Below are 57,671 nucleotides of genomic sequence, written 5' to 3'. Positions count from 1 at the left end.
TGTTCATGGACGAATCGACGTCTTCGCTGGATACGGACACCGAGCGGCATCTGTACGAGATGCTTTTGCAGCGGCTGCCGCGCGCGGCGATCGTCAGCGTCGCGCACCGCGATACGCTGACCCGCTTCCACACGCATGAAATGCGCGTGGGGCCGCAGGCCGGCGTGCAGCAGTTGGCCCTGGCGCCGGCCGGAGCCTGAATGCCTGCATTGCCGCGCCGATCCCTGGCGGCCGCCGCCGCTTGCCTTGCCGCTTCGCTGGCGTTCGCGCTGTCCGGCGGACATGCGCACGCCCGCGCCGACGTCGATGCGACGGTGCCGGCGCGGATCGTGGCGGCCATGTCGGCCGATATCGCGCCATCGGCGATGAACGATCGCGCGGCTTCCATGCTGCATACGGCCAGGGATGCCGGCGATATCAGCGAAAGTTTCGTGATCGCGCCGGCGGTATTCTGGCGCGAAATCTTCCCCGGCCTGTTGTTGCTGCTCGCCACCGCGGTCGGTGTGTCGCTAGGCTATTGGCAGCTGCGTCGCGAAGTCATGCGGCGGCGCGCCGTCGAGGCGCAGTTGCAGGCGGCCAGGGACCTGGCGGACAGCGCCGCCCTGGCCAAGTCGACCTTCCTGGCGACGATGAGCCACGAGATCCGTACGCCGCTCAGCGGCATCATCGGCATGCTGGACCTGCTCATGCGCGCGTCGATGGGTTCGGAACAACGGCAGATGCTGGGGGCCATCAACGCGGCTACCCACTCGCTGCTGCAGATGCTGGACCAGGTCATGGACTTCTCCAAGATGGAAGCCAACCGCATGAGCCTGGAGTCCGTGCCGGTGGACCTGCGCGCCATGGTGCAAAGCGTGGTCATGGTGATGGGCGAACCGGCGCGGCGGCGCGGGGTGAAGACCAGTTATGAAGTCGATGATGCGCTCAGCGACGCGCTGCTGGGCGATCCCTTGCGCATACGCCAGATACTGACCAACCTGATCAGCAATGCCGCCAAGTTCACCGCGCATGGCGAGGTGCGTCTGACGCTGACGGTGGACGCGGCGGATGCGGGGCACCAATCGCTGCGTTTCGTGGTGGCGGACACGGGCATCGGCATTCCGCGGGAAAAGCTGGCGCAGGTCATGACGCCATTCCGCCAGGCCGATACGTCGATTTCGCGGCATTACGGCGGTAGCGGGCTGGGTCTGTCGGTCTCCAGCCGGCTGGCCGCGCTCATGGGCGGCCAACTGCTGCTGAGCAGCGCGCCGGGGCAGGGCACGCGCGCCACCTTTGTCTGCCGCCTGCCGGTGGCGCGGAACGCCGGCGCATCCGCCGGCATGCGACCCCTTGCATCGCCGACGCCGATGCCCGCGCCCATGCCGCTGGCATTGACGCGGCCGGCGTCCGGCGCGCTGGCGGACGCCGGCGACCCATCGCGGTCGCCGGACAGCGGCGCCTCGGCATCCGCGGCGCTGGCGCAGGCCGGTCCCGTCGCGAGCCCGCCCATCCCGCCGGAGACCGGGCCCGGACCGGATGCGCCGCGTCTGCTGGTGGTGGACGACCATGCCATCAACCGCGATCTGATCCGCAGGCAACTGGCCACGCTCGGCTATGCCTGCGATGCCCGTTCCGACGGCGCGACTGCCTTGCAGGCCTTGCGTTCCGGGCGCTATGCCATGCTGCTGACGGACTGCCAGATGCCGGCGATGAGCGGGGCCGAGCTGGTCCAGGCATGGCGCCAGGAAGAATCGCGCTGCGGCGTGGCGCGCCTGCCCATCGCCATGCTCACCGCCAGGCCGCAGTCCGAACCGTCCTGCGATCCCGACATCGACGCTCACATCCGCAAGCCGGTCACCCTGGACCGTCTGCGCGCGGTACTGCTGGAGTGCCTGCCTCCGGAAGCCGTGACGGCCGGGCTGGCGATGGACTGCGCGCCGGTGGCGCCGCGCGGCGGCCTGGCGCTGCCGGTGCTCAGGGAAAATTTCCGCCAGGACGATGCCGCCTTGCGTGGCTTTCTGCAGACCTCTCTGGCCGCGCTGCGCACGGATCTCGCCCAGGCCCGATCCGGCCTATGTCCGCAGTTCTGCGAACGCTATGCCGACTGGCTGCATCGCGCGCTGGGCGCGCTCGGCATGCTCGGACATTGGCCGGTGATCGAGCAGGGCAATGCGCTGGAGGCGGCGCTGCGCAATGCGCCCGGCGCGGAGCTGCTGCCCGACATGCACGACTTCCTGCGGGATTTCGCGCGCACCATCGACGATATCGAACGGGAACTCCGGCAGCTTTGACGGCCGCCCGCGCCTGAGCCTGCCCTATCCCCCGGCTTCGACGGCACGTCGCGGCTCGCGTCCATCAGTATTGCGCGTCGTCGCCGGCCATGCCCATCAGGCCGGTCATCCGGTCCGGCACCTGGCTGAGCGCCGATCCGGCCATCTCCATCGGGTGGAAAGCGCCGTCCGAACCGCGTATCCGCAGGCGCAGGCGACGCAAGGCGTACGACTCCGTGCCGGTGTTCAACCAGGCTCGCACCCGGTCGCGATCGTCCTCGTGTACACGCCCCAGCCAATCGTCCAGCGGCATGGGTTCGTTCGCGACGTCGATGCCATGGGGCAGGTGGCCGAGCCAGTACAGGCGCGCTTCGGTGCGCCGATATTCCCAGGCGACCTGGCCGCTCACGCGTAGCGCGGCCTCCAGCTGGCGCGTCAGGGCGGCGGTGCGTTTCAAGGCCTGTTCGCGATCGGCGGACAGCGCGGTGGTCACCAGGCTCAGCAGCGATGCGCAGCCCAGGAATCCTTGCACCGCCAGCAGCGGCTCGCCGCTGAAGTGCGCGATGTTCGCATACGGCCCCATACCGCTCAGCGTGTAGGATCCGGCGACCAGGGCCAGGCCGGCGACCGTCAGGGTGCTGCCGGCGGCGCCCCACGCCAGCGCCACGATCGCCACGAACAGCAGCGGCCCGTAGCTCATGCCGAACCCGTCATGCCAGACGAAATGCGCGCCGCTGGGCGGATTGTTGAACACCAGTGTCGTGCCCGCCAGCAAGGCGAAGGCGGCGATCAGGCCTATCCAAAGATGAAGGACGTTCTGCTCGGCAAGCGCGCGCGGCCGGAAGCGCGACCAGGCCAGCACCGTCGGCGTCGTGATAATGCAGCCGACGAAGGCGGCCAGGCTCCATACATACCAGTGGCCGGCGGATGCCGCGGGGTCCACGGCGCGCAGGCCCAGCGCGGCCAGGGCGCCGCCGCCGATGCTGCCCAGGGCCAACAGCACAATGAACCATAGCGTGGCGCGCAGGGTCGTCAGCATGCCGGGGGCATAGGTGCGCCAGCGCCACAGGGCCGCGACGGCGCCGCAGAACACCAGGTCCGTCAAGGCGAAGACCAGGGCGACCGGCACGGACCGTTCGCCCACCTGGATGCCGATCGCCACGTGCAGCGTGGCGGCCAGCGCCATCCAGGCGCCCCAGCGGCGCGCGGGGCTCAACATGAGCGCCGCCATCAGCAGGCCGGCGGGCGGCCAGAACAGCGTGGATAGCGTGACGGCGTCACGCTCGCGCATGCTGACCGCGGCCAGGCAGCCGTAGCCCAAGATGAATCCCAGCAGGCACAGTACGCGGTGGCGCGTCATGGCATCAGGATAGGAACGGGGATTGAACATCGGACGCATCTTACAATGCTGATCCGGGGGACAACACACCGATCGCTAGGGAAGAAATGATGGACATTCAGCGCTTTCGCCGCCTGGCGGCATCGCTTGCCGCGGCCATGGTCTGGGCCGCATGCGCCGCGCAGGCGCAGGCCGCATCGCGTCCCGCCGTCGAAGCCAGGAACGGCATGGTGGTTACCTCGCAATATCTGGCTTCCGAAATTGGCGTCGATATTTTGAAAATGGGCGGCAACGCCATCGACGCGGCGGTGGCTGTGGGCTACGCCCAGGCCGTCGTCAATCCCTGTTGCGGCAATATCGGCGGCGGCGGCTTCATGACGATACATCTGGCCGATGGCCGGGATACCTTCATCAATTTCCGCGAAACCGCGCCGGCGGGTGCGTCGCGCGATATGTACCTGGACGACAAGGGACAACTGATCAAGGGCGCCAGCCTGTACGGCTATCGCGCCGTGGGCACGCCGGGCACGGTGCTGGGCATGGATACGGCGCTGCGCAAGTACGGCAAGCTGTCGCGCCAGGCCGTCATGGCGCCGGCCATCAAGCTGGCGCGCGATGGCTTCGTCCTGACGCGCGCCGACACCGACATCCTGGACACCAGCACGGCGATGTTCCGCCGCGACCCGGAAGCGGCCCGGATATTCCTGCGTCCGGACGGCACGCCGCTGCAACCGGGCGACCGGCTGGTGCAGAGCGATCTGGCGCGCACGCTGCAGGCCATCGCCGACCACGGGCCGGAGGCTTTCTACAAGGGCCGCATACCGGCCGCCGTGGAGCAGGCCTCGACACGCGGCGGCGGCGTGATCCGCGCGGCGGATTTCGCCGCCTACACCATCACGGAGTCCGCGCCCATTACCTGCAACTACCGCGGCTACGTGTTCGTGTCGGCGCCGCCGCCCAGCTCGGGCGGCGCCACCCTGTGCGAAATCCTCAACATTCTGTCGGGCTACGATCTGCGCGCCATGGGCTACGGGTCGGCGCAATCCGTGCACGTCATGACCGAGGCCATGCGGCATGCCTACATGGATCGCAACACCTATCTGGGCGACCCCGCCTTCGTCGCCAATCCGCTGGGCCGTTTGCTGAGCAAGTCGTACGCGGCGTCGATACGCGAGAAGATCGCCGGCGACCGCGCCACGCCGTCGGCGCAGGTACAGCCGGGCATGGCGCCGCATGAAAAGACCGAGACCACGCATTACTCCATCGTCGACAAGGACGGCAATGCGGTGTCCACGACCTACACGGTGAACGGCCGCTTCGGCGCCGGCGTCATCGCGCCGGGCACCGGCTTCTTCCTGAACGACGAAATGGACGACTTTACGACCAAGATCGGCGCGCAGAATCTGTTCGGCCTGGTGCAGGGCGCGACCAATGCCATCGAACCCGGCAAACGGCCGCTGTCGTCCATGGCGCCGACATTGGTGACGCGCAACGGCAAGACCTATATGGTGCTGGGATCGCCGGGCGGCTCGCGCATCATCACCATTACGCTGGAAACCGCCATCAACATCATCGATCATGGCATGGCGCCGCAGGAGGCGGTGGATGCGCCGCGCATCCATCACCAATGGCTGCCGGACGAGGTCTATTACGAGAAGTATGGCCTGTCGCCCGATACGCTGAATATCCTGCGCGGCATGGGCTACAAGATGGTGGAGCAGACGCCGTGGGGCGCGGCCGAGCTGGTGCTGGTCGGGCTGCCGGACGAATCGGGCAAGCAGGACGCCGCCAGCTCGGGCAATGACGCATCGGTTTCCGGCGCGGTGCGGCCGGGCTATTTGTATGGCGCCAATGATGAACGCCGGCCCGCGGGCGCGGCCCTGGGGTACTGATGACGATGGAAGAAGACCTGGCGCGGCGGATCAAGGAGCTGGAAATCAAGTCCGGCTTCGCCGAGGATCTGCTGGAACAGCTGAATCAGGTGGTGCACCGCCAGCAATCGCAGATTGAAAAGCTGGCCCAGCATATTGGGCAGCTGCGCCGGCAGATCGCCGATGCGGACGACGCCAAGGGCGCGTTCCGCAGCCCCCGGGATGAGTTGCCGCCGCATTATTGAATGCGGGTGTGGTCCGTCACGGCATGACGCGCCCGGCTGCGCCACGGCATGATCGGCCGCCGTGTCACGATGGCATGACCGGCCGCGGCATGATGGCCGAGCGCAGGTCGGCCATGTAGCGTTGGCGATTTGATGGAACTTACACGTTCCACCTCATGATTTGCCGACTTTTGCCGCCGCGCGACGCGTGATTCCACGCGTCCGCCACCTGCGCGGCCGCGGCATGGGGAACGTGAGGCCGGTCCGCCGCCCTAAATAGCCCGGAATGGGAAAGCGCCATTCCCGTTGCTATCACAGGGCCCATGGCAGAGATTCTTTTTCCCACCTATACCCCCGGCGGGCGCTCCTATACGGACTCCGATACCGGCACGGCGCGCTTGTCCGCGCTGCTCGTCATTCACCTCATCGTCTGGACGACGGCGTCGTGGCTATACCGCGCCAATCTCGACTGGGCGGGCGACATGCTGGAGAACTACAGCTGGGGCATCGCCTGGCAGCCCGGCTACTACAAGCATCCGCCGCTGTTCGCGTGGATGACCGCCGCCTGGTTCAGCGTATTCCCGCACACCGACGTCGCCTACTTCGCGCTTTCCATGGCGAACGCGATACTGGGCATATGCGGCATCGTGGCGTTGGCGCGCCGCTTCCTGCCGGCGCGCGAAGCCGCGGTCGCCGGACTGGCGATGGCGATATCGCCCATCTATACAACGCTGGCCATCAAGTTCAATGCGAATACGGTGCTGCTGTCGCTATGGCCGTGGACGGCATATTTCTTCGTCCGTTATGTCCAGACGGGGACGCGCAAAGCCGCGCTGGCGATGGGCGCGATGGCCGGCGTCGCCATGCTGGGCAAGTACTTCTCGGTCGCGGTGCTGGCCGGACTGGCGCTGGCAGGCCTGTGCCGGCCCGCCTGGCGCGCGCGGCTCATGCAGCCGCAGGTATTGCTGGCGGTGATGGCGGGCGCCATCGTGCTGTGGCCGCATATGCGCTGGCTTATCCAGAACGACATGCCCACGTTCACCTATGCGCGCGAACGCATGCATGAGATCGCCAGGCCCGTGCCGCTCGTCATGGGCGATATGGTGCTGTACGCACTGGTGCAGATCGCCTATCTGCTGCCCGGCATGGCCTTCGTCCTGCTGATGGTGCGCCATTCGCGGGGCCGCGCGGCCAAGCTGATGTTCCATGGCTATGTGCGGCGTTCCCTGGATCGCGACCTGTGGTGGCTGTCCATGGGGACCTTCCTGGCGATATGCGCGCTGGCGCTGTTCACGCGCACGCATTTTTCGGCGCTGTGGGGCAATACCCAATGGTTCGCCATTACGGTGTTCTGGCTGGCGATGCTGGCGAACGCGGGCATCAGCCTGGATCCACGCCGCATCGCGCCCGTGCTGGCGATGTACTGGGTGCTCACGCTGGCATTGGCGGCCGGCGGCGGATACCTGCAAGCCATCCACCACGACAGATCCGCGATGGAACCGCGCGCCGAACTGGCGCGGGCCGCGCATGCGGTGTGGCGCAGTCGTGCCACGCAGGCGCTGGCCTATGTCGCGGGCGATGATAAAGAGGCCAGGTCGGTGGCGTTCTATGCGCGCACGCGCATCGATTATTGGGACATCTTCGATCCCGCCACCACGCCGTGGGTCAAGGAAGCGGACGTACGCAGCAAAGGTGTGCTGTTCGTCTGCCGCGCCGATGACCGGCAGTGCCGCGATAAGGCGGCATCGTTCACCGGCGCGGCGGAAATCCCGGTCTCCGTCAGCAAGACGGTCTGGGGCGTGCATTCGTCCGTCCGCGACTATGCGCTGTTCGTGTTGCCGCCGGCGGAGTGATGTGATGGGGGCGAGCGGCGCAAGCGGGCGATCGGCGTCACCGTCGCGGCGATAGCCGCGCCTGCAGCGCGTGAAACCCCGCCAGGAACACCTCCTGGCTCACGAAGCGCTTCAGTTCGGCCTCGCGTTCCGGCGGCGCGGTGAATTCGGCGCTCCACTCGCCGAAGCAGCGGTCGCCGTCGGTGACCGGCGTCAATTTCAACGTCGCGACGTAGTCGGACACGCCCATGGGGCTTTCCAGGATGGCGTAGGTGAAGGTGTAGTCGTAATCGGATAGCGCCAGCAGTTGCTCGCGTATCAAACCGCCGTCACGCGTATGGAAGCTGCGCACGCAGCCGATGCGGTCGGCCGTGAGTCCGTTCTCGATGGACGAATCCACGATCAGCGGATGCCACTGCGGCATGCCGTTGAAGTCGCGCACGGCCGCCCAGACGTCGCCGGCGGGCGCGTCGATGACGCTGGATACGAAGATCGCCGTCATGCCTTCTTCTCCCCAGCGGGGCCGGTCAGCGTGGCCGCGCCCGCCATGCGGTTGATGTCGGCGCTGTCCAGCCCGATCTCTTTCAGCAGTTGATCGACGATGGGCGCCTGGGCGCGGAAGCGCAGCGCGGAATTGACGACGCCGTCGGAGAAATTGCCGCCATGCTCGTGCCCACCCGTACCGGCGCCCCCCAGGCCGTCGACGTGCATGATGCGTATGCTGTCGATTTTCTCCATCGGCTTGACCGATTCCCGGATGATGCCTTCCACCTTTTCCAGCAGGCGCATGCGCAAGGCGGACGCGCGTGCCTCGGGCGTCAGGATGTTGGAGGATTCGTTCATCATGCGCAGGCCCTCGGCTTCCACCTCGTGGCGGATGCGCGCGGCGGCCAGGCGGATGCGGTCGGCGTCGGCCTCGGCTTCGGCCTGGGCGCGCATCGCGTAGCCGCGGTCTTCGCTGGCGGCGCGCTCGGCCTCGGCGGCCACGCGCACGCTCAGGGCTTCGCGCTCGGCTGCCTGCGCGGCGGCGACCAGCTCGATGCGCTTGCGCCGCTCCGCCATTTCCAGTTCGCGCGCGGTGAAGATTTTTTCCTCCGCCGCGACGGCCAGCGCACGGGCCGTGTCGGCCGCGGCCTGCGCCTCGGATTGCGATTTGGATTGCATGGCCACGGCGATGGAGCGCTGCTGTTCGGCGAGTTCGACGGCCTTGCGGCGTTCGATCTCCGCCGCCTGCAGCTCGCGGTCCTTGTTGATGCGGTTGGACTCGATGATCTGTTCCGCGCGCAGGCGGGCTTCTTCCACGGCCTGCTGGGCGGCGATCTGCGCGCGCTGGCCTTCCTGGTCGCGCTCGGCCCGTTCGCGCGCCAGGGTGGCGCGCTGTTCCGCGCGGGCGATTTCCAGATCGCGCTCCTGCGCCAGCCGCGCGCCTTCCGACTCGCGATCGATGTCCAGCGACAGCTTCTCGGCTTCCAGGTTCTTGTTGCGGATCGCGATCAGGGTGTCCTGTTCGATGTCGTTGCGCTGCTTCTTGCGCCGCTCGATCTGTTCGGTCAGGCGGGTCAGGCCCTCCGCGTCGAAGGCGTTGCTGGGATTGAAGAACTCCATCGACGTCTGGTCCAGCTGGGTGAGCGACGCCGCTTCCAGTTCCAGGCCGTTCTTGGTCAGGTTCTCGGCCACGGCCTCGCGCACCCGGCGCACGTAGTCGCCGCGCCGCTCGTGCAGTTCTTCCATGGTCAGTTCGGCCGCCACCGTGCGCAGGGCGTCGACGAATTTGCCTTCCAGCAACTCCTTCAGCTGCTCCGGCGCCATGGTGCGTTGTCCCAGCGTCTGCGCCGCATCGGCTACCGCCTGGGCGCTGGCCTGGACCCGCACGTAGAACTCGGCGATGACGTCGACGCGCATGCGGTCCTTGGTGATCAAGGCCTTGTCGCGGCCGCGCGAGACCTCCAGCCTGAGCGTGCTCATGTTGACCGGGATGACGTCGTGGACGATGGGGAGGACCAGCGCGCCGCCGTCCAGCACCACCCGCTGCCCGCCCAGGCCGGTGCGCACGAAGGCGCGCTCCTTGGATGCCCGCAGGTACAGCCAGTGCAGCAGTCCGACGACGATGGCGGCGACGATCGCGACCGCGAGCACGATCAGCAGGAAGGTGCCGAATTGTGAGCCTGACATGATGAGCCTCTTTTATCGGGTGATTTGCTTGAACTGCCGCGCGGTTTCCGTCAGCGCGGTTTCGGCCGGCAGGCGTTCCATGCTGGACGCGCCGAAAAAACCGTGGCAGAGCGGGCATTCGGACAAGATGTAGGCGGCGTCCGCGGGCGAGGAAATGGGCCCGCCATGGCACAGCACGATGATGTCGTCGCGCACGGCGCGCGCCGCGTCGGCCCAGGCCTGGATGCGCGGCACGCAGTCCCGCAGCGTGAGCGCGGTGCGCGCGCCGATGTCGCCGCCCGTGGTCAGGCCCAGATGGCAGACCACGACGTCGGCGCCGGCGCGCGCCATATCCGCGGCGTTGGCGGCGCTGAACACGTAGGGGGTGGTCAGCAGGTCCAGGGCATGGGCGCGCGCGATCATGTCGACCTCCATGCCGTAGCTCATGCCGGTCTCTTCCAGGTTGGCGCGGAACACGCCGTCGATCAGGCCCACGGTGGGAAAATTCTGCACGCCGGAGAAGCCCAGGGCCTGCAACTGGCGCAGGAAAGGTTCGACGAGCATGAAGGGGTCCGTCCCGTTGACGCCGGCCAGTACCGGGGTATCGCGCACGACGGGCAGGACTTCGCGCGCCATCTCCACGACGACTTCATTGGCATTGCCGTAGGCCATCAGGCCGGCCAGCGAGCCGCGACCCGCCATGCGATAGCGGCCGGAGTTGTAGATCACGATCAGGTCCACGCCGCCCGCTTCTTCGCAGCGCGCGGAAAGACCCGTGCCGGCGCCGGCGCCGATGATGGGCTGGCCGCGGGCGATCATGCCGCGCAGGCGTTCGAGTATGGTTTCACGCGCGATGCGTGGCATGATCGGTCTCCTGGCCTGGAAAGGGGATGACAGCGGACGCCAAGGCCGGGGCCGGCGCCTGGATGTCGCGGAAGGCCTGCACCAGCGCATCGGCGAAGCGCGGATCGTTGATGTGGTAGGGCAGTCGGCGCAGCTGGCGCGTGGGCGAGGCGCGGAAGGCTTCCTCGATGGCGGCAAACAGCGCGCGATCGGCGTCGGGGTCCCAGAAAGGCTGGCCCGGCATATCGATGGCGGAGACCCCGCCTTCGGGCAGCAGGAAGCGCACGGGTCCCGGCATGCGGTTCAGCTTGTCGGCCAGGAAGGCCCCGATGCGCCGGTTTTCTTCCGGCGTGGTGCGCATCAGCGTGACGTTGTCGTTGTGGCGGTAGAGGTTGCGCGAGCGGAAGCGTTCCGGCACGGTCGCCATGGCCATGAAGTTCACCATGTCCAGCGCGCCGCATGAGCCGACGTAGGGGATGCCGGTCGCGATGATGGCGTCCAGGCGGCCGGGACCGGCGGAAAACACGCCGCCCACGATTTCGTCGGCGATCTCGGTGGTCGATACGTCGATCACGCCTTGCAGCAGGTGCGATTCGACCAGCTTTTCCATCGAGTTGCCGCCGATGCCGGTGGCGTGGAAAACCATGCAGTCGTAATCGCCGCCCAAGGCCGTGGTGACGGCCTGTACGCACGGCGTGGTGACGCCGAACATGGTCAGGCCGACCGCCGGCCGGGTGGCGGGCGGCGGGGGCCTGCGATGCAGCACCATGCCGGCCAGTGCGTGCGCGGCATTGCCCAGCACCTGGCTGCTGATGGGATGGATGCCGGAGACGTCCGTGACCGAGTACATCATGCAGATGTCGCTGGGGCCTACGTAGGGGCGGACGTCGCCGGAGGCGACGGTGGAGACCAGCACCTTGGGGACGCCGATCGCCAGGGCGCGCATGCCGGCGCTGACCAGCGCCGTGCCCCCGGACCCGCCGGCGCCTATGGCGCCGCCCAGGTCGCGGCGGGTGGGCAGGAATCTGGCCAGCGCCTGCGCCATGGAAGAGACGGCGCTGCCGCGATCGCCCGTGAATACCGCCTGTTCGCCGCCGGGGTGGTGGCGCGCCACTTCGCGCGGGTGTATCGACGCGGGAGATGGCTGTCCGGAGGTCGATACGTCGACCGTCACGGTGCGCAGTCCCAGGCGCTGCAGGCAGTCGCGCAGCAGCAGGAGTTCACGCGCCTTGGTGTCGAAGGTGCCGATCACGTAGGCGGCGCGATCGACCAGCGCGCCGGTCGGCGGCGTTATCGGGAGATGACCCGGGCGGGTGGGGCGATCGCCGAACCCGGCGCTCGCCGCGGCGGGTGTGTCCGATGCCGCGGACATCCCGGACATCCCGGACATCCGGGCCAGGTCGGCGCCCGATGGCGCGCCCGCGTCATGCCCGCCCGCGGCATGTGGCGCGGCGGGCTGCCAGCGGTTGATGCCATCCGTCGCCCGCGGCAGTGCCGTCGCCGCGTCGGCGTGCTCGCGACGGATGGTCAGGACTTCCACCACGCCTTCGCGCGGCGCCGCGGCGTTCGCTGACGCGCCCATGCCGCCTGCCGCGCCGCCGTCGTCCGCGCCGTCGGTACCGCCCGACGCCACGCCCAGCAGCCGCTGCTGCAAGGCGCGATCCGCCGCCAGCCGCGCCGCGGGCATGACGCGCGCCACCTGGCCGTTGACCAATACCGCCACGGTATCGGCGACATCGATCGCCACGCCCAGGTTCTGTTCGATCAGCAATACCGCGATCCTGCCTTCGCCGGCCAGGGTCTTGAGCATGGCGGCGACCTGGTCCACGATGACCGGCGCCAGGCCCTCGGTCGGCTCGTCCATCACCAGCAGGCTGGGGTTGAAGAGCAGGGCGCGGCCGATCGCCAGCATCTGCTGCTCGCCGCCCGACAGTTGCGCGCCACCGTTATGGCGCCGCTCCGCCAGCCGCGGAAACGTCGCATACACGCGATCCACCGTCCAGTCGCCGCGCCGCGCGCTGCGCGCGGCCAGGCGGAAATGCTCGTCCACGGTCAACGACGGCCAGACGTGCCGGCCCTGCGGTACATAGCCGATGCCCATTTCGGCGATGGCGTGGGGCGGCTTGCCGAGGATGTCGCGGCCATGCAGGCGGATCGCGCCGCGCGCCGGCACCAGTCCCGTCACGGCATTGCACAACGTCGTCTTGCCCATGCCATTGCGGCCCACCACCGCGAGCACGCCGCGCGGCAGGGTCAGCGACACGTCATGCAATGCATGCGCGCTGCCGTAGAAGACGTTGAGGTTGGCGATCTCCAGCACGGCCGCATCGCCGCCGGTCGTCGCCGGGCCGGGGGTACGCCCGCCCGGCGCAGGCCCGGCGGCAGCCGGGCCTTGCGGAGATTTGGCCGTTCCGGCCAGCCCCGCTGCATTCGCACCATACGCGTCAGTGGCCATGCTGGCGTTCTCCCATATAGATCGCCTGCACCTCCGGATCGCTTTCGATCTCGGCGGGCGTGCCGTGCCGCAGTACGCGGCCGTTGTGCATGACGGTCACCCGCGCCGCCACCGACAGCGCGATCTCCAGGTCGTGCTCGATGATGACGTAGCCGATGTGGCGCGGCAGCGCCTGCAGCAGCGCCACCAGCTCGCGCCGCTCGGCGGGCGACAGGCCCGCCGCCGGCTCGTCGAACAGGATCAGGCGCGGCGCGCCGGCCAGCGCCATGCCGATTTCCAGCTGGCGCTGCTGGCCGTGCGACAACAGGGCGACCGGCGTATCGGCCAGGCGCGCCAGCCGCGCATGTTCCAGCAGCTCGTCCGCCGCCGCATCGGACGCCGATGCGCGGCCCGTGCGCCGCAGGCTGAAGCGTCCGCGCGACACGCCGCGCACGGCCAGGTACAGGTTGTCCCGCACGCTCAGCTCGCGGAACAGCAGCGACGATTGATAGGTGCGGCGCAATCCGCGGCGTATGCGTTCCCAGGGCGGCAACGCGGTCACGTCCTCGCCGAACAGCAGCACGCGGCCGGCGGTCACCGGAAAGTCGCCGGTGATCATGTTGAACAGCGTCGTCTTCCCGGCGCCGTTGGAGCCCAGCACGGCATGGCGCTGGCCCGCCTCGACATCGAACGACACGCCGTCGATCGCCTTGAGCGCGCCGAACGCCCGGGTAATCCCGCGCAGCTCGAGCGCGTTGCCGGAAGAAAACCCCGTGGCCGCGTGCATGCCGTTCACTTGCATTCCGGATTGGTGCGCGAGCCCAATCCCATCTTTTCGAACTCGGCCTGCGACAGGCCCAGGCGCTGGTTGACGTCCGGAATGACCTTGACGAACTTGTTGTACAGCGAACCGTCGCTGTTCTTCGCCACCTCCGTCAGGAAGATATTGGCCACCGCGTTGCGATTCTGGTCGAGCTTGACGTTGCCGGTGGGCGTGGACACCGTCATCGTCGACAGCGTCTGCCGCAGCTTGGCCTGGTTGTTGGAGAGATCCGCCTTGTCCTGCTCCAGGGCGTCCAGCACGGCCTTGGTATTGACGTAGTAGGCATGCGCGAACAGGCTGGGGCTGGGCAGGCCGTCCTTGTAGGCCGCCCGGTAATCAGCGACGAATTTCTTCCAGGCCGGGTCGTCGTAGTTGTCGGCGATCGGACCGGCCGACGGCGTGCCGATCAGCGCGTCGCGGCGCTTGCCCTTGTAGCCCAGCACGGATTGGTCGATGGTAATCGACCCGGCGATCAAGGGCTTGTCGCCGCCCGCCTGCTCGTACTGTGAGAAGAAGTTCACCGCGTCCGAGCCGCCCAGGGCCACGTAGATCGCGTCGATGTTGTCGGGCAGCCGCGCGATCACGGACGAATAGTCCTTGGTGCCCAGGGGCACCCAGTGCTTGTCCACCACCTTGCCGCCGGCCTTGCAGAATTCGATCATGAAGCCCTGCAGCAGCGAGTAGGGAAAGGAATAGTCCTCGGCCACGGATACGACGCGCTTGTAGCCCTTGTCCTTGAAGGCGTAGGTCCCCAGCCCCGCCTGCCATTGCGCGCCGTCGGTGGAGAAGCGGAAGAAGTTCGGCGCGGGGTCCTGCAGCGTCGTGCCCTGCGCGGCGGACGAGCCATTGACGAAGGTCACTTCGGGATGGGTCTTGGCGTAGTTCTTCACGGCGATGCCTTCCGAACCCGACAGCGGCCCGATCAGGATCTGCACGCCATCCTGTTCCACCAGCTTGCGCGCCGCATTGACGGCCGTGTCCGGATTGCCGTTGGACGATGCCTTGATGATCTCGATCTTCTTGCCGGCCACCATGCCCTTGTGCTGCGCGACGGCCAGATCCACGCCGCGCATGCCATCCTGGCCCGGCACGGCGAACGGGCCTTCCAGCGTGGCCAGCGCGCCGATCTTGACGACCTCCTGCGCGCGCGCGGGATGCCCGCCCAGCGCGGCGGCGATGGCCAGCGCCAGCGTGCCGGCGGCCAGCATGGCGCGCCGCTTCGATACGTGCGCGAGGGATGCGGATGTCGCGTGGTTCATGTGTGTCTCCTGGTTCTAGTCGTTATGCCACTGGGTAGGGGCGCGCGGCTGGCGCCTTTCGAATCGACCTGCACGGCGGGGCGAGCCGGCCCGCGCAAGCGCCGCAGGAGGCCCATCAGGCCATCCGGCGAAACCATCAAGACCAGGAGGAACACGCCGCCGATCACCAGGTTGAACCGCTCGCGGTCCACCAGATCGATGGCGAAGTTCTGCAGCAGGACGAAGAGCAGGGCGCCCAGGAAGGCGCCGGCGGGATGCCGCATGCCGCCCAGCACGGCGATGATCAGGATATTGATCATCGATGTGGTGTTGACCGAGCCGGGGGAAATCTGCGAGTTGTACCAGACCAGCAGGACGCCGCCCACGCTGGCGATCAAGCCGGCCAGGGCGTGCGCGGCGATGCGGTGGGCCGTGACGTCGAAGCCCAGCGCGCGCATGCGGCGCGCGTTGTCGCGTATGCCCTGCAGCGCGATGCCGAAGGGCGCGCGGACGATATAGGCCACGCCCGCGTAGCCCAGCGCCGCGCACGCCAGGCTGATGTAGTAGAAGGCGGCCGGCCCGCGCAGGTCCGCCCCGTAAAGCGGCGGCGGCAGGATGCGCGCCAGTCCCTGGAAGCCGTTGAACACCGTGTAGTTCTGCTGCACCAGGTAGAAGAAGGCCACGCCTATGGCCAGCGTGATCATGATGGTGTAGATGCCTTCGGTGCGGACCGCGAGTACGCCGATCAGCGTTGCGGCCAGTGTGCCGATGGCCAGCGCCGCCAGGACGGCCAGCCACCAGGGCCATCCCAGGCTGTGCGCCGCATCGGCGTTGGTGCCCAGCAGCGCGACGGCGTAGCCCGCAATGCCGGCCACCGTCATCTGCGATAGCGTGACCATCCCGCCGTAGCCGGCCAGCAGGGCCAGCGATAGGGCGATAAGGCCCAGCACGAGCGACTGCGCGCCCACCTGGAAGGTGAAGAAGGGTGTGGCCGCCAGCGGGTAGAGCAGCAGCGCCGCGGCGACCGCGAGGTGCGTGATGGCCGGGCGCGATAGTCCGCGTGCGCGTCTTCCGCCAGCCGCGGTCGCGCCTTGCGCGTATGGCCCGCGCGCGGCCGCGGCAGCCACGGCGCCGCCGCCGGCCGATGCCGTCGGGCCGCTCCCGGCGAGCGGCGCGGCCCGACGCAGGTCGGACGCGGCCGCGTCGCCCAGGGACGCCGCGCCGGAGCGCTGTCCACCCACGCCGGCCGCCGGATAGGCCAAGCTGCCTTGTGACATGACGCGCCGCCATTTCGCCGCACTCATCGCGTGTTGCTCCCGTTCGCGCGCTCAGGCCCGCTTGCCCATTAGCCCTTGCGGGCGGAAGGCGAGCACGGCAACCATGATCAAAAAGGTGAAGACCACGCCGTACGTCGGCGCGTACGCCAGCCCGAAGGTTTCCGCCAATCCGATCAGCAGTGCCCCGACCGCGGCGCCGGTGATGCTGCCCATGCCGCCGACAATCACCACGATCAGCGACGCCAGCAGGTAGCGCACGTCTTCGCCGGGCGCGATGGACAGCGCCGTGCCGCCCATGACGCCCGCGAATCCGGCCAGCCCGGCGCCCACCGCGAACGTGATCGCGAATACCCTCTGCACGTTCACGCCGCTGGCCGAGAGCATGCGTTTGTTGTCCACGCCGGCGCGTATCATCATGCCGATGCGCGTCCGATTCAGGAATAGCCACAGCGCCAATCCGATGACGACGGCCGACAGCAGCACCACCAGCCTGAAGCCCGAGTACTTGCCGACGCCCGGTACGCCCACGGTCCCCAGCAGCCAGCCCGGGGGATCGAATTGATACGCCTCGCCGCCCCAGATCCACAGGAAGATATCGGCCAGCACGATGGACAGGCCCAGCGTCACCAGGGTCTGCCGCAGGTCCTGTCCCTCCATGTACTGGAACACCAGCAGCTGCAGCAGCAGGCCGGCCAGCGCCGTGGCCAGGAAGCCGGCCGCCAGGGCCAGGAACCAGGACCCGCTCGCATCGCCGACCGTATAGCCCACATAGCCGCCCAGCAGGAACAGCGAGCCGTGCGCCAGATTGACGTTGCGCATCAGGCCGAACACCAGCGTAAAACCGCTGGCCACCAGGAAATACAGCGCGGCCAGCGTCAGCCCGTTCAAGAGCGACAAGCCGAACAGGCGCGCATTGTCCGCGATGGCGGCGCCGGCCAGCCCAAGCAGGATCGCCGCGCCGGCAATGGCCAGAATCCACGAAGCGTAGCGTCTCACGTCGCGCCCCATCCGCGCGGTCAGGCCGCCCAGCGCGTGCTGCGCGCGCTGACGATCTGCGGCGCGCGGTGGAACTCGCCGTCCTTCATCACCGCCAGGATGCGTTTCTTGTCCTGCAGGATGCGGATGTCGGCCAGCGGATCGCCGTCGATCAGCAGCAGGTCGGCCAGGTAGCCGTCGCGGATCTGGCCCAGCTCGTCGCCCTGCATCATGATCTGGCCGCCCAGCGTGGTGGCGGAAAGCAAGGCGTCCTGCGGCGACATGCCCACGTATTTGACGAAGTACTCCAGGTCGGTGGCATTGGTCCCGTGCGGAGTCCAGGCAAAGCCATAGTCGCCGCCGGGCAGGATGCGGATGCCGCGGCGATGCATTTTCTTCATCGACTCCACCGCCACTTCCAGCTCGCGGTGGTAGCCCATCTTGGCGGTTATCTCCGGCGTCAGGCCCCACTCGCTGGCGTGATAGGAGGTATTCACCAGCCATGCCAGTCCCGGCGCGACGAACACCCGGTCCTTCTTGGACTCCAGCATGTCCAGCGATTCTTCATCGGTAAAGCTGGCGTGGTAGATGATGTCGATGCCATGGCGCACGCACTGCTTGATGGACTCGCAGGACCTGGCATGCGCGGCCACGCGCTTGCCGAAGCGCTTGGCCTCGGTTACGCACATGGCCACTTCTTCTTCCGAAAACTGCGTCATCTCGGCGGGCAGGCCGGCGATGTACTCGCCCGAAAGATTGATCTTCAGCTGGTCGACGCCATACTTGACGAATTGGCGCACCATCTTGCGCATCTCTTCCGGTCCGTTGACGATGGCGCCGAAGCTCAGTTCCGGATAGGGCAGATGCGGCGGCGTCGAATCGCCCAGGCCGCCCGTGGTCGTAATCTCCTGGCTGGCCGCCAGATAGCGTGGACCGACGATCTGGCCATCCCGTATGGCGTTGCGCGTCACCACGTCCAGCCGCGGCTTGGCGGTGGCCGCGCCGACGCAGGACGTCCAGCCCATGTCCAGATAGCGGCGCGCTACGTTGATGCACCAGACCACGTGCTCTTCCACCGGCATGCGCTGGATGGCGTCCAGCGAGGGCTGGTCGTTCCAGGAAAAATGCGTGTGGGCCTCGGTCATGCCCGGCATCAGGAAGGCGCCGGCGCCGTCGACGACGGTCACACCGCCGATAGGCAGCGAGCGCGTGGAGCGCGAGACGCGGGCGATGCGATTGCCCTGCACCAGCACTTCGCCGGTATAGGGAAGCGCACCGGTTCCGTCGAACACCCGTACGTTGGTGAATAGCACCTCTGCCATGGCGGCCTCCTGGCGGTTGGCTGTAGCGGCCGGCCACGCGCGCTTCAGCGTGCGTGTGCCGAATAGAAGTCTTTCAATTCACGCAGGCATTCCCCTGGGCGTTCGAAGGTGGTCCAGTGCCCGCAGCGCGGATAGACGACCACGCGGCTATGCGCGATCCGGTCGCCGATGGCGCGCACGGAAAGCGGGGGCGCGACCGGATCTTCGTCGCCGGTCACCAGCAGGGTGGGGCAGGCGATGCGTTCGACCGGCGCGGGCTGCGCGTCGGCCAGGGCCTCGCAGCTGCGGGCGTAGCCCTCCGGATCCTGGCGCATCACGCTTTCGCGCACCAGCGCCACGGCCGCCGGCTGATGCTGCCGTGTGTCGGCCGAGGTCGCCCCCGCCACGATGGCGTCGGCGATGGCCTGGATGCCGGCGACGCCTTCATCGCGGGCGCGTTGGGCGCGAGCCCGTATGTTGGCCCGCGCGGCGTCGGGCGGACAGAGCAGGGGGCCGAACAGCGCCAGGCTGCGCACCAGCTCCGGCGCTTCGGTCGCCAGCTTGAAACAGACGATGGTGCCTAGCGAATGCCCCAGCAGATGGGCACGCGTCACGCCCAGGCGCGCGCAGACATCGCGCACCGCCTGTGCCAGCGTATCGATGCTGAGCGGCCCTTGCACCGCGTGCGAACGCGCGCTGCCCGGCATGTCGATACGCAGGACGCGGAAGCGGTTGAGGGCTTCCATGACGGGCGTCCAGTTGTTGGACGATCCCCCCAGGCCGTGGATGCATACCGCCGCATCGCCCTGGCCGTCGACCTCCACCGCGATGCGGCTGACGAACTCGGTACTCATGGGGCCACGCTCGCAAGGATCGCGGCAGGCGCGATGGTACAGGCGAACGCGGGCATTTCGTCAGCCGGACATGGTCCGGCTGCCCGCTGGCTAACGGTCGTCACGGTTTGTCTCCTCAACGAGGAATTTTTTCTTGGAATAGTCGGCGATATGGCCTGGTGAGACACGCGATCCGATTTAAGATACGTGTCTCGTTTTCCAATTCATGCTAGAAGACGGTCTTTTAGCTGTCAATAAAAATCTGGACACACGAGCATGGGATATACCCCTAACGCAATCACAGCCGTGCCGCAGGCGCCTACCCGGGGTCCGCGCGCGCGCACCTGGAAGCTGTTGATGGAAGCCGCCAGCAGCCTGATCGAAGAAGGGCATACCCCGACGGTGGCGGAAGTCGCCAAGCGCGCGCAGGTATCGCGCGCCACCGCCTATCGATACTTCCCGACGCGCAGCCGCCTGATCACGGCGATGGTCGATACGGCGCTGGGCCCGGTACGGTCATGGTCCTCGTCGCAAAGCGACGGACGCGCGCGCATCACCGAGCTGTTCGAATCGACCTTCATCCGTTTCAAGGAGTTCGAACCGCACATGCGGGCGGCCGCGCAGCTGGCCCTGGAGCATCAGGCGCTGGAGCGCGCCGGCATCCTGGAAGAAGAACCCTACCGGCGCGGACACCGCATCCGCATCCTGGCCCACGCCGTCGAGCCCTTCCGTACACGCGTGCCCGCCAAGGCGATAGACCGCCTGCAGAAAGCCCTGTCCATCATCTATGGGATCGAGCCTCATATCATCCTTAAGGACATCTGGGGCGCCAAGAACAAGGAAGTCGAAGCCATCGTCTTCTGGATGGTGGAGGCGCTGATCGAGGCCAGCCTCAAGGAGGCCAAGGACAGCGCCCCCGCGGCATCGCCGCGCCGGCCCGCGCGCCGCGGCGAGCGTGGCAAGGACGGTATCGCCGCGCGCCGCAGCGTATCGCCGGCGGGAGACTAGCTACTTCTCGTTGGCCCGTGGCGCGCGATCGCAGTACGATCGGCGCACGGCCTTGGGGCCGGCCTAAGGAGCAGGCACATGGATCTGGGTTTGCATGGCAAGACGGCCGTCGTGACCGGCGGCAGCAAGGGAATCGGCCTGGCGGTTGCCAAGGCATTGGTCAAGGAAGGCGTGCGCGTGGGCATCATCGCGCGCAATGCCGAAGCGCTGGAGTCGGCGCGCACCCAGCTTGCCCGGCAGGGCGGTCACGTATGCGCGGCGCCGGCCGACCTGATCGATCCCGCCCAGGCGGCCCAGGCAGTCGCGCGCATCGAGGCCGAACTCGGTCCGATCGACATTCTCGTCAACAGCGCCGGCGCGGCGCGCCGCCATGATCCGGAAACCCTGGATGCCGCGAAATGGCGCGCCGCCATGGACGCGAAGTTCTTCACCTATGTGCATACACAGGACGAGGTCCTGCGGCGGCTGCGGGCGCGCGGCGCCAAGGGCGCCATCGTCAATATCATCGGTTCCGGCGGCAAGACGCCCACCGCGACCCATCTGGCGGGCGGCTCCGCCAATGCGGCGCTGATGCTGGCCACGGTGGGCTCGGCCTACCATTATGCGCGGTACGGCATCCGCATCAACGCCATCAATCCCGGCGCCACGGTCACGGAGCGCGTGCAGGAAGGCCTGGCGGTCGAAGCCAGAACGATGGGTGTCAGCGTGGATGAAGCGCGCCGGCAGGGAGAAGGACGCATTCCGCTGGGCCGTTACGCGGAGCCGGAAGAGATCGCCGACGTTGCGGTGTTCCTGGCCAGTGAACGCGCCAGCTATGTGATCGGTGCCGTGGTGCCGATGACCGGCGGTCTGGCGCCGGTGATTTGAGCGAGGCCGCCGGGACGACAGGCGCATGCCCGCCGTCCCGCCGCCGCCTGGCCGGCGGCATCAGCCTTGAATCAGGTCTTCAGGGGTGACCGGCTTATACATCGCCATGCAGCTTTCCTTGTCCGGCATGAATGGCGCGAAATCACCCACGTATTTGTCCGGCCCTGCCTTCATGTGATCGGCAAGATGCGTCACCGATGCTTTCAGGCCTTCGTGGTTCTTTGTTCGCTCCTGGTGCGACGTGATCAGGAAGGTTTTGGTCAAGGCGGTCTGCATGTCCAGCTTGAGCTTATTGAGCTCCTGATCCCAGGCGGATTCCTTCAATTGCGTCGACACGATACTCTTGGCCTGCGCCAGCCGGTCGCAGAGCTGTCCCGTCGTGCCGGTTTTCCATCCCGGCTTCAGCACTTCGTTGGCGACGGCTTCGTGCAGGGGCTTCGAATGGCTGGCAAAGGCGATGCTCATGCCGTTCGATCCATCGTCCTGTTGCCGTCCTTCATTGGCCGGCCCGGCCAGCAGCGTGGCGGGCGACAATGAAACCAGAGGGAGGTTCATGGACATAAGTGGGTCTCCTGGGAAGTATGCCGCGGATGCGGCGACGCAGGTACGTTTCCGCGTGCGGGGATAGGTTCCTGTCGGTCCACGCGGGCCGCCGTTCGACCGCGCGCGCATGCCTGGCGCCGCGTGCCGGCATGCCCGGGCAAGGCCGACGAGGCCGGCGGAACCCGCGCTTGCCAGGGTTACTCAGCGCGGTACTTCGCAGAGGTCCGCCATGCCATCTCCGCTTTCCGCGCCCTTGCCGCTGATGCCGGCGCAGGGTTTCCTGCCGGCCTTTTTCACGCATCACACGCCGGCCCCGCGTGCCGGCAAGCCCTCGGAAGCCGCGACGGCCGCCGCCGGCCATGCCGGGACCCGCTACGACGCTGACCGCGACGGGCCGCACCATGCCTTCTGCGGCGGCAGCCGGTTCGCCGATTACCGGCGCGAAGTCCTGGACGACCTGGAATTCATCATCGACCTGAGCCGGCAACGGAACATGCCCGATGCCGCCGCCATCGAAGAGCGCTTTCGCACGTTCTACCGCCATCGCTTCGAGGAAAGTTATTTCGACGTCGACGAAGAGCTGCCGTTGATAGACAGCGCCGGCAAACGCGCACTGGACAATTTCCGGGCGATGCTGGCGCATCCGGCGCTGCGGCCGGATCAGCAGGTGGCGGCCATACGCGAGCTGTCGCTGGGTGTCGCGGTATGCGCGTCCGGGACCACGGCCAATCTGATCGCCGCGGACCGCGAGCTGGCGCTATCGGTGGACGGGCTGCGCGGCCGGCTCTGGCTGGTCAAGGAGCAGATCGTGCGCGACGTCCTGCGGCAGCAGGTCGCCGAGCTGTACGGCGCGTTCGAAATCGCCGATGAGTGCGAAATCCATTACGTCAACGATCTATGGAATGTGATCGCCGACGGCTTCGGCTTGCAGCGCATCGATGGCCACGCGCAGCCGGATGACGCGGGTGGCTACGATGCCTCCTTCATTGCGTCCTGCCGCGGTCAGGTGATCGCGGCGCTGGCGCCGGATCGCATCGCGTCCAGGATCGCCGAGGAATGCCTGTCGATTTTCCGCAGCCGCACGGTATCCGATGCCGGCGCGCCGTTCGGCGCCTGCGACGCCGGACAATGGCGCCTGCTGGAAGAGACGGTCGACGATATTCGCGGCGATCTGGGCCTGGCCGCCAGCCAACTGGGCCTGGATGCTTTCCTGGAGCTCCATGACGACGGCCGGTTCTATCGCGTACGGGATGACCCCGCCCTGATCGCGCTGGCGCTGCTGAAGGCAATGAACGCCGAACGGCTGCTGGCCGATACGCCGGTGCGGCTGGCGGATTCCGTGGACGGCGACGGACGCCGTGCCGAAGTGTTCATGTACGGCTCCCTGCTGGGATGGCAATTGCAGCGAGCGGTGCCGACGTCGGCGGCGGCGCCGACGTCGGCATGGGATGCGCATGCCGGCGCGGAGCCTGTCGACTTGTCCGCGCTACTGGGCTGGCTCGCCGGGGATGGGCAGGCGCCGGTCGAGCTGGCGCCGGACGCGCCACCGGCGCGGCTGCATGGCGCGCACCCTGACGAGCTGATGAAGATACCGGCGGAATGGCTGGGATCGGCGCGCGCGCTGCTGGGGCTGCTGGAGCGCCTGCCCGCGGAGCAAGCCGCGGCCTATCTGGGACATAACCTGCCCTATCTGCTGACGGGATTACCGGTCGAGGATCGCGACCTGTTGCTGGACAGGGCCGTGCACCTGGGCGAACCCGGACGCATCCTGGCGCGCGCCTGGCAATCCGAACTCTGGCTCGTGCTGCACCTGGATCATGGCGCGGCGGTCCGGTATCTCAGGGACAACCTGCGGTATCTGGCGGACACCATTCCCGCCTACAGCCGCGGACAATGGATGGACGAAATCATGCATCTGGAAGAGCCGGCCCGCGACCTGGCGCGCGCGTGGTACCCGGATGCCTGGACCTTGTTGACGCAGTCCACCCAGCCCCTGCGCGGCACGCGGCTGGCGTACTGGGTGCAATGCGATCACGTAAGGGCCCTGGAATCCGTGTGCCAGCTCGTCGCCGAAGGGTGGGGCGCGGGCAGCGTGTCCGCCTCTTCCGGCCAGGGCGTGTCCACCATGCAAGGCCGTATCTGCGCCTGGTGCCTGGACGAAGAGGGCAATGTCGCGGTAACCAAGGACGCCGCCACCATCGAGGCCGCGCGCCGTCTGCTCCGGCAGCTGTCGTTTACCTCGCCGGCCAGCGAGCAGTTCGGCCGGCGGCTGTCGACCCTGTTGCCCGGCAACGTGCTCTATGTACTGGAAACCGGCTCGGCGCCGACGGCCAGGGCGTTCCGCGGCTTGCTGACGGACCGCGAACTGTTGCCGCGGATAGGGCCGGACCTGCCCGCTATCCTGTGTGCCAGCGGCTCTTACGCCGGATATCCGATGTCTTATGTACTGGCCACCGGCAAGACCGGTTTCATCGCGGCCTACGGCGCATGGCTGGCGGATATGGCCAGCATGCCGGACGGCGCGCGATGGATAGTCCCGTTGTTGATGCCGAAATGGATGGCGGATCCGGCGCCCCCGGCGTCCGGCCTTGGCCGCCGGTCGGGATGCTACGCCTTGCTCGATGCATCCACGGCGGGCGCCACGAAGGTGATCGAGGCTTATCACCAGATCCTGGTGCATCCGGGCATCCTGCCGCATATCCTGAACGTTCTGCCTGAGCTGGTGCTGGGCGCCCCGCCCATCGACCCGAGGACGCGGCATCGGCGCTGGCCGGCAGCCCGGTATGAAGTTCTCGAAAGCCTGTTCAATATGGCGGCGCCGGGCTATCCGGCCTACGGCAACCTGGTCAAGGATCCACGGATCCTGCCGCATATCGTGGATGCGGTGCCCAGGACCGCCATCATCATCCGCGCGCGTCTGGAAGGGCGCGGCGTCGTCGCCGATCTGGAAGGCCCGCAAGCGCCGGCGCGCAAGGCCTTGCGCCACCGGGTGGGCGAGGCCTTCCGCCGCGTAAAAAAGTAGTCAGGCGTTATCCGTCGCCCAGGGCCGCATTTCGAACGACGGCGCGCCCATGGGTGGGAGCGGCGCCAGTCCCGCCGCCTCCAGCGCCGCGTTGGCATGCGGCAGCCAGGTGTTGTAGCGCAGCTCTCTTTCCAGCCTGACGCCCATGTTGCGGCGCGCCTGTTCGTCGTCCGACGCGCCGATGTCGCGCAGGCGCTCGAGCAGGCGTTCGTCGAAGCCCTCCAGGCCGGCGTGGAGTTCGGCTTCGACTTCGGCGCACTTTTCCGGGCCGATCTGCCGCCGGACCTCCAGCAGGAAAGGACTGAAGTCCAGCAGCAGGTATTCATGGAACCACTCGCCTTCTATGCGCTTGATGGCGTCGCGTGCTTGCTCTATGTCGCGTGGCGTGAGCACGCTCAGCGTGGTGAAAGTCATCTCTTCCACGCTGAGGGGCAGATTGAATTCCTTGCGCAGGCTGACGTGATAATCCAGCATGATCTCGATGGGATCGATGGGGATGAGGCCGCTCGCGACGCTGTCCTGCGGCAGCTGTCCAGGCTGCGGCTTGGCCAGCATACGCTCCTGTATTTGTTCGAGACGCTGTTTGTTCACTTTATGCAGGGCGATGATCTTGTCCTGCGCGATGGCTTCCAGGCTGTCCATCCTGAGGGTATCGAGCCCCAGCTTGCAGATAATCCGCAGCTCGCCGGCATAACGTCCGGCCAGGACGTCATCCTTGAGCATCAGTATTTTCAAGCGGTTCCATGTCAGCAAGGCGTTGTCGCGGCACATGCTTGACCCTTCATCGCAGATCCGGAAGGCTTCGGCGCGCAGCGCCGCGCGGTCGGGTTCCGCCGCCCGCGCCAGCCAACGGCTAAGCTCTTCGCGCGTGACCGCCGAGTTGTGTATGTGCGTGAACTTCAGGGCGAGCAGGAATTTCTTGAATGAGACCAAGCCCGATGGTTCGACAGCGGCGGACAGGGCGATGTCATTCCAGCGGGCGGCCAGTTCGGCGTCCTGGCGGCCTATCCATTGTTCGACGATAACGCCCAGCAATCGTCGCTCGCCGTCGCGTTGCATGGCGGCATGGGAAAGCGGCTGCGACGCCGCCGGTTGGGCATGGCGGATGGAGTCCAGGCGCGGCCGCACCCGCTGCCGGCGGACCGGCCCCGCGGGGACCGCATCGGTGGCAGCGGCCGCCGGGCCTGCTTCGGCGTCCGGCGACACCGCCGCGGTGGTGATGTTCGGTGACGACGACAATACGCGCAGGGGCGCGTCGAGCGTGGCGGAAGCGCCGGCCAGCGCCGCTTGTGCATCCTGGTACATGGATGGCGGCCACGCGGCTCCCGTGATGCCGCCGATGCCCAGGCCATATTGCGCTTGCAGGGCCGCGTTGGCGACGGTGCCGCTTAGCAAGCCGAAGTACTGCTGCCACACCAGGCGCAGCTGGGCCTGCGAAGCCACGGCCACCACCGCGCGCAGGGCGTCGTGCGCCGGCGAGCCGACGCCGGCTCGCGGCATGGCGAGCATGGGAATGGCCGTCGCGTCGGGGCCGAACTCCAGCACGGGATGGCAGCCATGTTCTTCCGCCACCGCGCGCAGCTGGTGCAGCGCGGCGGCGCCGTAGTCGGTCGCATGCAGGTCGCGAAAGTGCGCCTCCGCCAGGCGCAATTGCGGGCCGCCGGGATCACCGGTGACCACGGCGTGCAGCAGGTGCGCCAAACAGATCACACGCGTTTGATCGCGGGCCGGTGGCGCTCCTCCCTGGGCGACGGCCAGCGGTGTGAGGTTGGGGTATGCGATTCCGCTCGGGGGGATATTCATGTCCGGCTCCTTCTGGGCGGTTGCATCGGCATGGATGGCAGCACGATGGCAGGGGTTGACGAGCGGGCGTTGAGTAGCAGGCCCGCCTTGAAAGTTCTTCCTCGTGTCGTTCGTGCGGACGGAAATCGTCGGGGCCGGCCCGGAACCGGTCGATCGCATCGTTACTTAGCGCGTTCGGTTCAGGAGCACTCCATGCCATCGCATCAACTGACCACGGCGACTGCCGGCACGCCCGCCTACGGCTTTCTGCCGGCCTTCTTCACGACGGAGCCGCCAGGCGCGCCGGCCGACGAGGCTCCGCGGACGCCGGCCAACGCTCCCTGCACCAGTTACGAGGCGCGTCGCGACGGCTCGCACCTGGCGTTCTGCGGCAGTCCGCGGTTCGCCCAGTACCGCAAGGAAGTGCGCCAGAACGTGGACTTCATCGCCATCCGCTGCAAACAGCTGAAGATGGACGATGCGGCGCTCGTGGCGATCCGCTTTCACCAGTTCTATCAGCGCCGTTTCGAGCAGGCCTACTTCGAAGCTCACGCCGAGCTCCTGGACGGCGCCGCCAAACGGTCGTTCGACGCTATCTGCGCGATGCTGGCGGACCCGCGCATACGCCCGGAAGCCCAGGCGGCGGCGATCCGCAATTTGTCCCTGGGGATAGGCGTATGCTCGCCGGGCGTGGCGGCCAACATCATCGAGGTGGAGGGCGATCTGTCGCTGGCCGTGGGTGGGCTGCGCAGCCGCTTGTGGCAGGCCAAAGTCCGGCTGGCGCGGGCGCTGCTGCAGGAGCTCGTGTCGGAAAAGTACGGGGCGGAGGCCAACTTCTCCGGCAATCAGGCGCACTACGTCAACGGCGCATGGGACTACGTCGCGGACGCGGTGGGGCTGACACGGGTTGGCGATCCTCTCGCACCGTGGATGGGCTCGGAATTCCTCGCCCCATGCCGCGCCCAGGTCCTGGCCGCGTTGACGCCCGACCGCATCGCATCGACGATCGCGCAGGATCTGCTGTCCCAGTTCCGCGGGGCGGTGCTGGACGATGCGACGTCGGCCGCCGGCGAGTGTACGGGCGCGCGCCTGGCGTCTTTCGCCGCCGTCGTCAAAGGCATCAGGCAGGATGTTGGCCTGGGGGAAGAGCAGCTGAGGCTGCATGCCTTCGTGCGCCTGGATGCGGGGGGCGAGCGCTACGAGGTGCTGGACGATCCCTCGCTGGTCGCCCTGGAGCTGCTGAAGGCCATCGATGCCGAAGGCCTGTTGGCCGGTGTCCCCGTGCCTTTGGGTGATCCCGTTGAGCGCGACGGCAGGTACATGGAACGCTACCGCTACGGTTCGCTGGTGTCGTGGCGGCTGTGGCATGCATCGGCGCCTGACGGCGCGCCGTCATGGACCGACCACGATGATGTGGAAGTCATCGACGTCACCGACCTGCGGGATTGGCCCGACCTGGACAGGTCCGGCCTGGATTGGCCTGGCCTGGATAGGCGCGGCCTGGACGGACCCTGTGTGGACGGACCTGGCGAGGCCGCCGGGTCCGCCGACGCCGGACCCGGCGCCGCCGCGCGCGACGTGGTGCTGCCGCCCGCCGCGGCGGTGCGACGGCTTCTGGCCAGCGACGATCCGGCGGACCTGATGCGGGTGCGGGCGCGCTGGCTGGGGACGGCGGAGGAAATCCTGAAGCTGCTTCGCCGGATGGAGCCGGGGCAGGCCGACCAGTACCTGCGGCGCAATATGGAATACCTGCGGGAAGACCTGCCGCGCGGCGAACGCGACCGCTTCGCCAGCGCGGCCGTGCTGGCCTGGGAGCAGGGCAGGGTATTGGCCAGCGCATGGTATTCGGAAATGGGCATGATCGCCCGCCTGCCGTACGACCAGGCCGTGCAAGCGCTGCGCGAGCGGATGGACCGGCTGATCGAGGCTCCGGTCAACGAGCGCCGGCGCTGGATGGACGCGATCATGCATCTGGGAGACCCGGCGAAGGCGCTGGCTCGCGCCTGGTACCCCGACCCCTGGACATTGCTGTCGGAAAAAAATCCCGCCAAGTCCGGCACCCGGCTGCAACAGTGGCTGGCCGCGGATAACGCCGCCGCGCTCGACGCCGTGCGGGAACTCATGACGGAAGCGTGGTCCATGAACGCGGACCCGAGCTGGCTGGGCGACGCCATCTCCCGCAGTTTCCGTGATTACCAGGGTACCCATGTCCTGAAGTGCCTGGCGCAGGCGCCCGGGACGGCGGCGGCCGGCGCGCTGCATAGGCTGTTGCGCCATCTATTGACCATGCCGGCCCTGCGGGAGCTGGTCGTCCCCCGGTTGCCGGCCCTGTTCCATGACCCTGGAGCATATCGGTCAGACCTGATGGAAATGGTCCTGAAGCGGGACGCGCCGGCGATAGAGGCGCTGCACCGCATGCTGACCGATGACCTGATCCTGCCCGGCATCCGGGACTGCATGCTGACTATCCTGGCGGGCGCCTATCCTGGCAGCGACAAACCGATGTGGCACGCCTTGCGTCATGGAAAGGCCGCGGTCATCAAGGCATACGGGGCCCTGCTGGCCGACGTCGTGGCCGCCATCCCGGAAATCGCGGCGCAGCTGCCGGAGCTGCTGATGCCGAATGTCGGCGCAACGTCGAATCGAAGCGACCGTCTAGGCTTGCTGCAGGCATCCAGGATCGGCGCCGTCGACGCCATCCGGGCGTATGGCGTCCTGCTGACGCATCCTTCGATATTTCCTCATATCGCCCAGGCAATACCTCAGCTCATCCTGGACGGGCCCCGCATCGGCCCCTGGTCCCCGGCGCGCCGCGAAACCCTCGGGCTGTTGTTCGAGCCGCGGCTGCCCGGACATGCGGCCTGTCTGGACCTGGCCGCGCATCCGCTGATCCTGCCGCGGGTCCTGGAAGCCCTGCCGCGCGATGCCACGGCCATCCGGGCGCGATTGCGGCAGCGGCATGCGGCGGCAATCGCGGCGGAGGCAACGGAAGCCGGAGCGGGGCAGGCAGCGCACCGCGCGCAAGCGGCGGACGCGCGCCCACGTCAGGCAGGTCCGGTTCGATACTGGATGGACCGCCTCTTCCAACGCTTTTGACGGACGCGGCGATCCGTCCGCCGCATGGTCGGCCGGAACCCGAGGCGGCGAGCGTTACTCAGCGCGGTATTTTTCCAGAGGTGTCCATGTCCCCACCGGTTTCCGCCGCCGTTACCGCCGCCATCAACGTGCCGCCATCGCCCGGCTTCCTGCCGGCGTTCTTCGACCGCCACACGCCGCCGCAGGCCAGCGTCGCCGCGCCTGGCGCGGACGGCAAGCCGAGGATCAGCTATTGCGCCGATCGGGACGGTTCGTACGCCGAGTTCTGCAACGGCAAGGGCTTCACCCGCTTCCGCGACGAAATGCGCGAGAACATCGACTTCCTTATCGCCCGCGCCAGGCAACTGGGGATGCAGGATAGCGACGTCGTCGCGCAGCGCCTGCTGACCTTCTATCGCCATCGCTTCGAAGATTCCTATTTCGACACCCATGCGGAACTCATAGACAGCAGGGGCAAGGAAGCGCTGGACCACTTTTGCGCGATGCTCGCCGATCCGCGCATCGCACCGGACAAACAGAGGACCGCCATCCGCAACCTGTCCCAGGGCGTGGCGGTTTGCGCATCGGGTACGGTGCGCAACCTGATAGATGCGGACCGCGACCTGGCGCTTGCCGTGGGCGGCATACGCGGCAGGCTGTGGAAGACCAAGGAGGAGATGGTTCGCGCCCTCCTGCAGGCGGCCGTGGTGGCGACCTATGCCCCGACCGCCGCGATGGAGATCCATTACGTCAATGTGGTCTGGAACGAGCTGGCCGATGATTTTGGATTGGTCGCCGTTCCGGAATCGACGAAACCGGGGCGGATCACGCAAGGCTTCGTAGACGATTGCCGCGCCAGGGTCCACGCCGCGTTATCGCCGGACAAGGTCGCCAGGACACTCGCCGAAAACTGTCTTGAGGACTTCCGCGCGCGCACGGTGAGCGATGGCGCATCCGCCATTCCATGCGACAGCGACCACACCGAATGGCTGAACATCGTGGTGCGCGACATCCAGCGCGGCCTGGATCTGACGGAGGACCAACTGAGCCTGCATGCCTTTGTGCGCATCGACCAGGACAACGAGCGGTTCGAGGTGCTGGAGGATCCTTCCCTGATCGCCGTGGGATTGCTCAAGGCCATGAACGCCGATCATCTGCTGGCTGGCGTCCCGTCCTACGTGACCGAGCTGGACCTGGGCGATGGAGAACATTTCACCTTGTATGCCTGCGGATCGACGGTGGCGTGGCTGCGGCGGCATGCCGCCGCGGCATCGGCCGCGGGATCGTGGGAGACCCATGAAGACTTGGCGGTCATAGGCATGCAGGGGCTGCGCGCATGGTCCGCCGCCTTGGGGGCGGACCACGTCGACCCTCCGGCCGCTGTCGTGCGGCAGTTGGCCAACTGTACCGATCCGGAGCAACTCATGGGCGTGCGGGCATCATGGCTGGGAACGGCGGCTGCCATCCTGGACCTGCTCACGCGTCTGGGCCCCGAAAGAGCCTCGGAGTATCTCGCGGCCAACATGGACTATCTGGTGGCACGGCTGCCCGTTCGCGAGCGGGCAGCCTTTGTCGATAAAGCGATGCTCATGGGCAAGCCAGGCCAGTCCCTGGCGTGCGCCTGGTACTCGGAGCTATGGCTGCTGCAGCACCTGCCTCCCGCACAGGCCGTTGAATACCTGGAAGAAAACCTATCGGCGCTGATCGCCAGGGTCGAGCTGGAAAAGCGGCCGGTCTGGGTCGATGCGGTCATCCATATGGGAAAGGCCGGCGCTGCGCTCGTGCGCAACTGGTACATCGACCCCTGGGCCTTGCTGACGGAACGAGACGCCGGGCGGCAACGGACCCATCTGCAGCGTTGGATAGAAACCGGCAACGTGGCGGCGATCGACGCCATGCGCGTGCTTGTCGGCGGCATCTGGCCCGTCAAGACCGACCCCGATGCCTTGGAAGGCGCCGTCGACCAGGCGTTCAGGGACTTCGATGGCCACAGCGTCTTGTATGGGCTGCCGACCGCCGACGCGAACACCATCGATGCCATCCACCGGCTGCTGGAGCAACTGCTGTCCCAGCCCGGCGAGATTCGGGAGGCGCTCGCTTCCAGACTGCCGGCGCTGTTCCAGCACGCGGTGTACCGGTCTTTCCTGAGCCTGCTGCATGCGCGTGACGCGCCCGTCATCGAGGCGATCCATCGCATTATCCGCGATCCCGCGATTCTGCCGCATATCTCCCATGTACTGCCGTCTCTATTCTTCAACGAACACACGCACTACGTGTACCCGATGTGGGTTCTGCTCATATTCGGCGACGCTGAACGCCTGCGGGCGTACGGCAGGCTGATCATTGATCTGGCCGCGGTGCCTGGAATGGAGAAATGCCTGGGCAGGATGATGGCGACGATTTTCGACACCAGGAGCGTGTCGCGCCCGGCGCGGCCGGACAAGCGTACGTTCGACCGGTACGCCTTGCTATCGGCTTGCGAACAGGGTTTCGTCGATGCGATCGATGCCTATCGCGACGTGCTGGTCCATCCCGCCGTGCTGCCGCATATGGCCGGCATCCTGCCCCAGTTGGTGGCCGAGGTTCCCCAAAAAACCTGGCGCTGGTCCGCGCACCGGCGCGAAGCCCTGAACCGGCTGTTCGATCCGCGCTGTCCCGGCCATGCGGCCTACCGGCGGCTGGTCACGCACCCACTCGTTTTGCCGCACGCTGCGAAGGCCTTGCCATCCAGCGCGCGGGCGCTGCGCGGCTGGCTGGCCAAGCCGCAGCCGCGCAGCGAGCCGCCGCGCCTGTCGCTGCGGGACCAGATCGAACCCTTCCTGCGGCGACTGGGCATCTGACGGCGGCGAGGTCAAGCGCCGATATCCACGCACAGGTACTTCAGTTCGACATACTCGTCCAGGCCATGGCGCGAGCCTTCGCGGCCCAGGCCGGATTGCTTGACCCCGCCGAACGGGCCGACCTCGTTGGAGATAAGGCCGGTGTTGATGCCGACGATGCCGTACTCCAGTCCTTCGGATACCCGCCACACGCGCGCGTTGTCGCGGGTGTAGAAGTAGGCCGCCAGCCCGAAGATGGTGTCGTTGGCCAGCTTCAGCGCTTCTTCTTCCGTCTCGAACTTGAACAGCGGCGCGACGGGACCGAAGGTTTCCTCGCGCGCGAACAGCATGGATTGCGTCACATCGCGCACCACCGTCGGTTCGAAGAAGGTCCCGCCCAGCGCATGGGTCTTGCCGCCGGTGACGACCTTCGCGCCGGCCCGGGTGGCGTCCTCGATGTGCTCGCGTACCTTTTTCACGGCGTTTTCATCGATCAACGGTCCCTGCGTGACCCCTTGTTCGAAGCCGTCGCCCACCTTCATCGCGCCGACTTTCTCGGCCAGGCGCCGCGCAACCTGATCGTAGATACCGGACTGGACGTAGATGCGGTTGGCGCAGACGCAGGTCTGGCCGGCGTTGCGGAACTTGGACGCCAGAATGCCGTCCACGGCTTTGTCCAGGTCGGCATCGTCGAACACGATGAAGGGCGCGTTGCCGCCCAGTTCCAGGGACAGTTTCTTGATGGTCGGGGCGCATTGCGCCATCAGCTTGCGGCCGACTTCGGTGGATCCCGTGAAGCTGAGCTTGCGCACGGTTTCGCTTTCGCAGAGCGCGGCGCCGATATCGCTGGAACTGCCGGTGATCACGTGCATGACGCCCGCCGGCACGCCGGCTTCCTCGGCCAGCACGGCCAGCGCCAGCGCGGTCAGCGGCGTCTGCTGGGCGGGCTTGACGATCATGGTGCAACCGGCCGCCAGCGCCGGACCGAGCTTGCGCGTAATCATGGCCGCCGGGAAATTCCATGGCGTGATCGCGGCGGTAACGCCCACCGGCTGCTTCAGCACCATCATGCGCTGGCCGGCCTTGGGGCTTTGCAGGACTTCGCCGTCCATGCGCTTGGCTTCTTCGGCGAACCACTCCAGAAAGGAGGCGGCATAGCCGATTTCGCCGGCTGCCTCGGTGACCGGCTTGCCTTGCTCGGCGGTCATGATGGCCGCCAGGTCCTTCTGGTGCTGCATCATCAGTTGCGCCCAGCGCTGCAGGATGTTCGCGCGCTCCTTGGCGGGGCGGGCGGACCAGGCGGGCAGGGCGGCCGCGGCCCTTTCGATGGCGTGTTCGGTTTCGGCCCGGCCCAGTTTGGGCACCGCCACGATGATCTCGCCGGTGGACGGATTGTTGACGGGTATGGTCGCGCCCTTGCCGGCCTCATGCCATTTGCCGTCGATATAGCAGGCGCTGCGTAGCAGGTCGGGACGTTCGAGTCTTTGGGTGAGAGAAGTCACTGCTGTCTCCTGAAATGGGCGTCGGCGGGATGCGCCGACGCATGGGTTTTGGGCTGGCTTCAGGTGGGGAAATCAGTCCTATGGTAAGCCCTGCGGCGCCAGGTTTCCCAAAAGACCGTCCCTGTTTTCGTGTTGCTCGCATGGTTTTTGTATGCAAAGATATGCATTAACCGAGATTACGGCGCGCCACTGGTCGGCGCCGCCGGACGATTCGACAGGAGACACCGCACGTGTTCAAGACCCGGTTTATTTCCCGGCGCCGTTGCCTGCTGGCCGCCGCCGCCTTTTTGCCGGCCTTGGCCGCCGCCCAGGGCGCCGCGGCCGACGGCTATCCCGACAAGCCGATCCGCCTGATCGTGCCTTTCGCGCCCGGCGGCGGCACGGACAGCATCGCGCGCGACATGGCGCGCACGCTGGGAGAAAAACTGGGCCAGGCGATCGTGGTCGAGAACCGCGGCGGTGGCGGCGGCGCCATCGGCGCCAATCTGGTGGCGCACGCGGCGCCCGACGGCTATACGCTGCTGTTCGCCACGTCGACCTTCGTGACCAACGCCGCGGCCGAAGGCACCACTCTGTACGACGTGGAGAAATCCTTCCAGCCCATCGCGATGATAGGCCGCGGCCCCTTGCTCGTCGTCACCAACAAGAGCGTCCCGGTGGATAGCATCGCGCAGTTGCGTGAACTGGCGCTGAAGAAGCCCAGCGAGATCAACTTCTGCTCGGCCGGCAACGGCAGCATCAATCACATGTCGGGCGAGCTCTTCAAGCAGCGCGCCGGCGTGCAGATGACCCATGTGCCCTACAAGGGCAGCGGTCCCGCCACGCTGGACCTGCTGGCCGGACGCGTGCAGGTGTTCTTCGCCACCGTGCCGACCATCCTGCCGCAGGTAAAGGATGGCCGCGTCAAGCTGCTTGCCGTGACCAGCAAGGCGCGTTCGCCCTTGTTCCCCGACACGCCGACGATGGCCGAGGCTGGGGTTCCCGACTTCGACGTCAGCACATGGTGGGGCGTGCTCGCGCCGGCCGGCACGCCGCCGGCGGTGATCGCCAAGCTGAACGCCGCGGTCAACGACGCCGCCGCCGCCGACCTGGTGCGTCAACGCCTGACCGATGAAGGCGCGCAGTCGTTCAAGGGCACGCCGGCGGACTTCGCCGGGGTGCTGCATAGCGAGCTGGCCCTGTGGAAGGGCGTGGTCAAGCAATCGGGCATGAAGCTGGATTGAACCCGCGGCTTTGCGTCCCTATCCCTATCGAGGAAATCACATGAAAATCGTAGTGCTGCCCGGCGACGGGATTGGTCCGGAAACGATGGCGGTCGCCGTCGACGTGCTGCAAGCCGTCGACCGCCGCTTCAATCTCGGCCTGGAACTGGACCACGACATTGCCGGCCACGAGAGCCTGAAGCGCCATGGCGCCACCGTGACGCCGGCCCTGCTGGAAAAGGTGCGCGCCGCCGACGGCCTGATGCTGGGTCCGATGTCCACGTATGACTTCAAGGACGAGGCCAAGGGCGAAATCAATCCGTCGATGTACTTCCGCAAGAAGCTGGACCTGTACGCCAACATCCGGCCGGCACGCACTTATAAGGGCGTGCCGGTACGCCTGGGCGAGTTCGACCTGGTGGTGGTGCGCGAGAACACCGAAGGCTTCTACGCCGATCGCAACATCGAATCCGGCGCCAGCGAAATGCTGATCACGCCCGACGTGGTCGTGTCGCTGCGCCGCATCACGCGCCTGTGCTGCGAGCGCATCGCGCGCTCGGCCTTCGAACTGGCCATGACGCGCAAGAAGCACGTCACCATCGTGCACAAGGCGAATGTGCTGAAGATCGGCGACGGCATGTTCATCGGCGAGTGCCTCAAGGTGGCCAAGGAATTCCCGGAAGTCCAAGTGGACGACGTGATCGTGGACGCCATGATGGCCCACGTGGTGCGCGCGCCGGATCGCTACGACGTCGTGGTAACGACCAATATGTTCGGCGACATCCTGTCGGACCTGACGGCGGAAATGTCGGGCAGCCTGGGCCTGGGCGGGTCGCTCAATGCCGGCCGCGAACATGCCATGGGGCAGGCGGCGCACGGCTCGGCGCCGGATATTGCCGGCCAGAACATCGCCAACCCCGCCTCGCAGGTGCTGTCGGCCGCCATGCTGCTGAACTGGTATGGGCAGCGCAAAGGCAAGCCGGCTTTCGTGCAGGCCGCCGCCGCCATCGAGCAGGCGCTGGCCGACGCGGTCGCGGCACGCGAATGCACCAAGGACGTCGGCGGCACGCTGGGGACCCGCGAAACCGGCGCGGCCTGGGTAAAGCGCTTGGGCTGAAGGGCGCCGCGGGTCGCTTTAAACCGCGTGTAAGCGTGGCCTGTGATCATCCCTTGCGTACCGTCTATTCATCATTGATGACTGCGCTTCATTACTGAATGGACGCATGCGGGTTTGACCTGCCGCGGCTGGCTGACTAGACTGCAACGGCCGCGGCCGTGCGGGCATACCCGCCGCGGCCCGCGCCGCGGGCCGACACGGCCCTGCCATCAACGCGTAAAGAGACATCATCATGAGCGAAACAACGAAACAGCGCCTGCGCCATCGGGTCGAGCAGCGCAATGGCCTGCTCGTTCCCGGCGCCTTCAATGCCCTGAGTGCCCGTGTCGTGGCCGACCAGGGCTTCGAGGCCGTCTACCTGACCGGCGCCGGGCTGACCAACATGCACTACGGCGTACCCGATCTGGGCATCATCGGCCTGCGCGATGTCGCCGACGCCACGTCCCGCCTGCGTGAAGCGGTGGACGTGCCCATCATCGTCGACGGCGATACCGGCTTCGGCAATGCCGTGAACGTATGGCACACGGTGCGCGCGCTGGAACATGCCGGCGCCGATGCCATCCAGCTGGAAGACCAGCTGTTCCCCAAGCGCTGTGGCCACTTTTCCGGCAAGGAAGTCGCGCCGCTGCCCGAGATGCTGTCCAAGATCCGCGCCGCCGCCGATGCCCGTCGTGACGAGAATTTCCTCATCATCGCCCGCACGGATTCACGCGCGGTGCTGGGCTTCGAGGCCGCGGTCGAACGCGCGCAGGCTTTTGCCGACGCCGGCGCGGATATCCTGTTCGTTGAAGCGACCGAAAGCCTGGAAGAAGTCCGCGCACTGCCCAAGCTGCTGAAAAAGCCGCAGCTGATCAACATCGTAATCGGCGGCAAGACGCCCGCCTTGACGGCGGCCGAGCTGGGCGAAATGGGCTACGGCATCATCCTGTACGCCAATGCCGCGCTGCAGAGCGCGGTGGCCGGCATGCAGCGCGCCCTGGGCATGCTCAAGCGCGACGGCCTTCTGAAGGAAGATCCCGCGCTGGTCGCGCCCTTCCTGGAGCGCCAGCGCCTGGTGCAGAAGCCGTTGTATGACGAGCTGGAAAAGCGGTACACCGACAAGTAAGGCCCGTTGACCGGCCGCCGAATGGCCCGCCGAATGGCTGGCCGAATGGCGTGTCGACTGGCCGCTCCGGCGCCGACGCCGCTTCCCTTGGAAGCGGCGTTTTCTATTGCGGCAATGTCGCGCGTCGTAGGCATGGGATTACCAGGCCGTTCGGATTGCTTCCGCGGTGACCCGGAATCGATGCCGCCGCGACGGTAGGATCGCGCCGCTTCGAACGACTTCAGACCGATACACGATTGTTGGCCCGCAAAGACGCTCGGTATTCTGCCCATCCCTTAATTTTTTCGAGAGATTGAAGATGCTGTCGCAGACGGGCTATTACGAAAATGTTCCTTACGGGAATAGCGCGGGCTATTACGAAAACCTGTACTACGGGAATATGGGCACCGCCTCCGTTCCCGAACTGGAAGCCCGGCAGCGTATCGAGCAGGACTGGCGGGACGAGATCCGGCGTTATGTGGACATGGGCGGAGACAAGGCGTTGTTCGTGGACTTCATCAGCGCCGCCAAGACGGGTTTTCCCGCCGACCGTGACAAGGACGCGAATCACACCGTGAAGGCTTTTCGCGACGACTTCGTCAGGCGTGCCGCGAAAGAAGACATCGAGCGCATCATGGCCTTGCATGAGACCATACGCGTGAAGCTGCAACGCTTCCAGGACCACTGTTTCATGGAAGGCGACGAGCGCACCTACCGTGAGTTCGCCGGCCGGATCCGTCGCCTGGATTGCGGCAAACGCCAGTTGCAGACGGTGCTGGAGCAGAAGTCCGAATGCCTGGCTGCCGCGTAATCCGACGCGTGCTCAGCGGGTAACGGCCCCGGTGTCGCGTGCCGCGACATCGGGCCCGGAAGGCAGGGAAGCGCTGGGGGGAGCCGGCGGCCCGGAAGGCGCGGCGCCGCCTTTGTTCCAGTCGCCGCCCAGCGCCTTGACCAGGAACACCGAAACCAGCAGGTGCTGGCCTTTCAGCTGGGCGGCCTGCCGTTCGGTATTCAGCACTGACTGTTGTGCGGTGATCACGTCCAGATAGGTCGTGGCGCCGCCGCTGTAGCGGTCGGCGGCCATGTCCAGTACCTTGCGGGCGTCGGCCACGGCCCTCTGCGATTGCGCGGTGGCGCGGTCCAGGGCGGCCAGGCCGGTGATGCCGTCCTCCACTTCCTGCATGGCGCCGAGCACGACGCGGCGGTAGTTCGCGACCGTTGCATCGTAGCCGGCCCGGGCGAAATTGACATTCGCGCGGGTGCGTCCGGCATCGAACAAGGTCTGCACGGCGGACACGCCGACGGACCACAGCAGGCTGGGCGCATCCAGCAGGGCGCCGATTTCGCGGCTGTCGGCGCCGATGCTGGGATTGAGCATGATGCTGGGGTAGAAAGCGGCGGTGGCCACGCCGATCTGCGCATTGGCGGCGGCCATGGCGCGCTCGGCGGCGGCGATGTCCGGGCGGCGCTCCAGCAGGTCGGAGGGCAGGCCCAGCGGGATGGCCGGCGGCATCATGGCGGCGGTCAAGGGTTGCGGCGGCAGCTCGAAGCTGGGCGCCGGCGTCCCGGTCAGCGATGCGATGGCATGTTCGAATTGCGCGCGCTGCCGGGCCAGCACTTCGACCTGCGTCAGCGTGTTATCCAGCAAGGCCTGCTGCTGCGCGACCTCCAGGCCGGATGCGGCGCCGCCGTCGTAGCGCGCCGTGATCAGTTCCAGGGCGCGCCGCTGCAGGGCGACCGAGCGGTTGACGACGTCGATCTCCGTATCGAGCGCGCGCAGGTTGACGTAGTTGGCGGCGAGTTCCGCGGTCAGCACCAGGCGGGCGTTGGCCAGATCGGCCTCGGCCTGCCGCGCCGTGGCGGAGGTGGCTTCCACGGAGCGCGACACACGGCCGAACAGATCCACTTCGTAGCTGGCGTTGAACGAAAAGTTGTAGTCGTTCTGGACCGTCGAGTATTGCGGCGAAGCGTAGTTCGTCAACGGGCGGTTGCCGGATATCTTGAAGCGCGACACGCGGGTGCCGGCGCTGAGCGCCGGGAACAGGCCGGCGCGGCTGACGTCGGCATTGGCCCGGGCCTGGGCCAGCCGCGCGGCGGAGATCGCCAGGGTGGGGTTGGCGCTCAAGGCCTGCGCCTGCAGGCGGTTCAGCGTGGGATCGTTGTAGCGCAGCCACCATTCGCCCTTGTCCAGGCCGTCGGCCGGCGATGCCTGGCGCCAGGGCGATTCCAGCTTCCAGGTCACCGGCATATCGACCTTGGGCTGCGCGTAGTCCGGCCCGACGGCGCAGGCCGACAGCAGCAGCGGCGCCGCCAAGGCGGCTATCCAGGTACGCGGCGCCCCGAACCGCGCGAGCAGGCCGTCCTGGCTTTCCGGCATCCGGGACCTGCCGCCGCTTGCCCTCATTGTTCGTTTCCCGCGGCGCGGCCGCCGCTGCCCACGGCCGGCGTGGCGACCGGCGTGGGCGGCCTGGTGCTGGCCTGGGCCACTTGCACGATATCGCCCGTCGCCAGCGAATCCGGCGGGTTGAGCACGATGCGATCGGCGGCCTGCAGGCCATCGGCCACTTCGATGGTCTGGCCGAGGTTGCGTCCGAGCGTGATGCGGCGCAGTTCGATGCGGCCGTCCGGACCTACGACCGCCACCATGGTCCCTTCCCGACGGAACAGCAAGGTGTTGTTGGGAACGGCCAGCGTGTCCCCGGCAGGCAGGTCCAGCGCCACGGACACGTAGGCGCCCGGCAGCAGCTTGCTCTCGGGATTGCGCAGGCTGATCTCCACCTGCATGGTGCGCGTGGCCAGGTCGATGGACGCCGCGGTGCGCGCGATGGTGCCGGTGAATTTCTGGCCGCCCAGTTCCGCCTGGGTGACGGTTACGTGCACGCCCGGCTTGACCAGCTGCGCGTAGCGCTGGGGCACGTTGATGTAGACGCGCAGCGGATCGGTCTGCGACATCAGGAACAGCGGGCGGCCGCTGCCGGCGTCGATCAGGTCGCCGACGTCGACATTGCGCCGCGTGATGATGCCGGAGAAGGGCGCGACAATGCGCTTGAAACCTTCCAGCTGACGCAGCCGCTGCTCGTTGGCCTGCGCCGCCGCGAGGTTGGCGGCCGCCTGCGCCGCGCTGCCGCGCTTTTCTTCCAGGTCCTGCTGCGAGACCACGTCCTTGCGCCGCAAGGCCTCCCAGCGCGCCAGCGTGCTGTTGGCCAGCGCCTGGGCCGCCTTGGCCTGTTCGCGGGCGGCGATGGCTTGTGACAATTGCTGGTCGATTTCGGGGGTTTCGATTTCGGCCAGCAGTTCGCCTTTTTCCACGCGGCTGCCGATGTCCTTGGTCCAGCGTTTCAGATAGCCGCTGGCGCGCGCCGACAGGGGCGCCTGCACATAGCCTTGCAAGGTGCCGGGCAGGGCCAGGGACTGGCCGCTTTCCGGCGTGGTGGCCTGCGTCGTCTGCACATACTGGACCGCGCGCTGCCGCGTGCCGGTTTCGAGTTCATTGGCATTCTGGATGCGGCTGACCACCGTGCGCGCCGCGCCCAAGGCCAGCAGCAGCAGGACGATCAGCACCAGCAGGCGGGTGCGGCGGACGACCTGGTCGCGCTTGGGCAATTCCCCCGCGCCGGCCGCGCCCGCATCCAGGGGATGTATGCCCAATTCGTTGTGCCGCTGCTCCGACATGCTCAGATCTCCCGCCGCGCGGCATCGGGCGCCAGCGGCGGGGGGCTCCCGGCGTCGGCGGCGCCCGCTTTGCGGCGTCCCAGTCGATGATGTACGCCGGCATAGACCACCGGCACGAAGAAAAGCGTGGATACCGTGGCGAAGAGCAGGCCGCCGATCACGGCGCGGCCCAGCGGCGCATTCTGCTCGGCGCCTTCGCCCAGGCCCAGCGCCATGGGGATCATGCCGATGATCATGGCCAGCGCCGTCATCAGCACCGGGCGCAGGCGCGTGGCGCCCGCTTCCAGCGCGGCCGAGAGCACGGGCACGCCTTCTTCCCGCCGCTGGCGGGCGAAGGAGACCAGCAGAATGCTGTTGGCGGTGGCGACGCCCATGGTCATGATGGCGCCCGTCAGGGCCGGCACGCTCAGCGTGGTGCCGGTGATGAACAGCATCCAGGCGATGCCGGCCAGCGCCGCGGGCAGGGCGGTGATGATGATGAAGGCGTCGATCCAGGACTGGAAGTTCACGACGATCAGCAGATAGACCAGCACGATGGCCATCAGCAGGCCGACTCCCAGGCCGATGAAGGAGCTCTGCATGGTTTCGACCTGGCCCAGGATTTGCACCTGGCTGCCGCGCGGCAGCTTGTGGCGGATTTCATCCACCTGGCGGGACACCTGCGCGGCGACGCTGGCCAGGTCCCGGCCCTGTACGCCGACGTAGACGTCGATGGCGTTCTGGATGTTGTAGCGCGACACCACGGCCGGCTGGCGCGACGGCCGGATATCCACCAGGTTGCCCAGCAGCTGCGTGTTGCCGCCGCCCGCGGCCCCGGGCGCGCCGACCGGCAGCGCCAGCAACTGGTCCATGCCGTCGATCTGGTACTGCGGCGCCTGCACCGCCACGTTGTAGACGATGCCGTTGCGCGGATTCAGCCAGAACGCCGGCGATGTCTGCGTGCTGCCCGACAGCGCGATCAGCACGCTCTGGCCGACGTTGGCGGCGCTCAGGCCCACCTGCTGCAGGCGGGTCCGGTCCATCACCATGTTCAGCGTGGGCAGGTCCAGGCGCTGGTGGACGTGCGCATCGACGGCGCCGGGAATCCGCCGTATCCCGTTCACCAGTTCGCCCGCCAGCCGCGCATTGGTCTCCATGTCGGCGCCGGTGAATTTGACGTTGATGGCGGCCGGCAGGCCGAAGTTCAGGATCTGCGTGACGATGTCCGCGGGCTGGAAGAAGAACTCGAGGCCGGGAAAGCGCTTGGGCAGCTCGGCGCGCAGCAGGGCGATGTAATCGTCGGTCGGCGCGTGGCCATCGCGCAGGGACATCAGGATCTCGCCGTCCAGCGAGCCGAAGGTGCCGGCGTTGCTGTACGACAGGTTGATGCCGCTGTTCGGCACGCCCAGGTTGTCCAGGATGGTTTCCAGGTCCTTGTGCGGTATCAGTTCGCGGATATGGTTTTCGACCTCGTCGGCCAGGCGCGCCGTTTCCTCGATGCGCGTGCCGGTGGGCATGCGCACGTGCAGGCGGATCTGGCCGGCGTCGACGGTGGGGAAGAAGTCGCGTCCCAGGAAGGGGTAGAGCAGGCAGGACAGCAGGCAGAAGCCCAGGAACACCGAGGCGAACACCTTGCGCCGGGACAGCTGCGCCGACAGCACCAGCGTGTATGCGCGCCGCATGCGCTCGAAGCGCTGGTCGAAGGCGCGGTAGATACGCTGCAGCGGGCTGGGCCGCGCGGCCGGATCTTCCTTGCCATGGTTGCGCATCAGCAGCATCACCAGGGTAGGCACCAGCGTCCGCGACAGGATGTAGGAGGCCAGCATGGCGAACACCACGGCCTCGGCCAGCGGCACGAACAGGAAGCGCGCCACGCCGGACAGGAAGAACATCGGCACGAAAACGATGCAGATACAGATCGTCGATACGAAAGCCGCCACGCCGATTTCATTGGCGCCGTCCAGGATGGCGGTCTCCAGGGGCCCCCACGCCGCGCCTTTGGCTTGCTGCCCCCCGAGGGGGCGCATTTCGCCTTGGGGCGGCCCGGCGGCGAAATGATCCCCCCACGCCGCGCCTTTGGCTTGCTGCCCCCCGCGGGGGCGCATTTCGCCTTGGGGCGGCCCGGCGGCGAAATGATCCTTACCCAAGTGCATGTGCCGCTCGATGTTCTCGATCGTCACGATGGCCTGGTCCACCAGGATCCCCACCGATAACGCCAGGCCGCCCAGCGTCATCAGGTTCAAGGTTTCGCCCAGCGCCTTCAGCACCAGGATGGACGCCAGGATGGATAGCGGGATGGTCAGGGCGATGATCAACGTGCTGCGCCAGTTGCCCAGGAACAGCAGCACCATGGTGGCCGTCAGCAGGGCGGCGATCAGGGCTTCGATAACGACGCCCTTGACGGCGGCCTTCACGAATACCGACTGGTCGAACAACGGCGTCAGCTTGATTTCCGGCGGCAGGGTCGCCACCACGCTGGGCAGCAGGTCGTACAGATTGGAGACGATATCCAGCGTGGACGCGCCGCCGTTCTTCAGCACCGACAGCAGCACGCCGCGCACGCCGTCCTGGCGCACGATATTCGTCTGCGGGTTATAGCCGTCGCGCACGTAGGCGACGTCGCGGACATAAGTCGTGGCGCCGCCCGGCACCGCGCGCACCGGCAGATTGTTCAGCCCGGCGATGGTCTCGGGCGAGCTGTTCATCCTGACGTTGTATTCGGTTTCGCCGAATTTGGCGGTGCCCGAGGGCAGGATCAGGTTCTGCGCATTGATCGCATTCACCACGTCCGATGGCGACAGTCCGCGGGCCTGCAGCGCCTGCAGGTCCAGGTCCACCGAAATCACGCGGTTCTTGCCGCCGTAGGGGAAGGGCACCGCGACGCCCGGGATGGTGATCAGGCGCGGCCGCAAGGTGTTCAGGGCCGCGTCGAATAGCGCCTGCTCCGGCATCGTGGGGCTGGACAGGCCGAGCTGGATCACCGGAATACTGGAGGCCGAATACTTGATCACCAAAGGCGGCGTGATGCCGGGCGGCAGCTGCCGCACCTGGGTCTGCTCGGCGGCGACGACCTGGGCGATGGCCGTCTGGATATTGGCGGTCGGCTGGAAAAAGATCTTGATGACGCTGATGCCGGCCAGCGAGGTCGATTCGATATGTTCGATATCGCTGACCGTCGTGGTCAGGCTGCGCTCGTTCTGGGCGGCGATGCGCTGCCCCATTTCCTGGGCGGACAGGCCGTTGTAGTTCCAGATGATGCTGATCACCGGAATATTGATTTCCGGGAAGATATCCGTCGCCATGCGCATCAGCGTGAATGGCGTGGCGAGCAGGATAAGCAGCGCCATTACGATGAACGTATAGGGGCGCCGCAAGGCCAATTGCACTACCGACACAGCGGGGCCCCCAACGAGCGGACGATATGACTACGAAACGTAACAGGTATTCTTAGGCATACCGCATCAAAGCGCAAGGCGGATAAACGCGGGGTTTGCCCTGATATCCGCCGTTTTGGCGTCGCCGGGGGACGGCGGTTATAAAGCGCCTCGCACGAACGCCGCGTGGCCCGGTAACCCGATGCGGGGCGCTTCCGCCGGCGGCCGGCGGTGTCCCCGCCGGCGGTGGGTTAAGCTCTCGCTCGCTGCAACTTCCTGAAACGCTGTCTGAGAGACTGCCAATTCGACCATGCCTTTGCCGTCACGATCTTTCATCGCCACTATTGAAGACCTGCGCAAGATCGCCGAAAAACGCGTGCCGCGCATGTTCTACGACTACGCGGATTCCGGCTCATGGACTGAATCGACCTATCGCGCCAACGAGGCCGATCTGCAGAAAATCCGCTTCCGCCAGCGCGTCGCGCGCAATATGGAAAACCGCAACATCGCCACCACCATGGCCGGCCTGCCTGCCGCCATGCCGGTGGCGCTGGCCCCCACCGGCCTGACGGGGATGCAGCACGCGGATGGAGAGATCCTCGCGGCGCAGGCGGCGGAGGCTTTCGGCGTACCGTTCACGCTATCCACGATGAGCATCTGCTCCATCGAGGACGTCGCCCAGAACACCACCAAGCCGTTCTGGTTCCAGGTGTATATGCTGCGCGACCGCGACTTCATCGAACGCCTGATCGAGCGGGCCAAGGCAGCCAACTGCTCGGCGCTGATGCTGACGCTGGACCTGCAGATCATGGGGCAGCGCCACAAAGACCTGCGCAACGGCCTGACCGCGCCGCCGCGCCTGACGCTGCGCAATATCCTGAATATGGCGGGCAAGCCGGCCTGGTGCTATCACATGCTCGGCACCCGGCGCCGCGCCTTCCGCAATATCGTCGGCCATGCCAAGGGCGTGGCCGATATGGCGTCGCTGGCGTCGTGGACCGCCGAACAATTCGATCCGACGCTGAACTGGGATGACGTGGCCTGGATCAAGCGGCTATGGGGCGGCAAGCTCATCCTGAAAGGCATCCTGGATACGGAAGACGCGCGCCTGGCCGTGGACAGCGGCGCCGATGCCCTGATCGTCAGCAACCATGGCGGCCGGCAGCTGGACGGCGCGATGTCGTCGATCAGCATGCTGCCGTCCATCGTCGACGCCGTTGGCGGCAGGATGGAGGTGTGGATGGACGGCGGCATACGTTCGGGCCAGGACATCCTGCGCGCCGTGGCGCTGGGCGCGCGCGGCACCCTGATCGGCCGTTCGTTCCTGTACGGCCTGGGCGCCGGCGGACGGGAAGGGGTGACCAAGGCCTTGCAGATCCTGGCCGCCGAGCTGGACGTCACCATGGCCTTGTGCGGGCATCGGGATATCCACGACATCGATCGCGGTATTCTGATGCCGGGCACGTATCCGCTGCCGTATCCGACACCGGACGCCTATCCGCTGCCCGATCCTGCCGCGTGAGCCCTTGCGTTGCGGGCGGCCGGCGCGGGTAAGCGGCCGGCCGCCGGCCTTTCCGCGCAAGGCCCGGCCTGCCTGCCGGCGCGTAGCCGGTTCAAAGATGAGACTGCACGATAAAGTCGTACAGCCGTTGCGCCGCCGCCGACAACGCGCGGCCGCGGCGGCGGATCAAGCCCAGCGTGCGTGAGATCGAAGGCTCGACCAGCGGCACGCTGACCAGGGTCGCGTGTCCCAGGTGCGGCATGCCCAGCTTGGGCACCACCCCCACGCCCAGGCCGGCTTCCACCAGGCTGACCAGCGCCGGCACGTGCTGTACTTCGCAGAACCAGCGGGGCAGCGTGGCGGTATTGGCCAGCGCCTGATCGATCAGCATGCGATTGCCGCTGCCCTGCGCGACGGTGACGTAGTCATGCGCCGCGAGTTCGGACCAGCGCACCTTGCGCTTGCGCGCCAGCGGGTGTTCGCGCGAACACGCCAGAACGAACGGATCCTCGATCAGGGGCTGGAACTCGATGTCCGGCTCCTGCGTGCCGATATAGGTCAGGCCGAAGTCCGCTTCGCTGCGGGCCACGGTGGTCAGGATTTCCGCCGAGGTTTCGTCGCGGACGCGCAGGCGTATGCGCGGATACTCATCGTGATAGGCCTTGAGCACGCGCGGCAGGAAGAACGCCACGGCCGACGGCACGCAGGCGATGGTGACCTCGCCCGACATGCGCTCGGCCAGGTCGCGCGTGCCCAGCAGCGCGCTTTCCAGTTCGTTCAGTACGTGGCGCGCCTTGTGCACGAAGCCGCGGCCGGCGGTGGTCAGCTCCAGCCGCCGCGTGGTGCGCTCGAACAGCCTCAGGCCCAGGGCGGTTTCCAGCTTCTCTATCCGGCGGCTGAGCGCGGATTGGGAAATGCACAGCACTTCCGCCGCCGCGCGGAAACTGCCATGGTCGCTGGCGGCGACGAGGGCGCGCAGATCTGCCAGGTCGAAATTCATCTATGCGTAAATCGCAATAATCCTAAGAATATTTGCACTTTACACGATTGTCGGGCTTCTTCATTCTTCGCGCATATTCAAAAATGCGCCGGCCCGCGAATCCCGCGGCCGGCCGGATAAGGAAGGAGCACATCATGACGACGACCGGCGCCGCCGGCGCGCCGCCGCTGACCCGCTACGTGGCGGAGTTCGTGGTGGATACGCGCGAACAGGACATTCCGCAGGAAGTCCGGCAGCTAGGCAAAAAGGCCATACTGGATGCACTGGGTGTCGCGTTGCCGGGTGCGATATCGCAGCCCGGACGGGTCCTGGCGGGCTATCTGCACGACCTGGGTTGTCCCGGTCCGGCCACGGTATTGGGCACCGCGCTGACACTGTCGCCGCGCTTCGCGGCGCTGGCCAATGGCACCGCCATGCATGCCGACGATTACGACGACACGCTGCAGGCCGAGACCGGACGCTTCCAGGGGGTGCATCCCACGGCGCCCGTACTGTCGGCGGTGCTGGCCGCGGGCGAGGCCCGCGGCGCATCGGGCCGCGAGCTGTTGCTGGCTTATCAAGTCGGGGTGGAAGTGGCCTGCAGGCTGTTCGACGCCACGCATATCAACCACATCCTGAACGGTTTCCATGCGACCGCCACCTGCGGCATGCTGGGCGCGGCGGCAGCGATGGGGCGGCTGTACGGCATGGACGCCGCCGGCATCGCCACCACGCTGGGCATCGCGGCCAGCCAGGCGGGCGGTCTGCAGGAAAACTTCGGCCAGTCGGTCAAGCCTTTCCACGCGGGGCGTTCGGCGGAAGTCGGCATCTTCGCCGCCGATCTGCGGCAGCGCGGCTTCACCGCGTCGCCCATCATCCTGGAGGCGAAACGCGGCTTCTTCCAGGCGCTGGGCGGCGGCTGCGAGGCGTCGCGCCTGATGGGGAAACTGGGCCAGCCGTGGTCGTTCGTCGACCGCGGCATCTGGCTGAAGGCCTTTCCCACCGGCAGCCTGGGCCATCCGGCCATGACCAAGATGCTGGAACTGGTCAAGCGCCATGATATCCGCCCCGGCGACGTGAAGCGCATCCACGTAAAGACCAGCCAGAACATCCACCATACCCTGCTGCATCACCATCCCACCACCGAGCTGCAGGCCAAGTTCAGCCTGGAATTCTGCCTGGCGGCGCTGCTGCTGGAACGCAGATGCGGCTTGAACCAGTTTCATGACGAGTACGTGAGGCGGCCGGACGTCCAGGCCGCCATCGCCAAGGTCGACTACACCACCTTTACGCCGGAGGAGGCCGCCCGCGATCATCACAACATTGTCACTTCCTATGTGGAGATCGAGCTGAACGACGGCACGCGCTACGGCGAACGCGTCGATGCGGGCAAGGGCAACAAGGCCAATCCGATGTCGGAAGACGAAGTCGCCGACAAATTCCGCGAGTGCGCCGAGTTCAGCCGCTGGCCGGCCGGCAAGGCCGAGCGCGCGATCGCCTTGGTCCGCCGGCTGGAAGACGTCGGCGATGTGCGGGACATCACGCGCGAGCTTTCCGCGGGAACGCAGGAATAACAACGCAGCAGGTGCAAGGAGACAATCATGGATTTCGCAATCCCGGCGAAAGATGCCGGCGCGCGCCCTTGGACCCCGGGAGGGCGGCGCGCGGCGACGGCCTTCTTGCGGCCGATGGCGGCGCTATTGGGTGGCGTGGTGGCCACGGCCGCCATGACGTACGGCGCCGCGTCCAGCGCGGCCGGCGGCACGGCCGACGAGGCCAAATGGCCCGCGCGCCCCATCCGCCTGGTGCTGCCTTTTCCGCCGGGCGGCGGCACCGACACGCTGGCGCGCATCATGGCGCCCAAGCTGGGCGACATACTGGGCCAGCCCATCGTGGTGGACAACCGCGCCGGCGCCTCGGGGAACATCGCCACGGACATCGTGGCCAAGGCCGACCCGGACGGCTATACGGTGCTGATGGGGTTCAATACCGCGCTCACCATGAACCCGTCGTTGTACAAGAACCTGCCCTTCGACGTGCAGCGGGATTTCAAGCCGGTGACCATGCTGGCGGCCGCGCAATACGTGCTGGTGGTCAACCCCTCGCTGCCGGTGCACACGGTGCAGGATTTGATCGCGCTGGCCAAGTCCAGGCCGGGGCAGCTCAATTATTCGTCCAGCGGCCCGGGCAGTCCCCTGCATCTGGCGGGAGAACTGTTCAAGGCGCGGACGGGCACCGATATCGTGCATATCCCTTACAAGGGCGGCGGCCCGGCCACCATCGGCCTGCTGGGCGGCCAGGCGCAACTGATGTTCGGCAGCGTTTCGGCCGTCATGCCGCACGTCAAGGAAGGCAAGCTGCGCGCGCTGGCGGTGACAGGGATGAAGCGCTCGGACGTCGCGCCCGATCTGCCGACGCTGGACCAGTCCGGCTTGCCGGGTTTCAACGTGACCTCGTGGTACGGGCTGCTGGTGCCGGCCAGGACGCCGGACGCCATCGTGGCCAGGCTGGCGGCGGCCGCGCAGAAAGTCATCCAGCAACCGGAGGTGCGCGACGCCATGGCCAAGCAGGGCCTGGAGCTGAGCATCGATACGCCGCGCGAATTCGCCCAGACCATCAAGACCGAAACCGCGACCTGGGCGGACCTGATCCGCAAGATGAACATCAAGGCGGAGTAGGGCGACGGCTGGCTGGACAGGGCGGGCGCGTCACGTTCATCGCGGGCGCCCGGGTTTTGCAGGGGCCGGCGCGCCGCCGGCCCTTCAGGTAATCCCACACAGGATGGTTCGATGAAGAACAACGAAGTCTCCGCGGTCATGCAGAAGCTCAGCCGGTACATCTCGGGCGCGGCGTCGCGCAGGATTCCGGCCAAGGTGGCCGACCGCGCCAGGCTGCACCTGGTCGATACCTTCGCCGCCATGGTCTCCGGATCGCGGTTGTTGCCGGGCAAGAAGGCGATCGACTACGTCAAGCCGCTGGGGGGCCGCGAAGAGGCCGGCGTGATAGGCACGCGCATCGTTACCACGGTGCAGAACGCCGCGCTGGCCAATGGCATGTTCGGCCATGCCGATGAAACCGACGATACGCATCCGCCTTCGCTGACGCACCCCGGCACCAGCGTGGTCCCCGCGGCACTGGCGATCGCGGAGCGCGGCCGCTTGAGCGGCGAGCAACTGCTGCGCGCGGTGGTGCTGGGATACGACGTCTGCGCGCGCATGCTGCTTACCTTGAAGCCCATGCCCTACCTGCGCTCCGGCCACCACGCCGGCGCCACGGGGCAGCTGTTCGGCGCCGCCGCCGCGGCCGGCACGCTGCTGGGGCTGACGCCGCTGCAAGTGCGCTACATGCTGTCGTATACGGGACAGCAGACGGCGGGCCTGTACACCATGTTCCGCGATCCCGAACATATCGAGAAAGCCTATGCCATGGGCGGCATGCCCGCCCACAACGGCCTGCAGGCGGCCATGATGGCCGCCGCGGGCTGGACCGGCGTGGAAGATATTTTTTCCGGCGAACGCGACTTCTTCCACACTTTCGCGCCGGAGGCCTTCGACCGCGAGGACCTGGCGCGCGATCTGGGCAAGAACTACGAGATGCTGCGCGCGTCCATCAAGCGCTGGCCGATAGGCGGGCCCATACAAGGCCCCATGCACGTGCTGAACGACCTGATGGCGGAACATGGCTTCGGCGCGGCCGACGTGGAGAAAGTCGTGGCCAATATGCCGGACAAGGAACTGGAAATCGTCAACAACCGGCCCATGCCGGATATCTCGGTGCAGCATCTGCTGGCGGTCATGCTGCTGGACCGCAAGCTGACCTTCAAGTCCGCGCATGATTTCGAGCGGATGAAGGATCCCACGGTGCTGAAGATGCGCGACCGCGTGCATGCGGTCGGCGACCCGTCGCTGACGGACGTGCAGCGGCGCTGGCGGTGCGTCATGGAGGTCCACCTCAAGGACGGCCGGGTGCTGCGTGGGCGGACGATGGCGGCCAAGGGCAGTTTCGAGAATCCGCTGTCGCCGGCGGAGGAAAACGAAAAAGCGCTGGATCTGCTGGCGCCGGTCCTGGGCAAGGGCAGGGCCGTCGAGCTTCTGGATACCTTGTGGAATATCGACAAGGTCAAGGACGCGCGGCTGCTGCGCAGGCTTTACATGAAATAGTCCAGGCGGGCGGCGCGGCGCTGTCAGGCGCCTTGGGTGCGGTCGATATGGCCCAGATCGCGCGCGGGGTCGATCCGGTCGCGCACCAGCTGCTTGAGCGTCTTGGCGTCCGGAAAGCCGCCCTGCGCCTTGCGGTCCCAGATCAGCGCGCCGTCGCAGTGCACCTGGAATATGCCCCCGGTTCCAGGGATCAGGGCGACTTCGCCCAGGTCCGTGCCGAAGGTGGACAAAAGCTCCTGCGCCATCCAGCCCGCGCGCAGCAGCCATTGGCACTGCGTGCAGTAGGTAATGGCGATACGGGCGGCCGTGCGTGCGGTCATAGCGGATCTCCGGCTTCCGGTTGCAACGCCTGGATCAGGGCGCGGGCGTAATTGGGCAGGGCCTCCAGCGTGCGCGCGCATAGCATCAGGCGCCTGTCGGCCCAGGGTTCGTCCAGTATAAGCAGACGCGCGCGGCCGCAGGCCTCGCCACGTCCGGCCCAGCGGCGCGCCGCGGATTCCGGCATGATGCCCAGCCCGGCGTCCTGGATGACCAGCCGGGCCACCGCGTCGAAGCCATGCACGCGTACGCGGGCGCGCAACGATCGGCCGATGCGGGCGGCCTGGTCGTCCAGATAGATGCCCAGGGCGCTCGCGCTTGGCAGTCCGACATGATCGTGGTCCAGCGTCTCGCTGTAGCGGACGCGCGCGCGCCGTGCCAGCGCGTGTCCGCGCGGCGCCAGCAGAACGAGCCGGTCGCGGCGGAACGGCGTCGAGTACAGGCCCGCGAGGTCCAGCGCGTCCGATACGATGCCCACGTCCGCCGTGCCGGCGCGCAGCTCCGGCAGGATGCGGTGGCTGGGTTGTTCCTGCAGATCCACGTCGATACTCGGATGCGCCCGCAGGAATGCGCCCAGGGGTTCCGGCAGGTGTTCGGTCACGGCCGAGGTATTGCACAGCAGCCGCACCCGCCCCTTGAAACCACTGGCGTAATCGCCCAGGTCTTCCTGCATGCGGTCGACGTGCTGCAACAGGCTGCGCGCATGGTAGGCCAATGCCTGGCCCGCGGCGGTCATTTGCACCCCGCGCCGGCCGCGCGCCAGCAGGGGCGTGCCGAGCGAGGCCTCCAGGCCGCGCAGCCGGGCACTGGCCGACGCCAGCGCCAGATGCGTACGCGCCGCGCCGGCCGTGATGCTGCCGGTTTCAGTCGTGTTCAGGAATAGCCGCAGGTCGGTCAGGTCGAAGTGCATGGAAGGAGGGTGTTCGGTTCTGCCTACGGTAGGGACGAAGGCTGCCTCAGTGTAATACCGCTTTCCGGGCGCGGCGCGGGCAGGCATCATGCCGGCCATGGATAGCTTGTTCGATTTCTACCGCGATGGCGGCGCCGCCCTGATTCTGCTGGTGTTGGCCAGCTTCGCCGTGGCCGGCCTGGTGAAGGGCGTGATCGGCCTCGGCCTGCCCACTGTTTCGATTGCCATGCTCAGCGTGGCTATGGCGCCGCCGCAGGCTGCGGCCTTGCTCATCATCCCATCCATGGTCACCAATGTCTGGCAGCTGGCCGCCGGCGGACGTTTCCTGTACCTGCTGCGGCGCCTGTGGACCATGCTCGCCGGCGTTTTCGTCGGCACCTGGCTGGCGGGCGCCTGGCTGGCCGGGCGCGAGACGGCCTGGGCCGGCCACGCCCTGGGCGCGGCCCTGCTGCTGTATGCCGCCGTAGGCTTGAGCGCCGTGCGCATGCATGTATCGCCCGATGCGCAGCGCTGGGCCGGGCCCGTCGTCGGCGCCACCACGGGCGCCATTACGTCGGTGACCGGCGTCTTCGTGATTCCGGCCGTGCCCTATCTGCAGGCATTGGGGCTGGAGCGCGACGCGCTGGTCCAGGCCATGGGGCTGGCCTTTACGGCATCGACGATCGCGCTGGCCGGCGACTTGATCCATGGCGGCCAGCTCGGCGGCCGCGAGGCCTGGGCGTCGCTGCTGGCGCTGGTGCCCGCGCTGCTCGGGATGATGGCCGGGCAGTGGCTGCGGCAGCGCGTCAGCGCCACGGTGTTTCGCCGTTGCTTCTTCGCCGGCGTCGGCGCGCTGGGCCTGCATCTGCTGCTGGCCTGATCCATGGGACTGTCGTGCGGCGCTTGCGCCTCGATTTGTCATGCCTCAAATAATCGGGCGCACTGGGTAGGCTAAAGTCTAAGGACGTCGCGGCACATGCCGCGGCGTCGGATGACGACGGAGGCCCGGATGAACCACGATTGCGCGCTGCTGACCCCCCAGGAAATGGCGTCCGCCGATCAGGCGGCGATGCTGGCCGGGCATGCCGGAATCACCTTGATGGAAAATGCCGGCGCGGCGGTGGCGCGGGCGGTGCGCGCGCGCTGGACGCCGCGTCCGGTGGCCGTGCTGTGCGGGCCGGGTAACAACGGCGGCGACGGTTTCGTTGCCGCCCGCTATCTGGCGGCGGCCGGCTGGCCGGTGACGGTGGCGCTGCTTGGCACGGTACAGGCCTTGAAAGGCGACGCCGCTCATCACGCCGCGCTGTGGCGCGGCGATGTACTGCCTTTGTCGCCATCGGTCCTGCAAGGGGCGGAACTGGTCATCGACGCCATATTCGGCGCTGGCCTGGCTCGCCCGGTGGAGGGCCTGGCGGCGGCGACGCTGCAGGCCGCGATGGACCACGCATTGCCCGTCTGCGCCGTGGATACGCCCAGTGGCGTGGATGGCGGCACGGGCGCCGTGCGGGGCATCGCCGTGCCGGCGGCCTGCACCGTGACCTTCTTTCGCAAAAAGCCCGGCCACTTGCTGCTGCCGGGTCGCGCCCTGTGCGGCGAGCTGGTCGTCGCCGACATCGGTATCCCGCCGTCGGTGCTGGATACGATCCAACCGCAGGCGCATGAGAACGTCCCCGCGGCCTGGCTGCCGCGCGTTCCCTGGCCACGCATGGATGGTCACAAGTATGCGCGCGGCCATGCCGTCGTCATGGGCGGCGCCGTCATGACAGGCGCGGCGCGCCTGTCCGCGCTGGCGGCGGCCCGCGTCGGCGCGGGGCTGGTGACGGTGGCCGCGCCCAGCCCGGCCTGGGCGGTGTATGCGGCGGCGCTGACCAGCATCATGGTGCAGCCGGTGGCGGACGAGGCGGCTTTCCAGGAACTTTTGACGGACACCCGCAAGAACGCCATCGCCATCGGCCCGGGCGCCGGCGTATCCGACGCCACCCGCGCCCACGTGCAAGCCGCGCTCGCCACGCGTCGCGCCGTGGTGCTGGACGCGGACGCCCTGACGGCCTTCGCCGACAAATCCGCGACGCTTTTCCATGCGATACGCGGGCCTTGCGTGCTGACCCCGCACGAAGGCGAGTTCGGCCGCCTGTTCGACCGCGCCGGCGACAAACTGTCCAGCGCGCGCCGCGCCGCGCAACGCAGCGGCGCGGTGGTGCTGCTGAAAGGCGCCGACACCGTGATCGCCGCCCCGGACGGACGCGTCGCCATCAACGCCAACGCGCCGCCGGATCTGGCCACGGGCGGCAGCGGCGACGTGCTGACCGGCATGATCACGGGCCTGCTCGCGCAGGGTATGGAGCCATTCGAAGCCGCATGCGCGGCGGCCTGGATGCATGGCGCGGCCGCTACGGCGCATGGTCCGGGACTCATCGCGGAAGACCTGCCCACACTGATACCGGGCGTTCTGCGCGAGCTGAAAGCGCGTGGATAATCCGTCGCGATCGGGACGAATGCCCGCGCGCTTACGAAGCCAAATGCCGGGAAGCCGCCGCCCGAGGCAATCAACCAGGCACACGCCAACGCCTACACCAAGGACAATCTGAACGTGCAAACCGCGATTACCCGATTGCTCGGCATCGAGCATCCCATCGTGCAGGGTGGCATGCAGTGGGTCGGCCGGGCCGAACTCGTGTCGGCCGTCTCCAATGCCGGCGCGCTCGGCGTCCTGACGGCGCTGACCCAGCCCACGCCCGAAGCCCTGCATGACGAAATCCGCCGCGTCCGGTCCATGACGGACCGGCCCTTCGCGGTGAACCTGACCATCCTGCCCACGCTCAAGCCGGTGCCTTACGAGGCTTACCGCGACGTCATCATCGACAGCGGCGTGAAAATCGTCGAGACCGCGGGCAACAATCCGGCGTCCCACATGCCGGCCTTCAAGGCCGCCGGCATCAAGGTCATACACAAATGCACGACACCGCGCCACGCCGTCAAGGCGGAGCAGATCGGCGCGGATGCCGTCAGCATCGATGGCTTCGAATGCGCGGGACATGTGGGCGAGGCGGACCTTCCGGGCCTTATCCTCATCCCAGCCACGGTGGCCAGGGTGCGTATCCCGGTCATCGCTTCCGGCGGTTTCGGCGACGCGCGCGGCCTGGTGGCGGCCCTGGCCCTGGGCGCCGAGGGCATCAATATGGGCACCCGGTTCATGTGCACCCGGGAAGCACCGGTACACGACAACATCAAGCGCGCCATCGTCGACAACACCGAAACGGACACCTGCCTGATCCTGCGCACATTGCGCAACAGCAGCCGCGTGGCGCGCTCCGAGCTCGCGCAAAGCATCATCGACATGGAAGCCGCGGGCGCCGGCATAGACCAGATAGGCCCCAAGGTCGCGGGCGCCAAGGGCCGGCGCGTCTACGAAGAAGGCGATACGGAAGCGGGCGTGTGGACCGTCGGCATGGTGCAAGGGCTGATACACGACATTCCGACATGCAGGGAACTCGTGCAGCGCATCGTATCGGAGGCCGAAACCCTGGTGCGGGAGCGCCTGGGCAGCCTGGTGGGGCGCTCCGCGGCCTGAGCGCGGCCCGCAGGCTGCGCGGCCGGCGGCGGCCCGGGTTGCGCGCGTGAAACCGTGGACGCCGCAATGTCCACCCACGCCCTCGCGCAAACCAACGCAAGGAGACGATGTGATCCCTTTTGAAACCGCGGGCGCCAACGCCGCCCCTGCCGCCGACCCATGCCTTCGGCAAGTCCGCGACGGCGGCGTGCTGGTGGTGACGCTGGATCGACCTGAACGCCGCAACGCGCTCAGCCTGCCGCTGTACGAAAGCCTGCTGGCGGCCCTGCGGGCCGCCGCCGACGATGACGGGATCGGCGCCGTCGTGCTGACCGGCGCGGGCCCGTCATTTTGCGCGGGCGGCGACGTCGTCCGCATGGCGAACAATGCCGCCGCGCGCGGCGCATCGCCCGACGCCCAGCCCCAGGGCGCGCCGCCATTGTCCTCCGAAGCCAGTGGCGCGCCGCCATTGTCCTTCGAAGCCAGATTGCGCGACTTGCGCCGCCGCACCGGCATCTGCGAATTGCTGCACGCCATGCCCAAGCCCACCATCGCGATGATGCGCGGTCACGCGATAGGGGCGGGTCTCAGCCTGGCGCTGGCCTGCGATCTCCGCTATGCCGATACGACGGCGCGCCTGCGCACGGGCTTCGTCGACATGGGCTTGTCGGGCGACTTCGGCGCCCATTACTTCCTGCCACGCCTGGTCGGCGCCGCCAAGGCGCGCGAGCTGTTCTTCACCTCTCCCATGCTGGACGCCGCGACGGCCTTGTCGCTGGGACTCCTCAATACCGTCTTCGAAACAGACGCCCTGGAGCCCGCCGTCATGGACATCGCGCGGCAATTGGCCGCCGGCCCCCGCACCGCGATCGCCTACATCAAGGACAACCTGAACGAGGCGCCTCATCTGCGCCTGAACGAGGCCCTGGATCGCGAATGCTGGCGTCAGCTCCGTTGCATGGAAACCGAAGACCACCACGAAGCCGCCCGCGCTTTCACCGAAAAGCGACCGCCCCGTTTCCGCTGACGAGGACGCCGCCGCGGGCGCGGCTATCGCGACGCCCGGACAACAGGCCGCGCTCGATCCGACGATCTTCGATGGTCAGGGCAGGCCGCCGGCACGACATGATGCATGTTTCCTATCGGGGCGATCAGGCGGCGCTGGCCGACGTCATGACCGGGCGCGTGGATGTCCAGTTTTCAATGCGGCGCGACAGGTTGGGCGCCGCCGCCGGCGTAGGCCTGGGGGGCGCGTGGGGCAGGGGGCGTGGCGTGTGCCGTCGGGTAATGCTGCTCCGCGCCGCTGGGCAGCGCCGCCACCATGGGGGCTCGCATCCAGGCCGCGATGTCGCGCCAGACGATTTCGGCCTGCAGGTCCCGGAGCAGCATGTGATAGCCGTCGCTGTACAGCGCGACGCGAGGGCGGGCGTCGACGGGGGCGTCTTCGATGCGGCGCAGGGTTTCGGTCACCACTTTGTCCGGCAATACCTGTTCATGCCGCCCGAACAGCACCAGCAGCGGGACATTCGGCGGGATGGCGGGCAGGGCGGCTTCGGCGTCGCTCATCAGGTCGACCAGCCCCTTCAAGGCGTCGATGCGCGTGCGCTTGATGACCAGCGGATCGCTGCCCAATGCGCGCAGCATCTCGATGTTGTCCGACGGCATGATCTTCAACCCGCGCGGCGGCTCGACTTCCATGCCCGGCACGGTGTTGTAGCCCAGCCATAGCGTGAAACGGTAGAACGGGTTCATGACCTGCCGGCCCCACATCGCTGGCGCGGACAGGATCGCGCCGGCGATATGGGACGATAGCGGTGCCCGCTGCCCCAGCGCCGGCG

Annotated in this window: 42 protein-coding genes and 2 pseudogenes (2 of these 44 cut by a window edge); 22 read left to right on the top strand and 22 right to left on the bottom strand. The window is 67.4% G+C overall.

Going from position 1 to position 57,671, the window contains the following annotated elements:
* Positions 1-200, top strand: partial view of an ABC transporter ATP-binding protein/permease gene (locus ACNA0R_RS24460; RefSeq protein ID WP_415828671.1) — the 3' portion only. Its footprint begins 1,675 nt before the window's first position; the window shows 200 of its 1,875 coding nt (coding positions 1,676-1,875); its start codon lies beyond the left edge, outside the window; it ends in the stop codon at positions 198-200.
* Entirely contained in the window at positions 201-2,270 is a 2,070-nt protein-coding gene (locus tag ACNA0R_RS24455; RefSeq protein WP_415828670.1) for a hybrid sensor histidine kinase/response regulator, read from the top strand.
* Positions 2,271-2,334: 64 nt separating this feature from the next.
* Here ACNA0R_RS24455 and ACNA0R_RS24450 read toward each other — a convergent pair whose 3' ends face one another.
* Positions 2,335-3,639 carry an MASE1 domain-containing protein gene (locus ACNA0R_RS24450; protein WP_415828669.1) on the bottom strand — a complete coding sequence of 435 codons (1,305 nt, stop codon included), beginning with the start codon at positions 3,637-3,639 and terminating at the stop codon, positions 2,335-2,337.
* A gap of 107 nt (positions 3,640-3,746) precedes the next feature.
* On the opposite strand from ACNA0R_RS24450, the gene ggt reads away from it, so the two are divergent.
* The 3 genes from ggt (at position 3,747) to ACNA0R_RS24435 (ending at position 7,536) form a co-directional block, all read left to right on the top strand.
* Complete coding sequence (gene ggt / locus ACNA0R_RS24445; RefSeq protein WP_415828676.1) at positions 3,747-5,480, top strand: gamma-glutamyltransferase; 1,734 nt, start codon at positions 3,747-3,749, stop codon at positions 5,478-5,480.
* Positions 5,480-5,704 (top strand): SlyX family protein, encoded by a 225-nt coding sequence (locus ACNA0R_RS24440; protein ID WP_415828668.1) that lies wholly within the window; start codon positions 5,480-5,482, stop codon positions 5,702-5,704. Before ggt ends, ACNA0R_RS24440 begins: the two co-directional genes overlap by 1 nt.
* 302 nt (positions 5,705-6,006) lie before the next feature.
* Complete coding sequence (locus tag ACNA0R_RS24435; protein ID WP_415828667.1) at positions 6,007-7,536, top strand: glycosyltransferase family 39 protein; 1,530 nt, start codon at positions 6,007-6,009, stop codon at positions 7,534-7,536.
* 37 nt (positions 7,537-7,573) lie between these two features.
* Here ACNA0R_RS24435 and ACNA0R_RS24430 read toward each other — a convergent pair whose 3' ends face one another.
* From ACNA0R_RS24430 to ACNA0R_RS24380, 11 genes and pseudogenes are all read right to left on the bottom strand, one after another.
* Positions 7,574-8,017 carry an SRPBCC family protein gene (locus ACNA0R_RS24430; protein WP_415828666.1) on the bottom strand — a complete coding sequence of 148 codons (444 nt, stop codon included), beginning with the start codon at positions 8,015-8,017 and terminating at the stop codon, positions 7,574-7,576.
* Complete coding sequence (locus tag ACNA0R_RS24425; RefSeq protein WP_415828665.1) at positions 8,014-9,687, bottom strand: flotillin family protein; 1,674 nt, start codon at positions 9,685-9,687, stop codon at positions 8,014-8,016. Before ACNA0R_RS24425 ends, ACNA0R_RS24430 begins: the two co-directional genes overlap by 4 nt.
* Before the next feature lie 12 nt (positions 9,688-9,699).
* The gene (locus ACNA0R_RS24420) at positions 9,700-10,530 is read right to left on the bottom strand and encodes a phosphoenolpyruvate hydrolase family protein (protein ID WP_415828664.1); all 831 of its coding nucleotides are present in this window, start codon (positions 10,528-10,530) and stop codon (positions 9,700-9,702) included.
* 61 nt (positions 10,531-10,591) lie between these two features.
* A pseudogene (locus ACNA0R_RS24415) lies at positions 10,592-11,782 on the bottom strand (Tm-1-like ATP-binding domain-containing protein); the annotation flags it as partial.
* A gap of 588 nt (positions 11,783-12,370) precedes the next feature.
* Positions 12,371-12,964, bottom strand: a pseudogene (locus ACNA0R_RS24410) (ABC transporter ATP-binding protein); the annotation flags it as partial.
* Positions 12,954-13,730, bottom strand: a complete 777-nt coding sequence (locus ACNA0R_RS24405) for an ABC transporter ATP-binding protein (RefSeq protein WP_415828675.1) — start codon at positions 13,728-13,730, stop codon at positions 12,954-12,956. The pseudogene ACNA0R_RS24410 and the gene ACNA0R_RS24405, both read right to left, overlap by 11 nt.
* A 5-nt stretch (positions 13,731-13,735) precedes the next feature.
* Positions 13,736-15,025 carry an ABC transporter substrate-binding protein gene (locus ACNA0R_RS24400; RefSeq protein WP_415828663.1) on the bottom strand — a complete coding sequence of 430 codons (1,290 nt, stop codon included), beginning with the start codon at positions 15,023-15,025 and terminating at the stop codon, positions 13,736-13,738.
* Positions 15,022-16,281, bottom strand: a complete 1,260-nt coding sequence (locus tag ACNA0R_RS24395; protein WP_415828662.1) for a branched-chain amino acid ABC transporter permease — start codon at positions 16,279-16,281, stop codon at positions 15,022-15,024. The genes ACNA0R_RS24400 and ACNA0R_RS24395 overlap by 4 nt, the downstream gene beginning before the upstream one ends.
* 51 nt (positions 16,282-16,332) lie before the next feature.
* Positions 16,333-17,277, bottom strand: a complete 945-nt coding sequence (locus tag ACNA0R_RS24390; RefSeq protein ID WP_415828661.1) for a branched-chain amino acid ABC transporter permease — start codon at positions 17,275-17,277, stop codon at positions 16,333-16,335.
* A 20-nt stretch (positions 17,278-17,297) separates the two neighbouring features.
* Positions 17,298-18,578: a metal-dependent hydrolase family protein gene (locus ACNA0R_RS24385; RefSeq protein WP_415828660.1), complete on the bottom strand. Its 1,281-nt coding sequence runs from the start codon at positions 18,576-18,578 to the stop codon at positions 17,298-17,300.
* Positions 18,579-18,622: 44 nt separating this feature from the next.
* On the bottom strand, positions 18,623-19,411 hold the full coding sequence (locus tag ACNA0R_RS24380; protein ID WP_415828659.1) for an alpha/beta fold hydrolase: 789 nt from the start codon (positions 19,409-19,411) through the stop codon (positions 18,623-18,625).
* A gap of 255 nt (positions 19,412-19,666) precedes the next feature.
* Between ACNA0R_RS24380 and ACNA0R_RS24375 the strand changes: the two genes are divergently transcribed.
* Together ACNA0R_RS24375 and ACNA0R_RS24370 are read left to right on the top strand one after the other, a co-directional pair.
* Positions 19,667-20,398 carry a TetR/AcrR family transcriptional regulator gene (locus ACNA0R_RS24375; protein ID WP_415828658.1) on the top strand — a complete coding sequence of 244 codons (732 nt, stop codon included), beginning with the start codon at positions 19,667-19,669 and terminating at the stop codon, positions 20,396-20,398.
* A 78-nt stretch (positions 20,399-20,476) separates the two neighbouring features.
* Positions 20,477-21,265, top strand: a complete 789-nt coding sequence (locus ACNA0R_RS24370) for an SDR family NAD(P)-dependent oxidoreductase (protein ID WP_415828657.1) — start codon at positions 20,477-20,479, stop codon at positions 21,263-21,265.
* A gap of 60 nt (positions 21,266-21,325) precedes the next feature.
* Here ACNA0R_RS24370 and ACNA0R_RS24365 read toward each other — a convergent pair whose 3' ends face one another.
* Positions 21,326-21,826, bottom strand: a complete 501-nt coding sequence (locus ACNA0R_RS24365) for a hypothetical protein (protein WP_415828656.1) — start codon at positions 21,824-21,826, stop codon at positions 21,326-21,328.
* A gap of 211 nt (positions 21,827-22,037) precedes the next feature.
* Here ACNA0R_RS24365 and ACNA0R_RS24360 point away from each other — a divergent pair, with 211 nt between their 5' ends.
* Positions 22,038-24,830: a hypothetical protein gene (locus ACNA0R_RS24360; protein WP_415828655.1), complete on the top strand. Its 2,793-nt coding sequence runs from the start codon at positions 22,038-22,040 to the stop codon at positions 24,828-24,830.
* On the opposite strand, the gene ACNA0R_RS24355 is transcribed toward ACNA0R_RS24360, so the two are convergent.
* A complete protein-coding gene (locus tag ACNA0R_RS24355) occupies positions 24,831-26,633 on the bottom strand; it encodes an NEL-type E3 ubiquitin ligase domain-containing protein (RefSeq protein ID WP_415828654.1) in 1,803 nt (600 codons plus the stop codon). It abuts the gene before it with no gap.
* A gap of 192 nt (positions 26,634-26,825) precedes the next feature.
* Between ACNA0R_RS24355 and ACNA0R_RS24350 the strand changes: the two genes are divergently transcribed.
* Both ACNA0R_RS24350 and ACNA0R_RS24345 read left to right on the top strand, forming a co-directional pair.
* On the top strand, positions 26,826-29,708 hold the full coding sequence (locus tag ACNA0R_RS24350; RefSeq protein ID WP_415828653.1) for a hypothetical protein: 2,883 nt from the start codon (positions 26,826-26,828) through the stop codon (positions 29,706-29,708).
* Between the two features lie 86 nt (positions 29,709-29,794).
* On the top strand, positions 29,795-32,527 hold the full coding sequence (locus tag ACNA0R_RS24345) for a hypothetical protein (protein WP_415828652.1): 2,733 nt from the start codon (positions 29,795-29,797) through the stop codon (positions 32,525-32,527).
* Between the two features lie 11 nt (positions 32,528-32,538).
* Here the strand turns inward: ACNA0R_RS24345 and ACNA0R_RS24340 are convergent, their stop codons facing one another.
* On the bottom strand, positions 32,539-34,008 hold the full coding sequence (locus ACNA0R_RS24340) for an NAD-dependent succinate-semialdehyde dehydrogenase (RefSeq protein WP_415828651.1): 1,470 nt from the start codon (positions 34,006-34,008) through the stop codon (positions 32,539-32,541).
* Positions 34,009-34,238: 230 nt separating this feature from the next.
* Between ACNA0R_RS24340 and ACNA0R_RS24335 the strand changes: the two genes are divergently transcribed.
* From ACNA0R_RS24335 to ACNA0R_RS24320, 4 genes are all read left to right on the top strand, one after another.
* Positions 34,239-35,231, top strand: a complete 993-nt coding sequence (locus ACNA0R_RS24335; RefSeq protein ID WP_415828650.1) for a tripartite tricarboxylate transporter substrate binding protein — start codon at positions 34,239-34,241, stop codon at positions 35,229-35,231.
* A 40-nt stretch (positions 35,232-35,271) separates the two neighbouring features.
* Complete coding sequence (locus tag ACNA0R_RS24330; protein ID WP_415828649.1) at positions 35,272-36,327, top strand: isocitrate/isopropylmalate dehydrogenase family protein; 1,056 nt, start codon at positions 35,272-35,274, stop codon at positions 36,325-36,327.
* A 232-nt stretch (positions 36,328-36,559) separates the two neighbouring features.
* Positions 36,560-37,432 (top strand): isocitrate lyase/PEP mutase family protein, encoded by an 873-nt coding sequence (locus ACNA0R_RS24325; protein ID WP_415828648.1) that lies wholly within the window; start codon positions 36,560-36,562, stop codon positions 37,430-37,432.
* Positions 37,433-37,730: 298 nt separating this feature from the next.
* A complete protein-coding gene (locus ACNA0R_RS24320; RefSeq protein WP_415828647.1) occupies positions 37,731-38,222 on the top strand; it encodes a hypothetical protein in 492 nt (163 codons plus the stop codon).
* 12 nt (positions 38,223-38,234) lie between these two features.
* On the opposite strand, the gene ACNA0R_RS24315 is transcribed toward ACNA0R_RS24320, so the two are convergent.
* The 3 genes from ACNA0R_RS24315 to ACNA0R_RS24305 are packed head-to-tail and all read right to left on the bottom strand — an operon-like array spanning position 38,235 to position 44,457.
* Positions 38,235-39,788, bottom strand: coding sequence for an efflux transporter outer membrane subunit (locus ACNA0R_RS24315; RefSeq protein ID WP_415828646.1), 1,554 nt, complete (start codon positions 39,786-39,788; stop codon positions 38,235-38,237).
* Between the two features lie 23 nt (positions 39,789-39,811).
* Positions 39,812-41,083 (bottom strand): efflux RND transporter periplasmic adaptor subunit, encoded by a 1,272-nt coding sequence (locus ACNA0R_RS24310; RefSeq protein WP_415828645.1) that lies wholly within the window; start codon positions 41,081-41,083, stop codon positions 39,812-39,814.
* 2 nt (positions 41,084-41,085) lie between these two features.
* Positions 41,086-44,457 (bottom strand): efflux RND transporter permease subunit, encoded by a 3,372-nt coding sequence (locus tag ACNA0R_RS24305; RefSeq protein WP_415828644.1) that lies wholly within the window; start codon positions 44,455-44,457, stop codon positions 41,086-41,088.
* Between the two features lie 295 nt (positions 44,458-44,752).
* Between ACNA0R_RS24305 and ACNA0R_RS24300 the strand changes: the two genes are divergently transcribed.
* Entirely contained in the window at positions 44,753-45,958 is a 1,206-nt protein-coding gene (locus ACNA0R_RS24300) for an alpha-hydroxy acid oxidase (RefSeq protein WP_415828643.1), read from the top strand.
* A gap of 91 nt (positions 45,959-46,049) precedes the next feature.
* Here the strand turns inward: ACNA0R_RS24300 and ACNA0R_RS24295 are convergent, their stop codons facing one another.
* Positions 46,050-46,937, bottom strand: coding sequence for a LysR family transcriptional regulator (locus tag ACNA0R_RS24295; RefSeq protein ID WP_415828642.1), 888 nt, complete (start codon positions 46,935-46,937; stop codon positions 46,050-46,052).
* A 134-nt stretch (positions 46,938-47,071) separates the two neighbouring features.
* Between ACNA0R_RS24295 and ACNA0R_RS24290 the strand changes: the two genes are divergently transcribed.
* The 3 genes from ACNA0R_RS24290 to ACNA0R_RS24280 all read left to right on the top strand — a co-directional run bounded on the left by ACNA0R_RS24290 (position 47,072) and on the right by ACNA0R_RS24280 (position 51,076).
* Entirely contained in the window at positions 47,072-48,490 is a 1,419-nt protein-coding gene (locus tag ACNA0R_RS24290) for an MmgE/PrpD family protein (RefSeq protein WP_415828641.1), read from the top strand.
* Between the two features lie 27 nt (positions 48,491-48,517).
* Positions 48,518-49,594 carry a tripartite tricarboxylate transporter substrate binding protein gene (locus ACNA0R_RS24285; RefSeq protein WP_415828640.1) on the top strand — a complete coding sequence of 359 codons (1,077 nt, stop codon included), beginning with the start codon at positions 48,518-48,520 and terminating at the stop codon, positions 49,592-49,594.
* A gap of 111 nt (positions 49,595-49,705) precedes the next feature.
* A complete protein-coding gene (locus ACNA0R_RS24280; RefSeq protein WP_415828639.1) occupies positions 49,706-51,076 on the top strand; it encodes an MmgE/PrpD family protein in 1,371 nt (456 codons plus the stop codon).
* A 23-nt stretch (positions 51,077-51,099) separates the two neighbouring features.
* On the opposite strand, the gene ACNA0R_RS24275 is transcribed toward ACNA0R_RS24280, so the two are convergent.
* Both ACNA0R_RS24275 and ACNA0R_RS24270 read right to left on the bottom strand, forming a co-directional pair.
* A complete protein-coding gene (locus tag ACNA0R_RS24275) occupies positions 51,100-51,396 on the bottom strand; it encodes an Rdx family protein (RefSeq protein WP_415828638.1) in 297 nt (98 codons plus the stop codon).
* Positions 51,393-52,304 (bottom strand): LysR substrate-binding domain-containing protein, encoded by a 912-nt coding sequence (locus tag ACNA0R_RS24270; protein WP_415828637.1) that lies wholly within the window; start codon positions 52,302-52,304, stop codon positions 51,393-51,395. Before ACNA0R_RS24270 ends, ACNA0R_RS24275 begins: the two co-directional genes overlap by 4 nt.
* A 97-nt stretch (positions 52,305-52,401) precedes the next feature.
* Between ACNA0R_RS24270 and ACNA0R_RS24265 the strand changes: the two genes are divergently transcribed.
* The 4 genes from ACNA0R_RS24265 to ACNA0R_RS24250 all read left to right on the top strand — a co-directional run bounded on the left by ACNA0R_RS24265 (position 52,402) and on the right by ACNA0R_RS24250 (position 56,860).
* Positions 52,402-53,163: a sulfite exporter TauE/SafE family protein gene (locus ACNA0R_RS24265; protein ID WP_415828636.1), complete on the top strand. Its 762-nt coding sequence runs from the start codon at positions 52,402-52,404 to the stop codon at positions 53,161-53,163.
* 129 nt (positions 53,164-53,292) lie between these two features.
* A complete protein-coding gene (locus ACNA0R_RS24260; protein ID WP_415828635.1) occupies positions 53,293-54,759 on the top strand; it encodes an NAD(P)H-hydrate dehydratase in 1,467 nt (488 codons plus the stop codon).
* A 114-nt stretch (positions 54,760-54,873) separates the two neighbouring features.
* Positions 54,874-55,854 (top strand): NAD(P)H-dependent flavin oxidoreductase, encoded by a 981-nt coding sequence (locus tag ACNA0R_RS24255; protein ID WP_415828634.1) that lies wholly within the window; start codon positions 54,874-54,876, stop codon positions 55,852-55,854.
* A gap of 109 nt (positions 55,855-55,963) precedes the next feature.
* Positions 55,964-56,860, top strand: coding sequence for an enoyl-CoA hydratase (locus tag ACNA0R_RS24250; RefSeq protein WP_415828633.1), 897 nt, complete (start codon positions 55,964-55,966; stop codon positions 56,858-56,860).
* Between the two features lie 173 nt (positions 56,861-57,033).
* On the opposite strand, the gene ACNA0R_RS24245 is transcribed toward ACNA0R_RS24250, so the two are convergent.
* Positions 57,034-57,671, bottom strand: the 3' portion of a protein-coding gene (locus tag ACNA0R_RS24245) for an alpha/beta hydrolase (protein ID WP_415828632.1). 499 nt of this gene lie beyond the right edge of the window; only the last 638 of its 1,137 coding nucleotides appear in the window; the start codon falls outside the window, past its right edge; the stop codon is at positions 57,034-57,036.

It is taken from the genome of Bordetella sputigena (assembly GCF_965137885.1).
In the GTDB taxonomy this organism is placed as follows: Bacteria; Pseudomonadota; Gammaproteobacteria; order Burkholderiales; family Burkholderiaceae_B; genus Bordetella_C; species Bordetella_C sputigena.
This window is presented reverse-complemented; position numbering and strand designations above follow the sequence as displayed.

Coding starts and splice junctions, on each gene's coding strand:
- ACNA0R_RS24385 (WP_415828660.1), bottom strand. CDS start 18,578: ATGGCAGAGGTGCTATTCACCAACGTACGGGTGTTCGACGGAACCGGT.
- ACNA0R_RS24265 (WP_415828636.1), top strand. CDS start 52,402: ATGGATAGCTTGTTCGATTTCTACCGCGATGGCGGCGCCGCCCTGATT.
- ACNA0R_RS24290 (WP_415828641.1), top strand. CDS start 47,072: ATGACGACGACCGGCGCCGCCGGCGCGCCGCCGCTGACCCGCTACGTG.
- ACNA0R_RS24375 (WP_415828658.1), top strand. CDS start 19,667: ATGGGATATACCCCTAACGCAATCACAGCCGTGCCGCAGGCGCCTACC.
- ACNA0R_RS24380 (WP_415828659.1), bottom strand. CDS start 19,411: ATGAGTACCGAGTTCGTCAGCCGCATCGCGGTGGAGGTCGACGGCCAG.
- ACNA0R_RS24370 (WP_415828657.1), top strand. CDS start 20,477: ATGGATCTGGGTTTGCATGGCAAGACGGCCGTCGTGACCGGCGGCAGC.
- ACNA0R_RS24275 (WP_415828638.1), bottom strand. CDS start 51,396: ATGACCGCACGCACGGCCGCCCGTATCGCCATTACCTACTGCACGCAG.
- ACNA0R_RS24420 (WP_415828664.1), bottom strand. CDS start 10,530: ATGCCACGCATCGCGCGTGAAACCATACTCGAACGCCTGCGCGGCATG.
- ACNA0R_RS24450 (WP_415828669.1), bottom strand. CDS start 3,639: ATGTTCAATCCCCGTTCCTATCCTGATGCCATGACGCGCCACCGCGTA.
- ACNA0R_RS24285 (WP_415828640.1), top strand. CDS start 48,518: ATGGATTTCGCAATCCCGGCGAAAGATGCCGGCGCGCGCCCTTGGACC.
- ACNA0R_RS24295 (WP_415828642.1), bottom strand. CDS start 46,937: ATGAATTTCGACCTGGCAGATCTGCGCGCCCTCGTCGCCGCCAGCGAC.
- ACNA0R_RS24280 (WP_415828639.1), top strand. CDS start 49,706: ATGAAGAACAACGAAGTCTCCGCGGTCATGCAGAAGCTCAGCCGGTAC.
- ACNA0R_RS24260 (WP_415828635.1), top strand. CDS start 53,293: ATGAACCACGATTGCGCGCTGCTGACCCCCCAGGAAATGGCGTCCGCC.
- ACNA0R_RS24330 (WP_415828649.1), top strand. CDS start 35,272: ATGAAAATCGTAGTGCTGCCCGGCGACGGGATTGGTCCGGAAACGATG.
- ACNA0R_RS24455 (WP_415828670.1), top strand. CDS start 201: ATGCCTGCATTGCCGCGCCGATCCCTGGCGGCCGCCGCCGCTTGCCTT.
- ACNA0R_RS24315 (WP_415828646.1), bottom strand. CDS start 39,788: ATGCCGGAAAGCCAGGACGGCCTGCTCGCGCGGTTCGGGGCGCCGCGT.
- ACNA0R_RS24400 (WP_415828663.1), bottom strand. CDS start 15,025: ATGAACCACGCGACATCCGCATCCCTCGCGCACGTATCGAAGCGGCGC.
- ACNA0R_RS24405 (WP_415828675.1), bottom strand. CDS start 13,730: ATGCACGCGGCCACGGGGTTTTCTTCCGGCAACGCGCTCGAGCTGCGC.
- ACNA0R_RS24435 (WP_415828667.1), top strand. CDS start 6,007: ATGGCAGAGATTCTTTTTCCCACCTATACCCCCGGCGGGCGCTCCTAT.
- ACNA0R_RS24440 (WP_415828668.1), top strand. CDS start 5,480: ATGACGATGGAAGAAGACCTGGCGCGGCGGATCAAGGAGCTGGAAATC.
- ACNA0R_RS24365 (WP_415828656.1), bottom strand. CDS start 21,826: ATGTCCATGAACCTCCCTCTGGTTTCATTGTCGCCCGCCACGCTGCTG.
- ACNA0R_RS24345 (WP_415828652.1), top strand. CDS start 29,795: ATGTCCCCACCGGTTTCCGCCGCCGTTACCGCCGCCATCAACGTGCCG.
- ACNA0R_RS24425 (WP_415828665.1), bottom strand. CDS start 9,687: ATGTCAGGCTCACAATTCGGCACCTTCCTGCTGATCGTGCTCGCGGTC.
- ggt (WP_415828676.1), top strand. CDS start 3,747: ATGGTCTGGGCCGCATGCGCCGCGCAGGCGCAGGCCGCATCGCGTCCC.
- ACNA0R_RS24360 (WP_415828655.1), top strand. CDS start 22,038: ATGCCATCTCCGCTTTCCGCGCCCTTGCCGCTGATGCCGGCGCAGGGT.
- ACNA0R_RS24325 (WP_415828648.1), top strand. CDS start 36,560: ATGAGCGAAACAACGAAACAGCGCCTGCGCCATCGGGTCGAGCAGCGC.
- ACNA0R_RS24430 (WP_415828666.1), bottom strand. CDS start 8,017: ATGACGGCGATCTTCGTATCCAGCGTCATCGACGCGCCCGCCGGCGAC.
- ACNA0R_RS24310 (WP_415828645.1), bottom strand. CDS start 41,083: ATGTCGGAGCAGCGGCACAACGAATTGGGCATACATCCCCTGGATGCG.
- ACNA0R_RS24320 (WP_415828647.1), top strand. CDS start 37,731: ATGCTGTCGCAGACGGGCTATTACGAAAATGTTCCTTACGGGAATAGC.
- ACNA0R_RS24395 (WP_415828662.1), bottom strand. CDS start 16,281: ATGTCACAAGGCAGCTTGGCCTATCCGGCGGCCGGCGTGGGTGGACAG.
- ACNA0R_RS24350 (WP_415828653.1), top strand. CDS start 26,826: ATGCCATCGCATCAACTGACCACGGCGACTGCCGGCACGCCCGCCTAC.
- ACNA0R_RS24355 (WP_415828654.1), bottom strand. CDS start 26,633: ATGAATATCCCCCCGAGCGGAATCGCATACCCCAACCTCACACCGCTG.
- ACNA0R_RS24270 (WP_415828637.1), bottom strand. CDS start 52,304: ATGCACTTCGACCTGACCGACCTGCGGCTATTCCTGAACACGACTGAA.